The organism is Lysinibacillus canaveralius, from assembly GCF_047301505.1.
In the GTDB taxonomy this organism is placed as follows: Bacteria; Bacillota; Bacilli; order Bacillales_A; family Planococcaceae; genus Lysinibacillus_B.
In genome coordinates this window covers 4,128,529-4,186,199 of the sequence record NZ_CP154840.1, presented here as the reverse complement: position 1 = coordinate 4,186,199, position 57,671 = coordinate 4,128,529, and the positions used below count along the sequence as shown (strand labels likewise).

At 40.9% G+C, this 57,671-nt stretch carries 51 protein-coding genes (2 of these 51 only partly in view); 39 read left to right on the top strand and 12 right to left on the bottom strand.

Translation table 11 applies throughout. The annotated features are described in order from the left end of the window. From AA0Y26_RS21075 to AA0Y26_RS21015, 13 genes are all read left to right on the top strand, one after another. Nucleotides 1-305: the end of a DUF4956 domain-containing protein gene (locus tag AA0Y26_RS21075; protein ID WP_413363965.1), read on the top strand. 391 nt of this gene lie to the left of the window's left edge; only the last 305 of its 696 coding nucleotides appear in the window; the start codon falls outside the window, past its left edge; the stop codon is at nt 303-305. Between the two features lie 55 nt (nt 306-360). Next, a complete protein-coding gene (locus tag AA0Y26_RS21070) occupies nt 361-2,610 on the top strand; it encodes a carbohydrate-binding domain-containing protein (RefSeq protein WP_413363964.1) in 2,250 nt (749 codons plus the stop codon). Between the two features lie 97 nt (nt 2,611-2,707). Continuing rightward, the gene (locus AA0Y26_RS21065; RefSeq protein ID WP_413363963.1) at nt 2,708-3,217 is read left to right on the top strand and encodes a DNA-deoxyinosine glycosylase; all 510 of its coding nucleotides are present in this window, start codon (nt 2,708-2,710) and stop codon (nt 3,215-3,217) included. 1 nt (nt 3,218) lies between these two features. After that, nucleotides 3,219-3,692, top strand: a complete 474-nt coding sequence (locus AA0Y26_RS21060) for a DinB family protein (protein WP_413363962.1) — start codon at nt 3,219-3,221, stop codon at nt 3,690-3,692. A 57-nt stretch (nt 3,693-3,749) separates the two neighbouring features. Beyond that, the gene (locus AA0Y26_RS21055) at nt 3,750-4,253 is read left to right on the top strand and encodes a methylated-DNA--[protein]-cysteine S-methyltransferase (RefSeq protein ID WP_413363961.1); all 504 of its coding nucleotides are present in this window, start codon (nt 3,750-3,752) and stop codon (nt 4,251-4,253) included. A 177-nt stretch (nt 4,254-4,430) separates the two neighbouring features. Next, nucleotides 4,431-5,063, top strand: coding sequence for a nuclease-related domain-containing protein (locus tag AA0Y26_RS21050; protein ID WP_413363960.1), 633 nt, complete (start codon nt 4,431-4,433; stop codon nt 5,061-5,063). A 217-nt stretch (nt 5,064-5,280) separates the two neighbouring features. Then, a complete protein-coding gene (locus AA0Y26_RS21045) occupies nt 5,281-6,531 on the top strand; it encodes an MFS transporter (RefSeq protein WP_413363959.1) in 1,251 nt (416 codons plus the stop codon). A gap of 72 nt (nt 6,532-6,603) precedes the next feature. Beyond that, on the top strand, nt 6,604-7,362 hold the full coding sequence (locus tag AA0Y26_RS21040) for an SDR family oxidoreductase (protein ID WP_413363958.1): 759 nt from the start codon (nt 6,604-6,606) through the stop codon (nt 7,360-7,362). A 284-nt stretch (nt 7,363-7,646) separates the two neighbouring features. Further along, on the top strand, nt 7,647-8,426 hold the full coding sequence (locus AA0Y26_RS21035) for a tyrosine-protein phosphatase (RefSeq protein WP_413363957.1): 780 nt from the start codon (nt 7,647-7,649) through the stop codon (nt 8,424-8,426). Nucleotides 8,427-8,503: 77 nt separating this feature from the next. Next, on the top strand, nt 8,504-9,331 hold the full coding sequence (locus tag AA0Y26_RS21030) for a putative RNA methyltransferase (protein WP_413363956.1): 828 nt from the start codon (nt 8,504-8,506) through the stop codon (nt 9,329-9,331). A gap of 116 nt (nt 9,332-9,447) precedes the next feature. Continuing rightward, on the top strand, nt 9,448-10,329 hold the full coding sequence (locus tag AA0Y26_RS21025) for an NAD-dependent epimerase/dehydratase family protein (protein ID WP_413363955.1): 882 nt from the start codon (nt 9,448-9,450) through the stop codon (nt 10,327-10,329). A 97-nt stretch (nt 10,330-10,426) separates the two neighbouring features. Continuing rightward, nucleotides 10,427-11,017, top strand: a complete 591-nt coding sequence (locus AA0Y26_RS21020) for a lysophospholipid acyltransferase family protein (RefSeq protein ID WP_413363954.1) — start codon at nt 10,427-10,429, stop codon at nt 11,015-11,017. A 174-nt stretch (nt 11,018-11,191) separates the two neighbouring features. After that, the gene (locus AA0Y26_RS21015) at nt 11,192-11,659 is read left to right on the top strand and encodes a low molecular weight protein-tyrosine-phosphatase (protein WP_413363953.1); all 468 of its coding nucleotides are present in this window, start codon (nt 11,192-11,194) and stop codon (nt 11,657-11,659) included. A gap of 58 nt (nt 11,660-11,717) precedes the next feature. Here the strand turns inward: AA0Y26_RS21015 and AA0Y26_RS21010 are convergent, their stop codons facing one another. From AA0Y26_RS21010 to AA0Y26_RS20995, 4 genes are read right to left on the bottom strand one after another with little or no spacing between them, the layout of a single operon-like run. Next, entirely contained in the window at nt 11,718-13,160 is a 1,443-nt protein-coding gene (locus tag AA0Y26_RS21010) for a glycosyltransferase family 2 protein (protein WP_413363952.1), read from the bottom strand. A 5-nt stretch (nt 13,161-13,165) separates the two neighbouring features. Beyond that, nucleotides 13,166-14,221: a HEAT repeat domain-containing protein gene (locus tag AA0Y26_RS21005; protein WP_413363951.1), complete on the bottom strand. Its 1,056-nt coding sequence runs from the start codon at nt 14,219-14,221 to the stop codon at nt 13,166-13,168. Next, the gene (locus AA0Y26_RS21000) at nt 14,218-15,129 is read right to left on the bottom strand and encodes a response regulator transcription factor (RefSeq protein ID WP_413363950.1); all 912 of its coding nucleotides are present in this window, start codon (nt 15,127-15,129) and stop codon (nt 14,218-14,220) included. Before AA0Y26_RS21000 ends, AA0Y26_RS21005 begins: the two co-directional genes overlap by 4 nt. A 26-nt stretch (nt 15,130-15,155) precedes the next feature. Further along, nucleotides 15,156-16,163, bottom strand: coding sequence for a hypothetical protein (locus AA0Y26_RS20995; RefSeq protein ID WP_413363949.1), 1,008 nt, complete (start codon nt 16,161-16,163; stop codon nt 15,156-15,158). Nucleotides 16,164-16,639: 476 nt separating this feature from the next. Between AA0Y26_RS20995 and AA0Y26_RS20990 the strand changes: the two genes are divergently transcribed. The 10 genes from AA0Y26_RS20990 to AA0Y26_RS20945 all read left to right on the top strand — a co-directional run bounded on the left by AA0Y26_RS20990 (nt 16,640) and on the right by AA0Y26_RS20945 (nt 30,498). Further along, nucleotides 16,640-17,497 carry a neutral zinc metallopeptidase gene (locus AA0Y26_RS20990; protein ID WP_413363948.1) on the top strand — a complete coding sequence of 286 codons (858 nt, stop codon included), beginning with the start codon at nt 16,640-16,642 and terminating at the stop codon, nt 17,495-17,497. Between the two features lie 95 nt (nt 17,498-17,592). Beyond that, the gene (locus AA0Y26_RS20985) at nt 17,593-20,688 is read left to right on the top strand and encodes a hypothetical protein (RefSeq protein WP_413363947.1); all 3,096 of its coding nucleotides are present in this window, start codon (nt 17,593-17,595) and stop codon (nt 20,686-20,688) included. A 155-nt stretch (nt 20,689-20,843) separates the two neighbouring features. Further along, a complete protein-coding gene (locus AA0Y26_RS20980) occupies nt 20,844-21,563 on the top strand; it encodes a YebC/PmpR family DNA-binding transcriptional regulator (RefSeq protein ID WP_413363946.1) in 720 nt (239 codons plus the stop codon). A 154-nt stretch (nt 21,564-21,717) separates the two neighbouring features. Then, nucleotides 21,718-23,463, top strand: a complete 1,746-nt coding sequence (locus tag AA0Y26_RS20975) for a methyl-accepting chemotaxis protein (RefSeq protein ID WP_413363945.1) — start codon at nt 21,718-21,720, stop codon at nt 23,461-23,463. Between the two features lie 268 nt (nt 23,464-23,731). Next, on the top strand, nt 23,732-25,474 hold the full coding sequence (locus AA0Y26_RS20970) for a methyl-accepting chemotaxis protein (protein WP_413363944.1): 1,743 nt from the start codon (nt 23,732-23,734) through the stop codon (nt 25,472-25,474). A gap of 212 nt (nt 25,475-25,686) precedes the next feature. Further along, nucleotides 25,687-27,381, top strand: a complete 1,695-nt coding sequence (locus tag AA0Y26_RS20965) for a M3 family oligoendopeptidase (RefSeq protein ID WP_413363943.1) — start codon at nt 25,687-25,689, stop codon at nt 27,379-27,381. 286 nt (nt 27,382-27,667) lie between these two features. Next, nucleotides 27,668-28,747 (top strand): AI-2E family transporter, encoded by a 1,080-nt coding sequence (locus AA0Y26_RS20960; RefSeq protein WP_413363942.1) that lies wholly within the window; start codon nt 27,668-27,670, stop codon nt 28,745-28,747. Nucleotides 28,748-29,151: 404 nt separating this feature from the next. Further along, the gene (locus AA0Y26_RS20955) at nt 29,152-29,613 is read left to right on the top strand and encodes a hypothetical protein (RefSeq protein WP_413363941.1); all 462 of its coding nucleotides are present in this window, start codon (nt 29,152-29,154) and stop codon (nt 29,611-29,613) included. A 14-nt stretch (nt 29,614-29,627) separates the two neighbouring features. After that, complete coding sequence (locus AA0Y26_RS20950; protein WP_413363940.1) at nt 29,628-29,879, top strand: hypothetical protein; 252 nt, start codon at nt 29,628-29,630, stop codon at nt 29,877-29,879. Nucleotides 29,880-29,895: 16 nt separating this feature from the next. Further along, nucleotides 29,896-30,498 (top strand): alpha/beta hydrolase, encoded by a 603-nt coding sequence (locus AA0Y26_RS20945; protein WP_413363939.1) that lies wholly within the window; start codon nt 29,896-29,898, stop codon nt 30,496-30,498. 90 nt (nt 30,499-30,588) lie between these two features. On the opposite strand, the gene AA0Y26_RS20940 is transcribed toward AA0Y26_RS20945, so the two are convergent. The 4 genes from AA0Y26_RS20940 to AA0Y26_RS20925 form a co-directional block, all read right to left on the bottom strand. Next, nucleotides 30,589-32,703 (bottom strand): MMPL family transporter, encoded by a 2,115-nt coding sequence (locus tag AA0Y26_RS20940; RefSeq protein ID WP_413363938.1) that lies wholly within the window; start codon nt 32,701-32,703, stop codon nt 30,589-30,591. A 99-nt stretch (nt 32,704-32,802) separates the two neighbouring features. After that, complete coding sequence (locus AA0Y26_RS20935; RefSeq protein WP_413363937.1) at nt 32,803-33,819, bottom strand: inorganic phosphate transporter; 1,017 nt, start codon at nt 33,817-33,819, stop codon at nt 32,803-32,805. Nucleotides 33,820-33,837: 18 nt separating this feature from the next. After that, a complete protein-coding gene (locus tag AA0Y26_RS20930; protein ID WP_413363936.1) occupies nt 33,838-34,458 on the bottom strand; it encodes a DUF47 domain-containing protein in 621 nt (206 codons plus the stop codon). 521 nt (nt 34,459-34,979) lie between these two features. After that, the gene (locus tag AA0Y26_RS20925) at nt 34,980-36,140 is read right to left on the bottom strand and encodes a class I SAM-dependent methyltransferase (protein WP_413363935.1); all 1,161 of its coding nucleotides are present in this window, start codon (nt 36,138-36,140) and stop codon (nt 34,980-34,982) included. Nucleotides 36,141-36,310: 170 nt separating this feature from the next. Between AA0Y26_RS20925 and putP the strand changes: the two genes are divergently transcribed. Continuing rightward, complete coding sequence (gene putP, locus AA0Y26_RS20920; RefSeq protein ID WP_413363934.1) at nt 36,311-37,795, top strand: sodium/proline symporter PutP; 1,485 nt, start codon at nt 36,311-36,313, stop codon at nt 37,793-37,795. A 96-nt stretch (nt 37,796-37,891) separates the two neighbouring features. Beyond that, on the top strand, nt 37,892-39,160 hold the full coding sequence (gene hflX / locus AA0Y26_RS20915; protein ID WP_413368338.1) for a GTPase HflX: 1,269 nt from the start codon (nt 37,892-37,894) through the stop codon (nt 39,158-39,160). A 165-nt stretch (nt 39,161-39,325) separates the two neighbouring features. Here the strand turns inward: hflX and AA0Y26_RS20910 are convergent, their stop codons facing one another. Next, complete coding sequence (locus AA0Y26_RS20910) at nt 39,326-39,871, bottom strand: glutathione peroxidase (protein WP_413363933.1); 546 nt, start codon at nt 39,869-39,871, stop codon at nt 39,326-39,328. 381 nt (nt 39,872-40,252) lie between these two features. Between AA0Y26_RS20910 and AA0Y26_RS20905 the strand changes: the two genes are divergently transcribed. The 12 genes from AA0Y26_RS20905 to zupT all read left to right on the top strand — a co-directional run bounded on the left by AA0Y26_RS20905 (nt 40,253) and on the right by zupT (nt 52,641). After that, complete coding sequence (locus tag AA0Y26_RS20905) at nt 40,253-41,734, top strand: peptide MFS transporter (RefSeq protein WP_413363932.1); 1,482 nt, start codon at nt 40,253-40,255, stop codon at nt 41,732-41,734. Nucleotides 41,735-42,028: 294 nt separating this feature from the next. Continuing rightward, on the top strand, nt 42,029-42,850 hold the full coding sequence (locus tag AA0Y26_RS20900; protein ID WP_413363931.1) for a GNAT family N-acetyltransferase: 822 nt from the start codon (nt 42,029-42,031) through the stop codon (nt 42,848-42,850). Nucleotides 42,851-42,859: 9 nt separating this feature from the next. Next, on the top strand, nt 42,860-43,966 hold the full coding sequence (gene menC, locus AA0Y26_RS20895) for an o-succinylbenzoate synthase (protein ID WP_413363930.1): 1,107 nt from the start codon (nt 42,860-42,862) through the stop codon (nt 43,964-43,966). 499 nt (nt 43,967-44,465) lie between these two features. Then, complete coding sequence (locus tag AA0Y26_RS20890; RefSeq protein WP_413363929.1) at nt 44,466-45,422, top strand: ABC transporter permease; 957 nt, start codon at nt 44,466-44,468, stop codon at nt 45,420-45,422. Then, entirely contained in the window at nt 45,409-46,365 is a 957-nt protein-coding gene (locus tag AA0Y26_RS20885; RefSeq protein WP_413363928.1) for an iron chelate uptake ABC transporter family permease subunit, read from the top strand. The genes AA0Y26_RS20890 and AA0Y26_RS20885 overlap by 14 nt, the downstream gene beginning before the upstream one ends. Further along, complete coding sequence (locus AA0Y26_RS20880; RefSeq protein ID WP_413363927.1) at nt 46,362-47,126, top strand: ABC transporter ATP-binding protein; 765 nt, start codon at nt 46,362-46,364, stop codon at nt 47,124-47,126. Before AA0Y26_RS20885 ends, AA0Y26_RS20880 begins: the two co-directional genes overlap by 4 nt. A gap of 238 nt (nt 47,127-47,364) precedes the next feature. Next, entirely contained in the window at nt 47,365-48,405 is a 1,041-nt protein-coding gene (locus AA0Y26_RS20875) for a siderophore ABC transporter substrate-binding protein (RefSeq protein ID WP_413363926.1), read from the top strand. Nucleotides 48,406-48,504: 99 nt separating this feature from the next. Next, complete coding sequence (locus AA0Y26_RS20870; protein WP_036153002.1) at nt 48,505-48,837, top strand: antibiotic biosynthesis monooxygenase family protein; 333 nt, start codon at nt 48,505-48,507, stop codon at nt 48,835-48,837. 97 nt (nt 48,838-48,934) lie between these two features. After that, nucleotides 48,935-49,543 carry a phosphatase PAP2 family protein gene (locus AA0Y26_RS20865; protein ID WP_413363925.1) on the top strand — a complete coding sequence of 203 codons (609 nt, stop codon included), beginning with the start codon at nt 48,935-48,937 and terminating at the stop codon, nt 49,541-49,543. A 103-nt stretch (nt 49,544-49,646) separates the two neighbouring features. Then, nucleotides 49,647-50,171, top strand: a complete 525-nt coding sequence (locus AA0Y26_RS20860) for an NfeD family protein (RefSeq protein WP_413368336.1) — start codon at nt 49,647-49,649, stop codon at nt 50,169-50,171. Between the two features lie 18 nt (nt 50,172-50,189). Further along, nucleotides 50,190-51,644 (top strand): SPFH domain-containing protein, encoded by a 1,455-nt coding sequence (locus AA0Y26_RS20855; protein ID WP_413363924.1) that lies wholly within the window; start codon nt 50,190-50,192, stop codon nt 51,642-51,644. A 178-nt stretch (nt 51,645-51,822) separates the two neighbouring features. After that, nucleotides 51,823-52,641 (top strand): zinc transporter ZupT, encoded by an 819-nt coding sequence (gene zupT / locus AA0Y26_RS20850; protein ID WP_413363923.1) that lies wholly within the window; start codon nt 51,823-51,825, stop codon nt 52,639-52,641. 116 nt (nt 52,642-52,757) lie between these two features. On the opposite strand, the gene AA0Y26_RS20845 is transcribed toward zupT, so the two are convergent. The 3 genes from AA0Y26_RS20845 to thrC all read right to left on the bottom strand — a co-directional run bounded on the left by AA0Y26_RS20845 (nt 52,758) and on the right by thrC (nt 55,512). Continuing rightward, nucleotides 52,758-53,411 carry an NAD(P)-dependent oxidoreductase gene (locus AA0Y26_RS20845; protein WP_413363922.1) on the bottom strand — a complete coding sequence of 218 codons (654 nt, stop codon included), beginning with the start codon at nt 53,409-53,411 and terminating at the stop codon, nt 52,758-52,760. Nucleotides 53,412-53,554: 143 nt separating this feature from the next. Further along, complete coding sequence (gene thrB, locus AA0Y26_RS20840; protein WP_413363921.1) at nt 53,555-54,463, bottom strand: homoserine kinase; 909 nt, start codon at nt 54,461-54,463, stop codon at nt 53,555-53,557. Continuing rightward, nucleotides 54,460-55,512, bottom strand: a complete 1,053-nt coding sequence (gene thrC, locus AA0Y26_RS20835; protein ID WP_413363920.1) for a threonine synthase — start codon at nt 55,510-55,512, stop codon at nt 54,460-54,462. Before thrC ends, thrB begins: the two co-directional genes overlap by 4 nt. 199 nt (nt 55,513-55,711) lie before the next feature. Here thrC and AA0Y26_RS20830 point away from each other — a divergent pair, with 199 nt between their 5' ends. Beyond that, nucleotides 55,712-56,956, top strand: coding sequence for an MFS transporter (locus AA0Y26_RS20830; protein WP_413363919.1), 1,245 nt, complete (start codon nt 55,712-55,714; stop codon nt 56,954-56,956). Between the two features lie 321 nt (nt 56,957-57,277). Beyond that, nucleotides 57,278-57,671, top strand: the beginning of a protein-coding gene (locus AA0Y26_RS20825) for a MurR/RpiR family transcriptional regulator (RefSeq protein WP_413363918.1). The gene runs 452 nt beyond the window's last position; 394 of the gene's 846 nt are visible here — the first part of the coding sequence; the start codon lies at nt 57,278-57,280; its stop codon lies off the right edge, out of view.

Here is a 57,671-nt window from a genome sequence, read left to right as displayed (position 1 = left end):
CAGGTTCACTGATTATCGGTATTGTTATTATTCTCTTCCAAAACAAAATTATTGTAGAGAATCCCTATTTGCTTATCGTCAAGTTTGGTGAAGCAGAGACTAATAAGGAAATTGAAAAAATTCTTTCCGACAACAGCCAAAAGTATATGTTGAAGTCTAAAACGATCCTTCATGATGAGGAAACGGAAGTCACTTATGAGGTGCGCATGAGGAACAATGATGCCCAGCTCGTATCGGCAATTTCAAAAGTTGCAGGGGTGTCCTCTTCCGTGATGTTAAGCTACGATGGAAACTTTACTGCATAATCAGGAAGTACGGGAGATCTGACTACAGGTCTCCTTTATTAATAGGAGGATATTTATGAAGAAAGTGAAATTTGCAGCCATGTGTATTTTAAGTGCTGCCGTATTGGCGGCCTGCAATAACAATGAAACAGAAAACAGTGCTGAGATAGGGGGACTGGTGGAAGGCTATGTAACTTATTCGGAAGCAGATTTTTACACCAGTTGGCAGAACAGCAATTTTACGAAGGTAGAACTAAAAGGGAATTCTGCAACGGCTGATGGCCCGGGCGGCGTAGTAATAGAGGAGGGCAAAATTGAAATCCGCACAAGTGGCACTTATGTGCTAGAGGGCTCGCTCGATGAAGGACAAATCGTTATCGATGCTGAGGATAAAGGAACTGTTCGGCTCGTATTGAATGGTGTTTCTATTTCTTCCTCTACCGGTTCAGTGATTCACGTGAAACAATCCGAGCAAACAGTCGTATCAATTGAGCAAGGAACAGAAAATATCTTGGAGGATGCAGATGAATATATATTTGAGGAGGGAGAAGATGAACCATCGGCAGCTATTTTCAGTAAAGATGATTTATCTATAAATGGAACCGGGAAACTTATCATCCAAGCTAATTATAAGGACGGGATTACTGGACGTGATGATGTGATCGTAACGGGCGGTAAAATTGAAATTCACGCAAAAGACGATGGGATTGTAGGAAGAGATTTATTAGCAATACGCGATGCAGAGTTAACGATTGATGCGGGTGGTGATGGAGTGAAATCATCCAATGTTGAGGATGAACAGAAGGGGCATGTTGTGTTGCAAAGCGGTTCAATCAACATTGCAGCGGGCTCAGACGGTATCCAATCAGAGCGTGATGTGCTAGTGCTAGGTGGAGAATATGTAATTACTGCAGGCGGAGGCAGTCCTGAAACGGTTACAGCAAATGAGGAATTCGGCGGGGGTGAGATGCCTGAAGGAGGCCCAGTGAATGGGTTGAACCGATCACAAATTGAGCAATATATATCAGGCGCCATCACAAAAGACGAATTACTTGAGAGTATTGATGAAAGTGTATTGCCTGACGATATGACCCTTGAGGATGTGGAATCCATGCTTGATCGAATAGAACAGGAAGGAATGCCGCAGGAAGAACAAGGGATGAAGCAGCCATCGCCAGGAGAACAAGGAGATTTTGCCTCTTCACAAATGCCTCCAATGGAGGAACAAAATGTGGCCCCTCCCGTTAACGGTAATAACACGGAAGAAAATAGTCAGTCTGAAATCTCTTCAATAGAGGGAAAAACAGAGGATGCAGTAAGTACAAAGGGCATTAAGGCTGCAAATCTTGTGCAGATCGAGGGTGGTACTTTTACGGTTGACGCTAATGAAGATGCTGTACATAGTGATGGCAATGTTGTCATCCATGGCGGAGCTATGACCATTCAGACAGGGGATGATGGTATTCATGCGGATCGTGATGTATTGATTAGTGACGGGATAATAAAAATTGATAAAAGCTATGAAGGAATCGAAGGCGTTAATATTACAGTGAAGGATGGTGATATTTCCGTTGTAGCTGCAGATGATGGAATTAATATCAATGGCGGTTCGTCCGAATTCGGTATGAATGGTGCTGTAAGACAGGATGCGGCAAGGGAAGAAGAAGAAAGAACAGCTGCATTAGGGGAAGAAAGTCTGCTTTTGATTGAAGGCGGTTATTTATATGTAAATGCTGAAGGAGATGGACTGGACTCTAATTCGGATATTCGGATGACTGGTGGAACCGTCGTTGTATACGGGCCGGCAAATGCAGGGAACGGCGCGCTCGACTATGATGGAACTTTTACAGTGGAAGGAGGTATATTGATTGCGGCCGGCAGCAGCGGCATGGCAATGGGCATATCAGATACATCAACACAACCTGCAGTAATGATGAACTTTACAGACACCCAGGCAGCTGGGACAGCCGTAAACTTGTCGTTAGGCGAGGAAAAGATTCTCGCTTCTGTTGCACCGGAAAAAGATTTCCAGACAATCTTGATCAGTACAGCAGAATTAGAGCAAGAGGCTGATTATACATTAAGCTTTGGGGGCAACGTAGAGGGAAAAATAAAGGATGGTCTTTATGCAGAGCCTAGTATGATGAAGGACGAAAAAGGTGCCATCTCTGTTACTTTACCTAATCAAATCATGACTTATCTAGATGCAAATGGTATTACAGAAAATAGCGGCGGTAATGGGATGATGCCTGGCGCAGGTCCCGGTCCCGGAGGACAAGGTTTCCGGGGAGGCAGAAGTATGACGGAAAATCGAGATGGGGAATAAGGAAGACGAGCCCATTATAAAAGAGCTGCTCTATAGGCAATGCGCTTATAGAGCTTTTTCTATAAAATCACCCTATAATTGCTATAGGAGTGATAATATGATTCAAAACATTTTACCACCTGTAGTAGACAGCAATACCCGCGTGCTCATTGTGGGATCAATGCCGGGAGTACAGTCGCTTGAGAAGCAGCAATATTATGGTCATCCGCGCAACCACTTTTGGCGGATAATTGGAAATATAACGAACCATTCTGTACCAGAAAGTTATGAGGGGCGACTGCATCTCGTTAAGCAGCATGGAATTGGACTATGGGATGTTATACAATCTTGTGAGCGGCTTGGTAGTTTGGACAGTAAAATTAAAAATGAAATTCCTAATGATTTTGAGCAGCTTTTTGCACGCTTTCCCTCTATCGAAGCTGTATTTTTTAACGGTACTAAAGCATATGACGTTTTTCAAAAGAAAATTGGCTTTGAATTGCTCGCCGAGAGAGAATATTATAAAATGCCATCAACAAGCCCTGTGCCAGGAAGAAATATTAAAACATTTGAGCAGAAGGTAGAAATCTGGCGGATGCTTGAAAAATATATAAAAAGGAGCATTTAAAATGTATCGTAAAGCAGAGGATTTTTTAGCTGATTGGGACGTGAATGCAAAAGGAACATTACACGTTATGCAAGCAATCACAGAAGACAAAAAAAACTTGGCTATTGTAGAGGGGCATAACTCATTGGAGTGGCTAGCTTGGCATTTAGTTGGAGTTGCAGGTGCTTTTGGTCATTTTGCAGGACTGCAGATTCCAGCTCCGGGTCCAGATATGCCTATCCCAGGGAAAATGGCAGAAATTGTGGAAATGTATGAAGCTGTAGTAAATGCTTATATGAAAGAAGCGGAGAAGCTGACGGATGACCAGATGACAGAAGAGGTGGACAGCTTTGGCGGACAGATGCAGCGAGGAAAGCTGCTTCTTAAGCTTGTTGAACATCAGACGCATCATCGCGGGCAAATGACGGTCTTACTACGTCAGGCAGGGTTAAAAGTGCCGCCAGTGATGGGACCAACAGTGGAAATGCAAAATTAATCAAAATCCGGGAGCCGAATTGACGGCAGCCCGGATTTTTTGGAAAAGAGGAATGAAATGATTTACTGGACGCTATTTACGCATCGGGATTGGGCATTTATTCTTGCAGCTACAGAGAAAGGGCTATGTTTTACCGGTTCTGAAAATCAGGATGAGAAAGAATTATTGAAATGGGTGGAAAAGCGTAGAAAGGGAATGAAGGTGGAGAGAAATGATGAGCGCCTTGCTACATATGCAAAGGAGTTTAGAGCATATTTGGATGGGAGGTCTGAAAGGGTAGATCTTCCAATTGATGTGGAAGGAACGGATTTTCAGCAGCAGGTTTGGCGGGCGCTTCAGGATATTCCTTACGGAGAAGTTAGATGCTATGGAGATATTGCAGAGACCATTCAGAAACCGAAAGCTGTACGAGCTGTAGGAGCAGCAATTGGAGCCAACCCTGTCATGGTGACAATCCCATGTCATCGCGTCATAGGCAAAAATGGCTCGCTCACTGGCTTCCGAGGGGGGCTATCAATGAAACAACGCCTTCTTCAATTAGAACAGCAACAAGAATCCTAGCCTTCTTATCAACAAAGCTGCTGTAAAAGAGTAACGAGAGAAACATTTTATGGGCACTTCGCTAATTCCTTTAGACAAAAATATAAAACTTCATGCCTTCTGGTTCATAGTCAATCTTTACTAAATTTGCTAAAATAGGATGAAGAAAAGATAGACACTTGGTTAGGAGTGGGCGAAATGACGCTTTGGATTGTGCTTATTTTATCAGCACTAGTGATAGCAATCTGCGTTCTTGTGTATAGACATGATAATACGGCCTTTAGCCGGTTGACCGGTTATTCATTTTTTGAGGTTCTTGTAAATACTAGGAAGAAATATTTACATAAAGTAATGAAGCAGTTGGATTACGTCTCTGGTGAGCATCGCATATTGATAGATCTTCAAGTACCTGTAAACAACAAAATGTATACAGTAGATGCAGTCCTTGTTCATGAATCGGGCGTGTATATCATTGATGGGGTCTCGAAAAAAGGATGGATTACTGGCAGTGAATCACATCCCGAGTGGGTGGAAATGAAACATAATAAGGAACAGCAAACATTTCCAAATCCAATCATGGTAAATAAGCGTATTATTTATGCACTGCAAGACTTATTGCCGGATATAGGTGAGGGGATGTGCGGGTCTGTTTCATTATTTTCAGATGCTTGTTCATTTCAAAAAATTGAGATTCAATCATTGGATGTCGAAGTACTGAAGGTAAATGAATTAAAAAATTGGACAAAACAAATTGGCGGCGAAGTCCTTTCAAAAGAAGAAATTGATAAAGTTTATCATGCACTGACTGGCTATACGAGCTTTACCGCGTAAGCTAAGACTGCCTATCGGGAAGGCTTTTGGCACCTGTTGTGAACTCATCCTTTATAATAGGAAAACAATGCGAGAGGGGATATATGTCCTCTCTTTTTTAGATTGTAAGGAAGCAGCTGATACCTGAGTGGAAGAATCCTATCAGCGATTTATTTTCGAATTATTCAGTGAATGAAGGGGGTTTTTCTTGTAAAATAGCTGTACTGGGGGTAGGTTTATGGGGAAAATTCATTATAGCTGGATTGTGTTAGTTGTAACATTTTTGGCGATTATCGTGGCAGGTATCGTAAGGTCGTCTTCGGGTGTATTTATCGAACCTTTTGAAAATGAGTTCGGATGGGGACGTCCATCTATTTCATTCGCCTTTGCCGTTAGTCTATTTTTATATGGATTTTCGGGACCATTCATGGCAGCGTTTGTAGAGAAATTTGGATTGAAGCGGATGATGCTTGGCTCCATGGCTTTGCTCGCAGCAGGCCTTTCTCTTACGTTCATCATGAAAAGTGAATGGCAGCTTATTATAATTTGGGGTGTGGTGATTGGTCTTGGCTCAGGTCTATTTTTGACGGTGCTGAGTACCCAAGTAGCTAATCGCTGGTTTGTAAAAAGAAGAGGCTTGGCGGTCGGTATTTTGACGGCAGCTACAGCTACAGGGCAGCTCGTATTATTGCCAGTTTTAGCGATTCTAATTGACAAATATTCATGGAAAGTGGCTGTACTCCTGATTCTTGTGCTCAGTATATTTATGTTTCTTGTGATTGCGCTGCTTATGCGCAGCTTTCCACGGGATATCGATATGCCGCCTTATGGACAAAAGGAGCTCGACCCCGAAGCAGTGCCGTCTACAGGTAATCCTTTCAAGATAGCAATTGCTGCCCTGGTAGAGGGATTAAAAGCAAAGGAGTTTTGGTTACTTGCAGGCAGCTTTTTTATTTGCGGATTATCGACGAGCGGGCTTATCGGAACACATTTCATTTCTTACTGTATTAGCTTTGGCATTCCTGTCTTGACCGCTGCTTCTATGCTTTCCTTTATGGGAATTTTCGATTTAATTGGTACGACCGTTTCGGGTTGGTTGTCAGACCGTTTTGATAATCGCTGGCTATTATTCTGGTACTACAGTTTACGAGGTTTGTCACTTGTTTGTCTGCCGTTTGCCTTGGAATCGGGTTCCTACATGTGGCTGATGATTTTCGCCATTTTTTACGGACTTGATTGGATTGCCACAGTCCCGCCGACAATTGGGCTGACACGTCAGCGCTTTGGCATTCAAAAAAGCGCGATGATGTACGGTTGGATAGTCGCTGCCCACCAGGTTGGGGCAGGTGTAGCGGCTTATACAGGCGGAGTTATATATACAGTATTCGGTTCTTATACTTGGGCATTCGTATTAGCGGGCGGCTTCTGTGCATTGGCTAGCCTATTCGTCATTCTCATTAAGAAAAATCCAGAAGTTTCTGTCAACTGAGGCAGGGAGAGTTTATGTGTGAGTCGAATAGTTACCCTGTAACAGTAATACACTTTCAAGGAGGTTTTGGTTATGAAACTTCAAGATAAGGTGGCAGTCGTTACAGGAGCTGCTTCGGGAATGGGGAAGGCCATTGCCATTCTGTATGCTAAAGAAGGAGCGAAAGTAGTCGTATCAGATTTGACATTGGAAGGTGCCGGTGCCACGGTAGCTGATATTACAGTATTTGGCGGTACAGCAACAGCAGTGAAAGCGGATGTATCCAAAGAAGGCGACGTCTATAGGTTAATCAAGGCCGCCTTGAATACGTATGGTACGTTAGATATTTTAGTAAATAATGCAGGAATAATGGATAATTTTGCATCAGTTGGTGATGTAACAGATCAATTATGGGAGAAGGTATTCGCCGTTAATGTGACAGGGACAATGCGAACAATGAGGCAGGCAATGCCAATCTTCCTTGACAAAGAAGCAGGGATTATTATTAATATTGCTTCTGTCGGGGGGCTTTACGGGTCACGGGCGGGAGCTGCCTACACAGCATCAAAGCATGCGGTTGTTGGATTGACGAAAAATACGGGTTTTCAATACGCAGAAAAAGGAATTCGTTGTAATGCGATTGCTCCCGGAGGAGTAAATACGAATATTGGGGCATCCTTTAAAAAAGCGAATCAGGAAGGAATGAATAAGGTAATGGCTGGGGCTGCTTTTAATCCAAGGAATGGCGAACCTGAAGATATTGCCCGTATAGCTCTTTTCCTCGCTTCCGACGAATCATCGTTTGTAAATGGTACAGTGATTACAGCAGATGCGGGATGGACTGCTTATTAGTAGGAATCCAGCTGAAATAATCAAGGAAAAGATCAGTTGCTTTATAAAGCATCCGCCAGGTGTGGTTCATCCCATCTTGATCAGAGCTTGTAAAGAGAAGCTGCTTAGGCTCGGTGTGTTATATGAGAACGGATGACTGTACCATCCTCAGTGTACCCAAGCATACAGCCAAACCACGCTGTTTTTTACGGAGACGTATAGATATGTATAAAAACATTCGACATTATTCCCCAGGAAATTAACTAGTATTTTATTTGTAAGATAAAGAGTATGGAGGCGGTTATATGTCAAATAATACGGAACAGAACATTTTACTAGAGGGTGTATTAAACTTCCGGGACATGGGAGGCTATAAAACACATAGCGGCAAGTCAGTGAAACGGCATCTTTTTTTTCGTTCAGCAAATTTGGCGAAGATGACCGCGCAGGACCAGGAGAAGTTCAAACAGCTAGGTATTAAAACAATTTTTGATTATCGGGATGATCATGAAGCAGAAGCCAGCCCGACTCCTGTGATGGAAGGAATTCAAAATATCCGTGTCCCTGCAAAGGGGGCTGCTCCTTTTAAAATGCCAGGGACGGCAAAAATAGAATCACTCAATTTTGACTTCTATCGTCAGATAGATGCTGATCTATTTACGAAATTTTATGCACAGATGCCTTTTAACAACCCCTCATTTCAACGACTGATGCAACTAATAAAAGATGAAGCAAATCTAGGGTTACTTCATCACTGTGCAGTTGGAAAGGATCGTACAGGTGTAGGCGGTGCACTAATTTTACTCACATTGGGCGTGCCACGTGAAACAATTCTCCAAGATTATTTACTGACGAATGGCTTGCTAACACCTATGGTGGCCCAAATGGAGAAAAAATTGAAAGCAGTTTATCCAGAGGCTGATTTGACTGTTTTTCATGAAGTAATGTCTGCTGATGAAAAGTATTTGCAAGCTGTTTTTGATGAGATCAATACTCGTTATGAATCGGAAGGGGATTTCCTTCATGATCAGTTCGGCATTTCAGAAGAGATAAGAACAGATCTACAGGCAAAATATCTGGAATGAATAGGGGGCTCTGTACGTGAAAACATACGGGGCACCCCTTTCATGCTATGATACATAGTAGCATTGGAGGAAAGATCATGTTATCGAAAAGAGCTTTATGTATTCAAAATATGCAAGAGAATGAGCACATTTTTGCTTGCCCTATTTGTTCTCAGCATGTGCGTGTAGGGAACGAGGGCTCGGTCGTCTGTACCAGCAAACATTCATTTGACATTGCTAAACAGGGGTATATTAATTTTATAACAAAGCCTGTGCAATCGATGTACTCCAAGGAGCTATTCGAGGCACGTCATGATATCATTTCGAGTGGACTTTATGATGAGCTGCAGACCCTGCTGGCAAAACTAGCGGTTGGTACTCATTTGTTGGATACAGGTTGTGGGGAAGGATCTCATCTAGCAAGAATTGCAGCAAAAAAGAGCGGTGCAATAGGTGTTGGAATTGATATCGCAAAGGAAGGGATTGTAGCGGCCGCTAAATTTCATCCAGGCTTTATTTGGTGTGTAGGAGATTTGGCAAAAAGCCCTTATAACGAAGAAAGCTTCGATACGATTTTCAACATTTTGTCGCCCGCCAATTATGATGAATTTAGGCGGCTGTTAAAGCCAGAAGGAAAAGTTATCAAGGTAGTGCCGCATGAAGGGTATTTGAAAGAACTGCGTCAACAGGCTTTTGCTAATTCTGAAAAGGAAAGCTACTCGAATGAACAAACAGTCGTACGTTTTCAAGAAAGCTTTAGCAAGGTAGAAGTAGAGCGACTTACGTATACAAAGCAGCTGCCACAGGAGCTTGTACCGAAGCTGCTGGCAATGACTCCGATGGGATGGCATATTGAAAAGAAAAGTGAGATTGTTCTGACTGAAATTACAGTTGATGTCATGATTTTAACCGGAAGAAGTGAATAAAAAGAGATTCTCCTAGTAATTCGTCATGAAAAAAGCAAAGGAGAATTATAATGAAGTCTCTAGTTTTTATAAAACGGTATAGCCTAAAGTATTCAAGCTAACAAGGGGGAATAAGAATGAAAAAGATTTTAGTGCTCGGTGGAACTCGCTTTTTCGGCCGTAAATTAGTAGAGCAGCTTTTAGAGGAAGGACATGAGGTAACAATTGTAACCCGTGGACAGCTGGTTAATCCATTTGGAGAAGGCGTCAAGCATATTACAGTGGATCGTGGCGATCAAAAAGCTTTTGCAAAAGCAGTAGAGGGACAGACATATGATATTGTCTATGATAATATTTGCTACTCACCAAATGATGCAAAGGCATTTTGTGATATTTTCAATGGTAAAATTGGAAAACTTGTTTTCACTTCAACACTTTCCACCTATGATGCTGATGGAAAGGTAAAAACAGAGGCCGATTTTGATCCTCACACATATGGCATCCTAATGGGAGAGACGAAAGAATTCACCTATGGAGAAGGAAAACGCCAGGCAGAAGCAGTATTTTTCAAATACGCCCAGTTCCCTGTTGTAGCAGTACGCTTCCCAATTGTACTAGGGCTGGATGATTATACAGAGCGACTTCATTTTCACGTGGAACGAGTGGCAAAGGAGAAGCCGATTGGGTTTGTGAACATGGATGCTGAAATGTCCTTCATATTAGCAGAAGAAGCGGGGCGCTTCCTGAAGTGGGCAGGGCTTAGTGAAGCGGAAGGACCCTATAACGCAACAGCGAGCGGAAAGATTTCCTTGAAGGAGCTTATGGACCTCATAGAGAAAGCGACAGGGAAGCATGCAAAAATTGCTTTAGTGGGAAATGATGAAATCCGTTCTCCTTATGCTGTTCCAGATTCATGGTATATGACAACAGAAAAAGCTGAAGAAGAAGGCTTTGTTTTCAGTAAGCTGGATGATTGGCTGCCTGAACTAATTGAAGAATTAGCAAAACAATATAGCTGATGAAGGGGTAAATGTTCTAACTTGAAATCAACAGTAGAATATAGCAGAACCTTTTAGTAAAATAAATGCATCACATATATAAGGTAGGAAATAAGCAGTGTATAAATTAGCAGCAAATATTGTCAAAATGTTCTTGTCGATAAATGGATCAAAGGCGAAGGTATATGGGCTTGAAAATGTACCGGCAGAAGGCGGATTTGTTATTGCCTGTACACATAACGGATATGTGGATATCTTAAATTTGGGGGTATCCATTTACCCGCGAGAAATTCACTTCATGGCAAAAAAGCAATTGTTCGATATGAAAGGCCTCGGCTGGCTGATTCCACGGCTAAATGCGTTTCCTGTGGACCGGGATAATCCGGGACCAAGTGTTATCAAAATTCCGCGCCAACTCATTAAAGAGGGCAAGATTGTAGGGATTTTCCCAAGTGGTACACGCAGTGCAGAAAGCAATGACCTAAAGCAAGGCGCAGTAACAATTGCTCAGCTATCAAAGGCTCCAATTGTGCCTGCTGCATATGTTGGACCAAAGGATATTGGCGGTGTATTGAAGCGTCAAAAAGGATACTTGGTTTACGGAAAGCCATTTACAGTAGAAGGCGGCAAGGAAGCACGGGATGAGGCTTCGCAGATTCTGGAGCAGGAGTTCACACGCCTGCTTGCCGAGCTGGAAAACAAAAAATAGTGAAAAAGGAGGCGTCTGAAAAGTTATTTTGAGATGCCTTCTTTGCTATGAGGACAGTGAAATCTTGGTGTAGTCATCATAGAAGTAACTTTTTAGCGGATATTTAAATAAGCAGTAAAAGAGGCAGTCTTAGTTGAATAGCCTCTTTTTCGTATGAATTATGGAGGGCAAGAGATGGTTCGAGTGTTATTTGTTTGCTTAGGGAATATTTGCCGATCCCCGATGGCAGAAGCAGTTATGAGAGACCTTGTAGAAAAACATGGCTTAACGGCGCAGATAAAAATTGATTCAGCTGGGACAGGCTCTTGGCATATCGGCGAGCCGCCGCATAGCGGTACGCTGAAGAAACTAAAAGCAATGAAAGTCTCCACAAGCGGAATGAAGGCACGTCAGCTGAAGAACAGTGATCTGGATGATTTCGACTACATTGTTTGTATGGATGAAAGCAATGTCCGGAACACTCGTGAGATGCTGCAGGCACATACCGATGCGAAAATCTTCCGTTTTCTTGATCTCACACCACACAAAAAAGATGTACCCGATCCTTGGTATACTGGGGACTTTGAAGAGACCTACAGCCTGTGTGCAGAGGGATGCGAAGTCTTGCTGGATAAAATAAAAAAGGATTATGCACTTATATAAAGTGAAGTTTCAACCGTTTTGTTAATATGAGGTAAAAACAGGTCGCCTGAGTTTCATCTCAGACGACCTGTTTTGAATCTTCTTCTTTTTTAGATAGACCTCGTCGCTGAAGTTGCCCCCAATCTTCGCGTTTACGAAGATAATAAATGATCCCCTCAATCCTGAAGAAAATAGTCAGGGGGCGGAACCAAAATGTCTCACTTAGTGAGAACCCAATGAGCTTAAAAATGTCCCGGATACGGGGATATGTGTTGATACTCCATGCTTCCAGTAAAATGGCAAACATAGATAAAAACGAACTGTACACTAAAAATAGTGCAGTTAGTATGATAGCTGAGTCCAGATACAGTTCTCCAATCATAAAGGAAATGATGATATACAGGTAGCCAAGCAGTTCGATGACGGGGCCAAAAAATTCCACTAACCAAAAGTAGGGGAATGAAATAAGGCCGATCTGCTTGTATTTCGGATTAAACGTCATCTTTTTATGAATCATAAGGCTGCCTAGCAGGCCTTGATGCCAGCGTCTGCGCTGGGTACGAAGGTCGCGCATGTTGTCGGGTGCCTCTGTCCAGCACACGGGATCAGGTACAAATTCAATTCTTTTTTTGAGATTTTTCTCCAACATATAACGGTGGAGTTTCACGACAAGCTCCATATCCTCTCCAATCGTATTGACGGAATAGCCGCCTGCCTTAATTACCCACTTTTTCGAGAAGACACTGAAGGCCCCGGAGATAATCAGAACGAGGTTGAACTTACTCAGGGCGATACGCCCCATATAGAAGGCGCGTAAATATTCGATAATCTGCATGATCACAAATGGATTGTTCGGTACAACTGCATCAACAACCGTTCCCATTTGTACATCTGCTCCATTAGCGATCCGTACGCTGCCGCCTGCTGCAATCACCTCGTCATTTGAGGAAATGATAGGCTGCATAACCCGAAGCAAGGATGTATTGGAAAGGATAGAGTCACCATCAATAGAACAGAAATAAGGATAGTGAGAGATATTGATCCCTACATTCAATGCATCCGCCTTTCCTCCGTTAACCTTGTCGACTAGCACAATGTTTGGATGCAGGTCTGATTCATAGATTCCACGGACTTCCTTAGTCGGCAGCTCGCGTTTAACTGTCCGATGTACTTCCTTCATTTCAAAACGCTCAATGACTGTCTGCAGCGTATTATCCTTTGAACCATCATTAACGATGATGATTTCGAACTGAGGGTATTCAAGTGTTAACAAAGAGTGGATTGTATCTACAACTCCCAGCTCTTCGTTATAGGCAGGTACGATAATAGAAACAGGCTTTGAATAAATCATCTTTAGGCTTTTATCATTATCCGTAACTTTATCAAGTCTGAGCCCTTTTTTCATATAGAAATAGGCAAAGATGAGCATCGAAGAATAAATCCCTATAATCAGCACCATATAGAAAATAATAAAGTAGCCAAAAAATTTATGCATCCAAATAAAAAAGGTTGTTAGTTCCATAATGATTACCCCACTTGTAAGATCTCTCTTGCCATTTCTGCTGCATAGCGATCTTCTTTTTGCTCTGCAATACGCTGTAGCACTTCGACCCCGTAGCGCAGGCTATTTAATGTAATGGCTGCCTGTTTACGTACCCACCACGATTCATCTTGCACCAATTTTTCAAGCAGCGGTTTTGCGTCCTTTTCTTCCACGTGGACGAGCAGCTTGGCCAGCATAAGGCGCTCTTCCCAATAAGGAGAATCAACAAATTCCCGATAATAGCGGATAGATGTAATTACGCCGAAATGGCCAATTGCTTTTAATGCACGAATACGTATCTCGCTTTCTATAGTTGAAAGAAGGCTTTCATAGAATTTCAAATAAGAAATATCCATTTTAGGATTAAAGCTCAAATAATCGAGTAATGCGATCTTTAAATAAGATGGCAATGAGTCAAATGAAAGAATAAGCTCCTCAATATAGCTTTCATCTAGATGGGAGAGAAGTGCTTTATATTGGAATTCCTTAAATGGATAGCAAGGATGATAGAAATGCGCCAAAAACAAATTTCGGTTATACATAGATAAAATGCGCAGGATAACGAGATATTCTTCTTCAGATTTATATCTCTTTTTCCTTAAGATCTGCTCCACGTCCGGCAGTAAAAATGATAGCCTGAAGTCGAGCGTTCGATATAGGCCATTCATTCGTACTCCCCAGTTACGATGATATAGCATGGAACGATAGTATTTTTTGAAGTTCAGCGAACAAAAATGTGAAATTCGTTTCACCACATCTGGATTATTGATTGATGATACATAGGTCATTAAAATACGGTCCACTGCTTGTTTAATATAAGGGTCCATTACCCTTGACTCATGCAGTCTTTCTACGTTTTCTCCTAGTACTAGGTAGCGGTACCAGACATCCTGATATTCTTCTAGGTAGTCTTTAATTCGCTGTTCCCGACGAACTTGCTGTGTCCTCATAACAATTAAATAGAAAAGCAGCGAGCCAATAACAACCAAAAAAATCGCGATGACAAACAGTGCGTAAGAAAGCGTTTGGTTTTCGATCATTGTCGCAGCCTTCTTACTATGTTCTTGATTTGTGTTTCTACTAATTTTAGGTTGAAAGGCTTGCTGAAATAGGCATCTGCCCCATTATCGAAAGCATACATAATTGCATCCTCTGAAGCTCGTTTAGACATTAATGCAATAATATATTTCTCGTCATTCGGCAGACTGCGCAGATAATTCATAATTTCAATCCCGTTTTTCCGGGGCAAGATGTCGTTTACCAGCACAATATGAGTATGGCCAGACCGATACCAGTTGGACTGCAAAAATTCATATCCATCGGAAAATGTCTGAACCTGGAGGTCAAAATTCGAAATATGCATGTTACTAAAAAGATTTTTTAAAATAGAAATAGTAATAGTATTCTCTTCAATGATACTTACTTTAAGAAGCTCAGTATCAAACTTCGCAAACTGCTCGATTGGCAGGACGGCATTCGGAGGCTGCGTTTCTAGTTTATCCAGATAGTTTATACTTGTTTCCAGCACCTCTTCTAACGTGCAATGAGCATTAGCAATTTCACTTACTGTTGCGACAAAGGCTGGGGATACATTTCCAATCATATCCTTTAGCATATGATTGGCTGCATTGAAAACACGATGTAGAAAGTGTCTTCCTTCCTGAGTACCGCTGAAGGCCAACATAATAATGATCGTTTTACACTGATCGTCACGAAATACTGTGTCCGAATTTCTTACTTGCTTGGAAATATAGTCATATAAGAGATTATACTGCTCCGATGACGGCATATCGGGGAAACGGCATGTCGGATGCCATCGGAGCAGGACAATGGAAAATGTAATTTTCGTCCGTTCCACATAGGATTGCTGGAGCTGAAACAGCATGGAGAGCTTTTCATAGTCTGTTTTATCAGCGCATTCGTTTTCGTTCCAATGGAAATTATTCAAAGTTACCACCTTCTTTCCGTTACATTTCATTTAGGGATGCTGTTTTTCACTTCATCTAAAATGACTCGCATCAGCGGCACGTAGGTAACCCAAAAGAATTTGGATGTATCCTGTGAAAAAATTGTCATTAAGAAGTCGCTGCGTTCCCACTTCATCAAATTATCCTTTGTATAGTCCGCATAATCGCCAGCAAAATAATATGTCTTACTCTCCGGCTGATGAACGACAGCAGGGAAGGAGGCAGGAATACCAGCCTGTTCTAATATATCTTGTCCTTCTTGTGATAGACGGAGATTATACTTTGCATAGACGACGGCATCATCCCCGACTGTTAAAATATCAAACCAATAAGGATAGTGCGATGATGAGACTTTTGGAAACTTCTCTTTACCTGCATCGGTCAAAGTGAAAGATACCTTTTCCTCTGCAGCACTCTCATCCAAAATGATTACCTGGTCTGTATAATGAACAAATGCCAAGCCCCCACCTTCAAAGGACCATTTTTGTTGATATTGTGCCTCATAGTTGGCAATGAGCCAGGAAGGAATCTCGTCACTCATCAGATCATCGAAATGACGGCCCGACCAACCGCTCCACTCAACACCCAGTGTTTCTTCCATCGATGAACGCGGTCCTTCTTCGGTAGGTGTGGCAAATGAATTGTACTCTGCAATCAATGTGGTGTTTTCCCCTTTAGAGCGCAAAATAGCCTCCCATTCTTTTTCCTCCATGCCACCGTAAATCTTCTGGGAGCGCGCGCCCTCGTTTTCTTCCCCTGCATCATTTGTATATACGCCATATGTATCAGCTATATAGATGAGGTCAACCTCTCTACTGATGTTGTAAGGATTCATTGATACCCCTAACTTTGGGTTATAACCAAAGTAATCTTCTTCAATTGAATAGTATTCGCCGGATGGCTTCGTTACTTTGTCATTTGTTAGTATCCAAAATAGTCCAAGGTGTTCTCGGTAATCGGTTGAAGGAGTTGTTTTATCAATAACAACAAGATCAATCGAGTTTTCTGGTTTCAACTGCCAAAAAATCCTTGGGGAAAAAAACAACAACAGTAGCACGCCTGCAAATATAAATTTTTTCATAGCGAAACCAGTCACTTTCTAAAATTAATAGATAGGTCTTATTGCCCCTTCGTCAAAACATTTAATAAGATGCTGATGGGGAGCTAAATAATAAAGCAGCTTGATTCTTATAGAAGGAAAGACTATTATGTGAATGAGTTTTTGATCCTTTGAACAATTTCTAGTATTGGTGTAAATTGTAAAGGGCTTCACAAAACCCGTTCCCTCTATATCAAATTTTAATCATAGTATAAGAGAAATTTAAAAACAGTTATATATGATAAAAGTAAGTTTGTTATCAAAATTGGAATAAAAATATAAGAATCATATCATAATAGCGGCTAAAAAACAGGACCTCTATGCAGAAGAAATTATATTACAGAAAAAATGGGTAATAACTTATATGGTAATAAGGGATAGGAGGGAGAAAAATGGATGTCAAAGGGAGAAGGAAAAGCAGCAATGTAGAAGACCGGAGAGGAATGAGCGCCGGGAAGATCGGCGGAGGCCTTGGCGGTATTGGAATTATTATAGCTCTTATTTTTACTTTGCTAAATGGCGGCGATGCAGGAGATGTATTAGATACGGTATCTAAAAGCATCACCCAAAATGGCTCTCCAACAGAGGAATATACACCGACTGCCCAAGAAGAGGAACTGGCAGAATTTGTATCAGTCGTGCTGGCAGATACAGAAGATGTATGGCAGCAAGTATTTGAAGAGGAAGAGCTGAACTATCAAAATCCGACCTTGGTTTTATTCACAGATAGCGTTAGTTCGGGATGTGGTTATCAAAATGCGGCAGTAGGCCCCTTTTATTGCCCGGCTGATCATAAGCTCTACATTGATTTAAGCTTTTATGAGGAACTGAAAAATCGATTTCAAGCACCTGGTGATTTTGCAATGGCTTATGTAGTAGCCCATGAGGTAGGCCATCATGTACAGACGTTGCTTGGTTACTCGCAGAAGGTCCATGGATTGAATGGGCAAGTGTCTCAGGCCGAGTATAATGAGCAGGTAAAGCGTCTGGAATTACAAGCGGACTATTTAGCTGGTGTTTGGGCGCATCATGTGCAAAACGAGGGATATTTAGAAGCAGGAGACTTTGAGGAAGCATTGACAGCAGCAAATGCAATTGGGGATGATACGCTGCAGATGGAAGCACAAGGATATATAGTCCCTGAAAGCTTTACGCACGGAACGAGTGAACAGCGGATGAGATGGTTTAAAAAGGGGTATGAAAATGGCACGCTGCAGGGTGGAGATACATTCAGTGCGACTAATCTATAAAATCACCTCAATAACTGAGTAGTCAAAACAGATTGACATGGCCAGGCTATAGAAAAATTATATCTATAGCAGGGCCTCTTAATAAGGAGGCAGCAATGAAAAAATTAATAGGGATAATCTTGATTTTGTTTGTACTGTTGACTCCATGGCTGTGGCAATTGTTCAAGCCTGCTGAAGTAGTAAATGTAGCTATAATAGATACAGGATCGAGCGATGAGCAAATGATGGAACGAGTTGGTATTACAGAAGCGCTGAATATTGCCAAGGTTCAAAATGAAGCGGGTGAAAACTATGACCCGTCGACTGATTATTACGGCGTGACAGTGTCGGATCATAAAGAGGATATAGCCTTTAATGAATTGCCGATGCGCTATGATACATATGACATGATTTATTTGTCCAATACTTATGGACTCAATGAATCAGAACTCGCCTGGGGAGATGAAAAATCGACAAGGACACTCTATGGAGGCTTATCAAATAATGCCTGGCGTAATATAAAAGCGCGGCTTGAACAGTCCTCACCTGTCACATTAATAGTAGAGCATGATAACTTATCCATTCATACAAGTGAAGGTGTAAGAGAGGATTTAGCGGAGACTCTGGGCATTTCCTATAGCGGCTGGAAGGCGAAGTATTTTGAAGATTTGGCTGAATGGAATCAAACTTTAAATGGAAATGGTATCGTTTTCTACCACGAAGCCGACGACAAGTCAATTGTGCTAGATGGCGCTCCTGAAGTGACACTGAAAACGACATCTGCCGGACAAGCGCTGTTTGGATTTAATGAATCAAAATCATACTACGGCTGGATGGATATTTCTGAGGCGACAGAATCTGAAGTGCTTGCCCATTTCAATCTGAACCTAAGCGAGGAGCATCAATCTGTATTGGCCGAAAATAATATTCCCTCTGCCTTCGTAGCAGCCGCATACCGGGCAGAGGAAGGGAATAAGCTGTATTATTTTGCCGGCAATTTCTCTGAGAAAGAGAAAGCCGCCTCTATTCCTTATTTTAAAGGGTATGTAACCCTTCAAAAATGGCTATCTGATGCTGAATTTTATTGGCATAATTACTACGCCATGATGGAGGGGATCCTGGAGGAAACGAAGCATACGGAAAAGGCTGTGGAAGTGCCGGTTTCGGTAGAGCCTGCAAGAGTAGAAGATCTGTCCTATAATGCACGTCTTAATGGTGACAGCTATGAAGTCCTCATAGATGGGAAATGGCAATCTATTACGATTAAAGGAGTAAATATTGGCATGGCCCGTCCTGGGGTATTTCCTGGAGAAGCAGGAATAACGGAGGAAGAGTACGCTCGTTGGTTTGAGTATATCGGAGAGATGGGTGCCAATACCATTCGTGTGTACACACTGCATCCCCCTGGTTTTTATAAAGCATTAAAAGAATATAATGAAACCCATGAAGAGCCAATCTATGTATTTCATGGGGTGTGGATTGATGAAGAGCCTCTAGAAGAAGCACTTGATGTCTACGGGGAGCCAACAGAACAATTTCAATCCGAAATTACTCGTATTGTTGACGTGATTCATGGAAATGCAAAAGTGGAACAGAAGCCGGGTCATGCTTATGGGGCTTATACGGCTGATATCTCTCCTTATGTGATTGGCTGGATGCTCGGTATTGAGTGGTATCCTTATACAGTAGAAAGTACGAATAAAAAGCACGCAGGTAAGCCGCAGCATGACGGACAGTACTTCTCAACAAAAGAGGCAGCCCCATTTGAGATATGGCTGGCGGAACAGTTTGAATTTACCGCTCAATATGAGGCAGAGAATTATGGATGGATCCGCCCGTTCAGCTTTACAAATTGGGTGACGACGGACTTGCTTGAACACCCATATGAACCAAGTGAGCAGGAAGACTATGCATCGGTTAATCCGAATGTTATTTATGTGAAAAACGAAGCAGAATCAGTCGGCCAGTTTGCTGCATATCATGTCTATCCATATTATCCGGATTTTTTAAACTATACGCCGAAGTATATTGAATATGAAGATTTCCGCGGGGAGAAGAACAACTATGCCGGTTATTTAAACGATCTGCATGCGGCGCATCGTTTACCGGTACTGATTTCTGAATTTGGAATTCCAGCATCTCGCGGCTTAACGCATGAAAACCCATTTGGCTGGAACCAGGGCTTCATTGCAGAAGATGAGCAAGGGGAAATTCTTGTACGGCTATATGAAGATATCCTGCATGAAGGAATGCTCGGGGGGCTGGTGTTCACTTGGCAGGATGAATGGTTCAAACGTACATGGAATACGATGGATTTAGATAACCCCGATCAGCGTCCATACTGGTCAAACGCCCAGACAAATGAGCAGCAGTTTGGTATTTTAAGCTTTGATACGTTAAAGAAGAAGGTAGACGGGGATACATCAGACTGGTTTGGGCATGACCCCTTGTATACCGCAGATAGCGAGATAGAGAAAATGTATGTGGATTCAGATGAGCGTTACTTATATCTCCGCTTAGATATGGATCAACCGCAGTTTAATAAAGATTATTATCCAGTCATCTATCTAGATACAGTAGGCGGTCAAGGAAATACAACATATAACGGACAAACATTGCCTATGGAAGCAGACTTTGTCATAGAACTTAAGGGAGAGAAGGAAAGCCGAGTACGGGTTGATGCCTATTATGATATCTATCAATATATGTATGGGCATCAATTAAAGATGATTGACTTCAAAGGTCGGCACGAAAAGGATACAGGCCAATTTAACAATATCTATTTTGCATTAAACAAAGAATTAACAATCCCTATTTTGAATAAACATTATGATTTTGTATCCTATGAAACAGGGAGATTAAAACAAGGGAGTGCGAACCCGGCAAGTGACGAATATGATTCATTGGCAGATTATCAAATCAATGAAACAGACGGGGTTATTGAAATCCGCATACCTTGGCTGATGCTGAATATAACAGATCCCTCAAGACGAGAGGCATGGAGTGACCTCTATGCAAATAGGAAGCCGTCTTATGAAATTTTGGAAGGCATAGGAATCGGTGCGATGTTGATGAAAAACGGAGAGGCAGCCTCTCACATATCTAAAGAAGTATCGCGTTATAAATGGGATACATGGGGATTCCCTGAAAGCAAGGAGCGCTTGAAAGAGTCCTACTATATCTTGAAAGAAAAATTTCAATCTATTAAGTAATAGAGAATTCATTTGCCGCCTGCTTAGAAAAGGTCTTTCTTCGGGGTGGAGTAGATATTTTGATTAAGAACCTTTTATAATTTGCCCCTTTTTAGGTATAATAGTTAAGTTACAAGTGATTTTACAGCTTATTTAAATCGAAAGAGAGTGAAACTATGGGTCGTAAATGGAATAACATTAAGGAAAAAAAGGCTTCTAAAGATGCAAGCACTAGTCGTGTTTATGCAAAATTCGGTCGTGAAATTTATGTAGCAGCTAAATCTGGCGAGCCAAATCCAGAATCGAACCGTGCTTTGAAAACCGTATTAGAACGTGCCAAAACATATTCAGTACCAAAACATATTATTGAAAAAGCAATCGACAAAGCAAAAGGCGGCGGCGACGAGCAATTTGATGAATTGCGTTATGAAGGATTTGGAGTAGGCGGTACAATGGTGATTGTCGATGCGCTGACAAACAATGTAAATCGTACAGCTTCAGAAGTTCGTGCAGCATTCGGGAAAAACGGAGGAAACATGGGCGTAAGCGGATCAGCTGCTCATATGTTTACTTCAACAGCTGTCTTCGGAATGGAAGGGAAAACAGAAGATGAAATTCTGGAAATCCTGATGGAAGCGGACTTAGATGCACGAGACATTATGGATGAAGAAGGAACAATCATTGTCTATACAGAACCTGATCAGTTCCATGCTACGCAAGAAGCTTTAAAAGCAGCAGGCATTGAGGAGTTTGCTGTGGCAGAGCTAACAATGCTTCCTATGACGGAAGTTACACTAGCAGGCGATGACCTGGCGAAATTCGAAAAGATGATCGATGCATTAGAAGACTTAGAAGATGTACAACGTGTCTATCATAATGCAGATTTAGGTGAATAATAATTTTACAGAGGCTTTCTCACTATGTATATGTGAGAAAAGCCTCTTTTGTTTGATAAAGTTGGATGGTATTTTAGTATGAGCAGAAAATTTGTATAATAAGGTTTATTATAGCAAAATATTAGCATGAAATAATGAATAAAGAGGGATCAGAATGAAGAAAAAAAAGCTGGCAAATAGAATACTTGCGAGTGCTATTATAATTTTTATTATAATGCTTGGAATTAATGTATTTTTAATGTTTTATAATTCCAAAGAGTCGGTACAAGCATCAATCGGCGAACGGACAATTTCCGCTGCTGAAAATATGTTGAGTTATATGGATATAGAAAAATATGAGGAATTGACAGAAAACCCGGAGGAAAACGATATTTATTGGGAGCTTCGGGAAGAATTAAATGAGCTTCGCGGAAAAGCGGGTGTACTCTATGCTTATACATACTTTGTACCAAAAGAGGGAGAGAAGGTAACCTTCCTTGTCGATGGCATGCCGGCTGATGATACAGAAAATGCAGCTTCATTAGGCGAAGAATCAGGGGCAACAACATATGAACATTTAAAACAGGCTATGGATGAAGGTGGGTACTATTCAGACGTATTAGCCAGTGACTACGGTGAATTTGTTTCTGGCTTTGTTCCAATGAAAAATAAAGATGGGGAGATTATCGGCTTTTTAGGAGTGGACATTGACGCTTCTTATATGGAAGAAATTACAGGTAATATTGCGAAGGAAGTGCTGCCAAGTATGGTAGGCATTTTTGTGTTGATCATTTTAGTTGCTCTCGCATTACTGTTCTACTATATCAATTCGTCTCTTAAACCGCTTGATTATTTAACAAAATCATCGGAACAGCTGGCAGAAGGAGATTTGAAAGGCGCTAAGGAGACTGTGTCAGAAATTCGAATGAAGTCAGATAATGAAATCATGGCATTTACAAAAGCTTTCTCACATACAATTGACAGTTTAGCTGCTACATTCCAAGTCATTCATGGAAAAGCTGATAATCTAGGGCAAGTAGTCGTTGACATGAATGATGCCTCAGGCAAAGTCGGTGATTCAAGTATGGCAATTGCCGAAAGCATGAACGAGATTGCGGACGGCAGTGAACAGCAAAAAGGCAGCAATGATGAAGTTATGCTTGCGATGAATGAGATGGCTGTGGGCATCCAGCGTCTTGCTGATACGACAAGTGAGATAGCTGAATCATCAAATGATATGACAGCGCTTGTGGAATCAAGCACGAATAGTTCGAGGGAAGTAATCAACCAGATTCAAAACGTGGAAAGTTCCGTTGTTCGTACGTCTGAACACGTTCGTGAAATGGGTGAAAAATTCTCAGCAATTAGCGATATGGTCGGAGTGATTACAAGCATTGCCGATCAGACGAACTTGCTTGCACTAAATGCGGCAATTGAAGCAGCCCGGGCCGGAGAGGCAGGAAAAGGTTTCGCAGTAGTAGCAGATGAAGTACGTAAGCTGGCTGAATTGTCGCGAGGCTCAGCAGATGAAATTCATCAACAGCTTCAGGTCTTCATGCAGATTGCAGATCGTGCGCTGAAGGAAATGGATATGAGTACAACGGAAGTGAAGGACGGCAGTTTAGCTGTAGCCTCTATTGGTGAAAAACTATCACGTATCTTACGTTCGGTAGAACAGGTGAATGAACAGATTCAGGATGATTCAGCAGTCATTGAACAGATGTCTGCAAGTGCACAGCAAATATTAGCTTCTACAGAGCAAATGAATCATTTAGTAACAAATACAATGGAACGAACACAGAATGTAGCGAATTCCACAACTGTTCAAGTGGAGATGGTAGAACGTTTAAATGTAGTGGTGAAGCATTTAGAGGAAACTTCTCGTGAAGTTGTGAAAGAAATAGAAAAGTTTTCGATATAATCGCTTGAAGGAGCTGTCTGGAAAGATGTTTAAAACACGGTTGCTATCACTTTAGAAGAAGCTATTTTAGAAACAAAAAATTATAATAAATAACCAAGGACCATGCTAATGTATTTACTATATTAGTAAGGTCCTTTTTCTTCTTTCGAAAAAGTTATTATTTTTTGCTTTAGGTAAGAAGTTTGTCGAAAAATCTGTTGTGTAATTCTTCTTTTATGTAATAATAGATAAAAGGGATTTGGAAAAATAAAGAAACAGGGGTGGTAAAATGGGGGTACTTAAAACAATTCGAGGGAAATTGTTGATTTTTTCATTCTTGCTATTCTTGCTGCCTAGTTTGATTATTGGCTTCGTCAGTTACATGCAGGCAAAGCAAGGGCTAGATGAACTTGGGGAAAAAGTAATAAAAAACAGTGTAGAGACTTCGCTGCAGCTTATTGAACAAACAAATAAGGAAGTTGAAAGCGGCAGTATTACAATAGAAGAAGCGCAGGAGCGTGTGAAAACAGCCCTGATTGGTGAAATAGATGGAGAAGGAAAGCGTTCTTTATCCTATCCAGGGAATCTCGGGGAAAATGGATATATCTATATAATGGATCAAGATGGAACACTGATTGGTCATCCTACGAGAGAAGGCGATAACTTATGGAATGATCAGGATAGCTCAGGGCAATATTTTATTCGTGAAGTAAAGGAACAGGCGCTGGCAGGCGGTGGGTTTACACATTATGATTTCGAATTGCCTGGACAAACGGTAGTGGCACCAAAGCTGATTTATTCTAAAGTGGATGAAAACTGGAATTGGATTGTTGCCTCTGGAACATATATGCAGGATTTCAATGCACCAGCAGCAGTTTTAGTAAAAGGGATCGTTTTAACACTGATTATTTCTCTTGTATTAGGTGGAATAGCAGCTATTTTGTTCTCGCGTCATTTGGCAGCTCCACTACGGCTCCTATCCAATCGTGTCAGACAAGTGGCACAAGGTAATTTGACTGTAGAGTTAGACAACAGTGAGCGGCAGGATGAGGTAGGCATACTCAATAGAGGCTTCAATGAAATGGTCAGCCAGCTTAAGGTGCTCATTTCTGATGTAGAGCATACCATTGCTGAAATTCAAAATACATCTACAAATTTAACCGCGGTGGCTGAGGAGACGACAGCTTTTGGAGAGGATATTGTGAAATCCGCTACAGAAGTGGCAAAAGGAGCTTCTCAACAAGCGGTAGACGCAGAAGAAACGAGCAAGGTTACAATGCACTTTGCGCAGGAAATTGACCAGCTGCAGGATAAAAATAAATCGATGTTGTATTCTTCAGAGGAAATGCGTATATCAAATAAAGAAGGTCTGAATCATCTGGTTGTGTTAAAAGAACGTTCGACAGAATCCTATGACCTTATTACCTCTATGCAAAATGTGCTCGAAAGCCTCATTAGAAAGGTACGGGAAATCGAAGGAATTGTCGGTACAATCAATGAAATTTCAGATCAGACAAATCTGTTGGCATTAAATGCTTCTATAGAAGCAGCACGAGCAGGTGAACATGGGAAAGGCTTTGCAGTAGTAGCGGAGGAAGTTCGAAAACTAGCGGATCAGACGAGTCAGGCGACCGAATTAGTAAGGAATACATTGCAGGGAATTGAAACGGAGACAAAACTCGTGACTAATGAGATGTCGAAGACTTTTACCATCGTTCAAGGGCAGCATGAAGCAGTGGAAACGACTGAAAAGTCCTTCAATGAAATTGAAAGTGCTGTAGGAAATATTATTGAATCGATTGAAGATGTGTCGAAAAGCATCCTGCAATTGCATGCTTCAAAAAATACGATGCTTGCCTCGATAGAACGGATTGCAACGATTAGTGAAACAAATGCCGGTATGACAGAAGAGGTAACAGCCTCTGTTGATGAGCAGCAGAAGGCCGTTCAGCTTGTGACAGATTCCTCAAATGATTTGTCTGAAGAAATTCAAGGACTTCAGGAGTCGATTAAGAAGTTTACCATTCGTTAAGCAAAAGATGGACAAGAGGATTCATTAGTGCCTCTGTCCATCTTTTTAGCTTTCTGATGGAAAAAATAAGGGTGCAGCAGCATTTGCCTAGAGAGTATTTACGAAAGAAAATGTAAGCATATGCAGATAACTTTATTTCTCTTGCAATCATTCTGAAAATGCTGAATAATTAAATTGCTATGTTCAAAGAGCGAAAAGCTGGGGGGAAAAACATGAAATTTACAGAATACGAGTATAAACGCCCGGATCTTCCGGCCATTAAGGAAGCAATACGTTCATTGATTGAGGAGTTCAAACAGGCACCGACTGTTGAAGCTCAAAGTGAGGTAATCGAGAAAATCAATGCCTGCCGTCGTGATTTCTCGACTCAGTCAAACTTGGTGTATATCCGTGCTTCAATAGATACGGCAGATGAATATTACCAAAATGCTCGTGATGATATTGATGAAATGGCCCCTGAACTGGATGAAGTCATTTCCGAGTACTATAGAGCTTTAGTAAATTCACCATTCCGTACAGAACTAGAGGAAAAGTGGGGGTCACAACTTTTTGACCTAGCTGATAATCAAATCAAAGGGTTTTCTCCAGCAGTCATTGAAAAGATGCAAAAGGAGAATAAGCTAGTTTCTGAGTATAATAAGCTGGTAGCTTCTGCACAAATCGAATTTGATGGGAAGACGCTGACGCTTGCACAATTAGCTCCATATACGGAATCGACAGACAGAACAGTACGTAAAGCGGCACGGGAAGCATCAGCAAACTTTTTTGCAGAACATGTGGAGCAATTTGATGATTTATATGATCAGCTTGTAAAGCTCCGTCATGAAATTGCTACAACGCTTGGCTACAAAAATTATGTGGAGCTTGGTTACGTCCATATGAACCGCATTGACTATGATGCAAAAATGGTCGCCTCATTCCGGGAACAGGTGCGTCAATATATCGTTCCTCTTGTTTCTAAGCTTTATGAAAGACAGGCAAAACGAATTGGCGTAGAGGAATTAAAATTTTATGATGAAGGACTGGAATTCCTTTCAGGCAATGCGAAACCAAAAGGGGATGCTGATTGGATCGTCGCAAACGGCAAGAAAATGTATGAAGAACTGTCTCCGGAAACGGCTGAATTCTTTAATTATATGCTTGACCGGGACCTTATGGATCTTGTCGCTAAAAAAGGGAAGGAATCAGGCGGATATTGTACTTTTATTGAAAACTACGATTCGCCATTTATCTTCTCGAATTTCAATGGTACATCAGGGGATATCGATGTATTAACACATGAAGCAGGGCATGCTTATCAGGTATACGCATCCCGTAATATCGGCATTCCAGAATATTTATGGCCGACATATGAGTCAGCTGAAATCCACTCAATGAGTATGGAGTTCTTTACATGGCCTTGGATGGAATTGTTCTTTGAAGAGGATACAGATAAATATAAATTTGCTCATTTGAGCGGAGGGCTTATCTTCTTACCTTATGGAGTGGCGGTTGATGAATTCCAGCATGTTGTCTACGAAAATCCGGAGATGACACCGGCCGAGCGAAAGCAGGCTTGGAAGGAAATCGAAGCGAAGTATTTACCACAACGTGACTATGACGGTCACCCATACTTAGAGTCTGGCGGCTTATGGCAGCGCCAAGGGCATATTTATGCAAGCCCGTTCTATTATATTGATTATACACTGGCACAAATTTGTGCATTCCAATTCTGGAAGCGTTCACGTGAAGACTTTGAAGGAGCTTGGAAGGATTATATTCATTTGTGCAGCCTTGGAGGCTCTTTACCATTCACAGGCCTGGTCAAAGAGGCGGGTCTTATTTCACCGTTTGAAGAAGGCTGTGTAGAATCGGTAGTTGGAGTAATCGAGGATTATTTAAACAGCATTGACGATACAAAACTATAATAGCAGGATAGCCGTTTAAACGGTTTCAAGTGAAGACAAAGTCATTTTTGACTTTGTCTTCATATTTTTTCGCTGCTTTTATAAAAATAGAGTGTACACACACTTCCTTGAAAACGTTTGTCAGGCAAGTAACACCGGCCGGCATTCTGCATTCTTTTTGTAATGGAACAGTAATGGGCATCACACTAATTTTTCCTGCAGCTTTGACACCTTTTTGTGTAAATAAACGTATATAGTTTTATAATAAAGAAGAGAGGAAAGAAAGTAAGAAAGGATGTGATAGGAATTGACAAAAAAATTATGGTTTCAGACCGGTGTAGGAATTTTAATTGGACTTTTAATTGTAAAGTATTTTATAGAAATTAAAGGGATTTTCAATCCACTGGTCATCATTTTAAAAACTATTTTTATCCCATTATTGTTGGGAGGAGTCTTATATTACGTAACAGAGCCTATTCAGCGTGTGCTGGAAAAACGGGGATTGCCTAGATGGGGCAGTATTACAACGATCCTCATCCTGATGACAGGGGTAGTTACGGGTCTTTTATTAATGATTGGCAATCCGATTGCTACACAGGTAAATAATTTAGTGGAGAATGCACCATCCATTGCAAATAATATTCAGGATACAGCAGATTATGTGATGGATAATAGGGAGAATTTACCTCCACAGCTGGAAGAATTCGTAGATTCTATTTCTAATTCGATCCAGACAATCGCCGTAAAGGGAAGCACTTGGGTCGTCTCCTTCATCAGCGGTGCCGTATCAGCCACCTTTACATTAATATTGGTGCCATTCTTTTTCATCTTCATGCTAAAAGATCACGAAAAGTTTGCGCCGAATATTTATAAAATCTTTACAGGGGATCGACGCACATGGGTTAAAAATACATTGGAAGATATCGACGGGGTTCTTCGCAGTTATGTTCAAGGACAAGTAATTATCAGCTCACTTCTCGCATTAATGATGTTTATTGGCTATTTAATTATTAAGCTTGATTATGCGTTGCTGCTAGCGATTTTCTCCTTCTTTATGAATATGATTCCATTTATCGGTCCATGGGTATCGCTCGTTCCGGCTGTTGTAGTTGCTCTTGTTCAGAAACCTGTGCTAGTTATTTGGGTAGGAGTCGTGACGCTGGTAGCCCAACAGATAGAAAGCAATCTTATTACACCAAATATTATGGGGAAAACGCTGGATATTCATCCGCTGACAGTCATATCGCTCGTATTAGCAGCCGGTAACATTGCAGGCTTTATCGGTATCTTAATTGCTATTCCTACATATGCCGTATTGAAGGCGGTTGTCATCAATATTTATGAAGAGCGGAAGAAAATTAAAGAAGCTGCTACGAAGACAGTGTAAAAGAAGGGAGCATGTAATGAAACACATGCTCCCTTCAGCCTGTTGACAAACGCTTTCATACAGCGTTGTTTGCCTCGCTCGTACCCTCATGAACTTAGGTTCTATTCGCGTCTTCGCTCGTCGGCGCGCCTTGTCTGGGAAGCGTTTTCAAGACAGGCTAGGTAAAATCATCTTTTTATTAAAGTATCTTAAAAGACGTGAAGACAAAGTCATGAAACGACTTTGTCTTCACTCTGAGGGAGTATGTAATGAACATGCTCCCTTTTATTGCTTAGGAAATGATAAACAATTGCTGCTTTCCTTTGATCTATTTATTCAGGCAGGAAGTATCTTATACTGCTGTAGCGCTAAAGTTTTTTGCCTATGTTATACTATTTGCGAAAAGAATTTTAAAGGAGCGTTTTATGCTAACATTTGAACAAAAGCAGGCAATCATTGAAGAATTTCCACAGCTGAAAAAGAAAGAGATTTCACTAAAGCGTGTAAACTACCATTTTGAAGAAAGCTTGTATGAAAAAACAATTGTCGTGGAGAAATTGCACCCAAATGGCAACGGCTTTGTGTTTGTCGGAGACTTATTAAAATATGAGAAAGAAGCAACGGACAAAGGACTCGTGAATATTCGTGATTATTCTGCTGAAGCATTACGGGAAATTATCGAAGATGCTATTGAATACCTATCAGAAGAATTCGATGATGAACCGATTGTTGAAGTATGGAGCGACCGGATGCAGACAAAGCTGGAACTTGTTTATGACAATCGTGTTTGGAATATATACCATAAAGAAAATTTAGAGGAGTCGTTCGGTACACGTGAGGCCGCAGTTGACTACTTGCGTGAAGAAGGCTTCCGACCTGTTAAATAAAAGGGGGAGTGGGAATGGAGAAGAAGAGTGTAAGCGGTAAGAAGATGACAGGAATTATCATTGGTTCGATTATTGCTGCATCACTACTAGCTGTGATCATCATCACTATTTTCTATAACACATACGATCCATCCAAGTATGGACGTAATAATGGGGGCATTGATCAAAACAATAAAGGGGTGCCCGAGACGGAAGAAATCGATGAGCAATCTGCTCCTTTGACGAATGAACAATATGGGTCTATAATTATCTCAAATTCGAGATAATTAGGAGCGTGATAACATGGAACATATTTTTCAAAAAGGCACGAAGGAAATAACATTGTTATTATTGCATGGTACAGGCGGGACGGAGCGTGACCTGATTGGTCTTGCTAAAGAGATTGATCCTGAGGCGAACATTTTAAGTGTCCGTGGACAAGTAGTAGAACAGGGGATGCCGCGTTTCTTCCGCCGTATTGCTGAGGGCGTTTTTGATATGGAGGACCTTCGATTCCGTACAGATGAACTATTGGCATTTATCAAGGAGTCTGCAGCGCAATATGAATTCGATACGGCTAAGGTAGTGGCAATTGGTTACTCAAATGGCGCCAATATTGCGGGAAATTTATTATTCCGCCACCATGGAAGCCTGGCAGGGGCTATCCTTCATCATCCGATGGTCCCTGACCGAGAGGCGTCTATTCCCGACCTTTCAGGTGTACATGTATGGATCGGAGCGGGAACAAATGATTTCATGTGTTCACCTAAGGAATCAGAGGAATTGGAACAGCTTCTTACTAATGCGGGGGCACTTGTCCAAGTTGGTTGGTTTGACTATGGCCATCAATTGACAATGTCTGAGGTTCAGGCAGCTAAAACTTGGTATGATGGGATATTTCATTAAAAAAGCGCACTTTCGTTAACATAGCGAAAGTGCACTTTTTTCTATTTTTGTAATACCTATAAAGACATACATGTCTTTCATTTCTGTAAATTATAGCCGCTTTCGTTTTACAAAAGGCAGCCACCAGTTCCAATCACCGAACAGCTTCATTAGACTTGGAACAAGCATCAAGCGGATGATTGTTGCATCGATTGCAATAGCTATTGCGATACCGACACCAAGCTGTTTCACAGTCGTGACATCAGTGAAGGCGAATGCCCCCGTAATGACGATCATGATGAGGGCAGCAGATGTAATGATTTTTGAAGTAGAAACGAGCCCGTCAATCGTTGCTTTCGTATTTTCAGCGCCTTTATCATATTCCTCTTGAATCCGGGAAATCAAAAAGACCTCATAGTCCATACTTAAGCCAAACACAAGACAAAAGACCAGTACCGGAATAATTAAGGCAAGAGTTGATTCGGTTATACCAAAATGTCCGTATTGGAACAGATAGACGAGGATTCCGAAAGTAGAACCAAGACCAAGAATATTCATAACAATCGCTTTGAGTGGAATCAGAATCGACTTAAAGGCGATCATTAAAATAACGAATGTTGTCACGATGATGATAGTTACAGCAATACCAATCTTATCTGCAATCTCATCAAAGATTTCCTGGTTGAATTTTGCTTGCCCGCCGATTAGGAAGTCAACACCTAAATCCTTGTCCTTCCATTCTCGCACAAAATCCTGAGCCTCACTCGTATCGCTTTCTGTATCCAGATTTACTACCAGATACATTTGTTCATCTTGTATGAAGCTTTCCAATACGGCCTCCAATTGACCTGCAGTCTGTGGATTGGTATTAGCCATTTCCCACATATCGACAGAATCGATGTTAGCGGCTGTGAATAGAGATGTTACACCAGCTACAAGGGGTTCATCAGCTAGCTGCTGCTGGATGTCCATAATTTTCTCGAATCCTTCTCGGTCTGTCCAACCTTCTTCCCGTTCAGCTAATAAAAAGACGGTGGATTGCTTGCCGAGCTCGAATTCTTCAACCAGTACATCGTATGTTTCACGAGCATCATAAGAAGGTGGAAGTACATCCACGGATGGAATTGTTAGTTCGATATCTTTAATTGGAATCATGGCTACAACAAGAAGCAGCACAGCAATCAGAATAATTTTAATAGGATGTTTTACAACAAACCCAGCAAAACTTTGCCAGCGACCGGTAGCCGGCTTTACACGAATTAGTCTCCATTTGTTCAAACGGTCACCAAGTACGACGAGCAGCGCAGGCAGGAGTGTGAGTCCTGTTATGACGGCAAATAGCACAGCGATAAAGCCGCCAAGCGCAATATTCTGGAATATTTCCACCTGGATAATAATCATTGAGCCCAGCCCGATCATTACACAAAGAGCGGAGAAAATAATCGAACGTCCCGCCGTACGTATGGCAGTCTGCACAGCGTCCACAACGGATGTATGCTCTCTTTCTTCCCGGTATCTATTGATAAACAGGAGAGCAAAATCAATGCTTAACGCTAAACCTAGCATTGGTATAATATTCATGACAAAAATAGAGAGGTCAATCGAATCGCCGACTAGAGCAAGAAGCCCAAATGAAATGACGACGGTTACTGCCCCAATAATTACGGGCAGAAGGGCAGAAACGACAGTGCCGAATGCCAGTAAAAGGACGACGAGAGCAATTGGAAGTCCAATAGCTTCTGCCTTCATTAAATCTTTTTGGCTTGCCGTATTTGTATCCTTGGAAATGACAGGTCCTCCGGTAATTGAAACACCGTCTTCATCTGCCAGCTCTTCTCTTAACTCATCGACAATGACGAAGTAGTCCCTGCTTGTATGATCGAGTTCCAGTGTAGCATATGCCAGCCCGCCTTTATTGAGTTTCTCGTCACCGACTGGAGAGATTACATCACTGATTCCCTCTACTTGGCCGAGCTTTTCTAACGTTTGATCAATCTCGGTTTCCGATTTCTGTTCAAACAAAACGAAAATGGTACCGGAAGGGAGTCCGAATGTCTCTGCCAGCTCTTCGTTCACCTGGTTATAGTCACCATCGACAGAAAAACCATCCCCTTGTAACTTAGAGGGGAGCTGGAGAGCAAAAAAGGCCATCGCAATTAGGGCGATGACCCAAAATGCAATGATAGATTTTGCGAATGTAGTGACAAATTTTGCTACAGCTTGCACAACAGCACCGCCTTTCTCTCATCTATAAATTTAATCTATTATTAGAATAGCATACCATGTAAAAAAACCGGACTACAATGAAGTAGTCCGGTTTAAGTATTAGAAGATAAAGTTCAGTAATGTATAGAAAATGGCCCCCATCAATGCAGAAATCGGAATGGTAATGACCCATGTAACGACCATTTTACGAGCCGTACCCCAACGAACGCCTTTGACACGCTGAGCTGAGCCGACCCCCATAATAGCTGAAGAAATAACATGTGTCGTTGATACAGGAAGATGAATGAGCGTTGCCCCAAAAATGACTGCAGCTGAAGATAAATCTGCTGCTACTCCATTCACAGGACGGATCTTCATAATCTTACCACCGACTGTTTTAATGATTTTATAACCACCGACAGAAGTACCTAATCCCATAGCTGTAGCACAGGCTACACGCACCCAGCCTTGTACGTCGTCTCCTGCCTGAAGACCGGCAGCGATCAAAGCCATTGTAATAATCCCCATTGCTTTTTGCGCATCATTTGTACCGTGAGTGAACGATTGAATAGCTGCCGTAACAATTTGAAAAAGACGGAAGCGCTTATTTGCTTTGTAAAGGTTGCGGTCTTTAAAAATCACTTTAAAGATTGACATAACGCAAAAACCGATTGTTAGAGCAATAATAGGCGATAAAATTAAAGCTTGTAAGATTTTTAAAAAGCCAGCGTAGTTCAAAATCCCAAATCCAGCTGCCCCGATAGCAGAACCAGCAAGGGAACCGATTAACGTATGGGAGGAACTTGATGGAATACCGTAATACCAAGTTAAAAGGTTCCATGTAATCGCTGAACAAAGTGCCCCTAAAATGACAATCGAACCTGTTACATCACCATTAAAGGCATTTAATGAAAAAGGATCGACGATATCGCTCGCAATGGCCTTTGCTACACCGACAAATGTCAGCGCCCCAATGAAATTCATTGCAGCTGCCATGAGTACGGCAACACGCGGCTTTAAGGCTCGTGTCGATACGGACGTTGCAATTGCATTTGCCGTATCATGAAAACCATTTATGAAATCAAATGCTAGTGCAAAAATAACGACTAAAATCGTAATTAAAAATATTGTGTCCATTTATGAAGTCTCCCGCTATTACGCGTTACGCATAATGATAGTTTCAATCGTATTTGCGACATTCTGACAGTAGTCAGCAATTTCTTCCAACTGTTCATAGATGTCCTTGAATTTAATCAAGCGAATCGGATCCTTCTCATTTAAAAATAACTGCTTGATAGATGAGCGAAGTACTTCGTCACACTGGCGTTCATAATCCTTTACCAAGATAGCGTGTTGACGCATGCCTACTAAATCTTTTTTATTAAGTAAGTCCATTGCTTTTACAATTTCATCAGTAGATTTTGTAATGTAGCCTAGGAAGTCGCGCATAGATTGATCAATTTCAGTCAGTGAAAACATTTCGTAGTGTGCAATACATCCTTCTGTGCCATCTAAAATGTCATCCATGCGAATTGCCAACGACAGGATATCTTCGCGCTCGATTGGCGTCATGAAGGATTTGTTTAGCATGACAATTAAATCATGGATTAATTTGTCACCGGCAGTTTCGTATTCCTTCATTTTAATGCTGATTTCTTTTAAATCAGCTATCGTTTCAATGCGGAAGTCGTTAGCATAGTGTACCGCTTCTTGCATATTTTCAGCAATTTTATGAAGGGACGAGAAGAAAGGATCTTGTTTTCTAGAATTGAACATGGAATTGCCTCCGTCTATATAAATGTTATTGTGGTAAAAATTAAGCCTCAATTATCATAACAAAAACTTTAAAAAATCTATAGAATTATTCACTTGTTATTTTCAAACTTTACAATTCTGTAACATTAGATGACATCCTCCACTTAGCTAGGAACATACAGAATAGAGAAAAAATGATTTTTTTAGTAGAAAAAACTGTTATTTTATCGTAAATGACATTTATTCGTTTATTTACTTCTGTGTTACATAGTTATTTGCAAAAAGTTCAAATAGCGAAATGTTTATATTATGTTAACTAGAATGTTACAACAGTGTAAATTTTATGGTCTTTTCTATAGAAAAAAGACATGTTTTTACCTATATGAAACCTATAAAAGCTTGGGTATAAAAGCTTTTAATTAGACGTGTTTGCGATAGCTGAGAAGTTATTTTATCGCCTTTATTTTTATAACGTTTAAAATTTAATATAGCGCTATAGTGTTTATTGAAAAAAGACGCTGAAGCGAGCGTCTTTTTCTTTCTTACAGATAATCATGTAATTCATTTTGCAGAAATGGTTTTGCCTGCAATAAGGAAGTAAACGCGTCGTAACGGGCGCGCTGCTCTTTCGAACCTTTTTTTCCAGTGTAATAGGCACGAATGAGTATATTTTTCGGCGTATGTTCCATATCAATGAATTCCAGAAGCTGTGTATCATATCCAACTAGCGATAACAGCTCTGCTCGGATAGAATCAGTTGCCAAGGAGGCGAAGCGTTCCCGAATTAAGCCGTGCTGCAGCATTATCTCTAGTGATGGGGCATTTAGCTGACGATTTAGCTCATGCTGGCAGCAGGGAACGCTCAAAATAACTTTCGCTCCCCATTTTACTGCACGTGCCAGTGCCATATCTGTAGCTACATCACAGGCATGCAGCGTAACAACCATATCAACAGACGTTTCCTCATTATAGTCATTGATATCCCCTACTAAAAATTCCAAGTCTTCATAGCCGAGATCAGCTGCAATGTCGTTGCATTCTTCAATAACCTCTTTTTTCAGGTCGAGTCCTGTGACGCGGATGTTCAGCCCCTTTTCCACCTTTAAATAGTGGTAAAGCGCAAACGTTAAGTAGGATTTCCCTGAGCCGAAATCCAGGATGCGAATAGTGCGGTCCTTTGGCAGGTAATGCAGGGAATCATCAATAAACTCGACAAATCGGTTGATTTGTTTGAATTTATCATACTTTTGCTTTTTTACTTTGCCGTCCTCTGTCTGGACGCCAAGACGGATCAGGAAAGGATAAGGTGTCGTATCATCCAATAAATAGCTTTTTTTTCTATTATGAGATAAACTCACTTCTTTTATTGTTGCCTGTTTTTCCGATTTCCAAAGCACCTTATTTTTCTTAGAAAGCTGTACGTGAACGGAATGCTCAGTAAACTGCGCATGAATTTGCCGAAACTGTTCAAGTAAATGATTAAAATGGTCAGCGAATTGATCTAAAGGAACATTCTCATGCTTCAAAATTCGCTCGTACTGATATTCTAATTGGATAGTGTAAGTACCTTTTAACTCGATGGGCTTTAATTTTACCCGTTTCAGCTCATTTGATTTTAGGCGCGGCTGGCTGATTGTAGCTTGTACAAGGTTTTTTTCCTCTAGCAGCGCTAGGAACTGCTTTTTCATTTGTTCAAAGTCCATAGTCCTCAACCTCTTTATTTAAAGTAATTTCAGTTTATCATACTGAATGAACCAAGGTGTGTTTGAGGATTGGAAGGAAGAAAAACCGAAATTTTAGCTAAAGGATGGGAATTGTTTGGTAAGACGGAGTGGTGATACATAAACTTTTAAAAATGAAAAGGAGGATGTCTATGTCAGATCATGCCTTTCAATTAGCGGCCATCACGATCTACATGGTGGCAATGCTTGCCGTCGGCTGGTATGCATTTGTTCGAACGAAGAGTTTGAATGACTATATGTTGGGCGGGCGTGGCTTGGGACCTGCTGTCACGGCGTTGAGTGCTGGAGCAGCTGATATGTCCGGGTGGCTTTTAATGGGGTTGCCAGGTGCTATTTACCTAAACGGGCTGGTCGACGCCTGGATCGCGATTGGATTGACAGTTGGTGCATACTTGAACTGGCTGCTTGTAGCGCCGAGATTACGCATTTATACCCAAGTTGCAAGCGACTCCATTACTATTCCGAGTTTCTTGGATAACCGGTTACGTGATAAAACAAAGGCAATTCGTATTGCGTCAGGCATCATTATTCTTGTCTTCTTTACCTTTTATGTATCAAGTGGAATGGTCGCAGGAGGGAAGTTTTTTAACAGCTCTTTTGGCTATGACTATCACCTTGGATTATTGATCGTTTCCGGTGTCGTAGTGGCTTACACATTATTTGGAGGCTTCCTGGCGGTAAGCTATACAGATTTCCTGCAAGGGCTCACAATGTTTTTAGCATTGATTGCTGTTCCGGTATTCGGCATCTTTTTAACAGGAGGGGTTGGAGAAACAATTGAGTCTATTAAGGCAGTGGACCCAGAGCATCTCTCTTTATTTGCCTCTACTGCTACAGCAGCTGGGGTTGTTTCCTCTATTGCTTGGGGGCTAGGTTACTTCGGCCAGCCGCATATCATTGTGCGTTTTATGGCAATCAAATCTGTTAAGGAAACAACGTCAGCACGCCGGATTGGGATAGGATGGATGATTTTCAGTCTAGCGGGTGCTGTTGCAACGGCACTTGTTGGTCTTGCTTACTTCCAACAAGGTGGAGAAGAGCTGAAGGACGCCGAAACGGTTTTCATTATATTGGGGCAGATCTTGTTTCATCCTTTTATAGCCGGTATTATGCTCGCAGCTGTTTTAGCGGCAATTATGAGTACCATCAGCTCACAGCTTATTGTGACGTCCTCTACATTAGTGGAGGATATTTACAAATCGATCTTTAATAAAACAGCAACAGATGCACAGTATGTATTTGCCGGACGTTTAGCTGTATTGTTTGTGTCTGTCATAGCAGCATTCCTTGCTTGGAATCCGGGAAATTCGGTGCTTGAACTAGTAGGGTTTGCATGGGCTGGCTTTGGTGCGGCATTCGGTCCTATTCTCCTTTTAGCACTCTACTGGCGCAAACTAACAAACATCGGTGCACTTACGGGAATGGTGAGTGGTGCACTCGTTGCTTTTGTTTGGGGGCAGGTAGACGTTTTGACGTCTGCATTGTATGAAATTGTACCTGGATTTATCGTCTGCTTATTGGTAGCCATCACCGTAAGTGCGTTTACGTATAAGCCAAATAAAGAAATTGAAGCCGAGTTTGATGAAACAATTCGACGCTTGAAACACGAAGAATAAAAAGGGATGCCTCAAATGCTTTTGAGGCGCCCCTTTTGTATGATACGATGTGGTTAATCAGCACGTAGGAGGGGTTTTGTGAACAATTTAAAGGATATTGAAATACTGCAGGAAAAAGGCGTTCTCGTAGGTGTCAATTTGCGGAATGATGAGCACTTCGATTATTCAATGGAAGAGCTCGCAAACTTGGCTGAAGCATTAGATGTAGAAGTGACAGGACAAGTGACGCAAAACCTGGAGCGCGTCAATCCTTCCCATTACGTGGGTACCGGTAAAATTGAGGAGATAAAGGCGTTTGCTGAGGAGGCGGATGCAAACATCATTATCTTCAATGATGAATTGTCGCCATCTCAGATCCGTAACCTAGAGCGGGATCTAGAATGCAAAGTTATTGATCGGACGATGCTCATTTTGGATATTTTCAGCCGCCGAGCGAAAACACGGGAGGCTCAGATGCAAGTAGAGCTGGCGCAGCTCCAATATATGCTCCCTCGTTTAGTTGGTCTGCATGCTTCTCTGTCACGTCAAGGCGGTGGTACAGGAGGAGGATTTAAAAACCGCGGTGCCGGTGAAACAAAGCTGGAGCTGGACCGACGGAAAATCGAAGACCAAATAGCTAAGCTGCGCCGGGAATTAGAGCAGGTGAAAGAGCAGCGTGAAACACAGCGCAAGCAGAGACGTAAAAATGCAGTGCCTGTTGTGTCCCTCGTAGGATATACAAACGCAGGGAAATCCACTATTATGAACCAGCTTCTTGCAAAGATTGGGCAGGAGGATTCCAAGCAAGTGTTTGAGAAGGACATGCTATTTGCCACACTTGAAACATCGGTTCGTAATATTGAACTCCCGGACAATAAAACATTCCTGTTGACGGATACAGTTGGTTTCGTTAGCAAATTGCCTCACCATCTTGTAAAAGCCTTCCGCTCCACATTGGAGGAGGCGCGTGAGGCAGACCTTCTGCTTCATGTAGTGGATGTATCAAATGAAGAGCATGGTTTTATGATCAATGTAACGAATGAGACATTAAAGGATGTAGGAGTCGAGGACATCCCAACTGTCTATGTATATAACAAGTCGGATCTTGCAGGCGTCAAGTACCCTCTTGTTAGCGGAGATAATATTTGGGTTGCGGCAAAGGGAGGAGAAGGGCTTGACGAATTGGTGCACATCATTAAGCAGCATATCTTCTCCAATTATGTTACATGCAAAATGCTCGTTCCTTATGATAAAGGAGGAATCGTCTCTTATTTAAATGAAGCAGCTACTATATTCAGTACGTCCTATGAGGAAGAGGGGACACTTATAGAGCTTGAATTAAAAGAGGCTGATTATCAGAAGTATGAAGAGTATGTAGTAAGTTAAAGGGCTGCCAAAAGCAGCCCTTTTTAAGATAAGAAATTATAAATTTTCAAGGTGAAGAAATGTCGAGGTATTCGTGCTGACATTTCTATTACGACGAGAGCGTCAACGCCAGAAGCAGCTCTAAGCTCTAGGCTGCTTCGCCAATTGCTATGAGGGGTGCTTTCCTTATATTGTTTTTTCTACCGCTTGCTCAAGGTCAAGCAAAGAGTCAGACGGTTCAAAACGAGCGATGACCTTCCCTGATTTATCAACTAAAAACTTTGTAAAGTTCCATCGGATGCTGCGGCCAATTAGATAATCAGGGTATTTCTGCTGAACATGATCCATTAGCATCATCTCCTGCATATTGCCTTTATCTATTTCACGCACGTCTACTTCGTGCTTTATGTAATTAAATAATGGCTCCGTACGTTCACCATTCACTTCAACAAGGTCAAAGATAGGGAACTCTACCCCAAAATTAACCTTACACGCACGTGCGGTAGCTGCCCCATCTTCGGGGTTTTGTTCATCGAATTGATTTGTTGGGAAAGCTAATACGACAAATCCTTGGTCTTTATACTTTTCGTATAGCCTTTGCAAATCTTCATATTGGTAAGTAAACCTGCACTGACTAGCTGAATTAACGATTAGTACTGTCTTTCCCCGGTATGTCTCCATAGAAAGGATTTCTCCGTTTGGTTTTTTTACTAAGTAATTGTAAATACTCATCTTTATCGCCTCCTTAAACAGTAATGAAACATATTCATCATATAGCAATTTGTGTAATTTGTACTACTGATTTGATTGGATGGTTATTTGTTATTTTGAAATAATGAAAGAGCGAGGTGACATCAAAGCATATAAGTAATTACTAAACTGATTAACTCCATCGAAAATAGGGTAAATAAGAAGGGATTGTAGCAAAAATCTCACTAAATGACAGAAAAGACTGAATAAAGGCACATTTCTAACATTTTTTAAAAGACTTGCAAAATTGTTCTGAATCCTTTAATGTAATGAAGTATTAACCTTCTGGCACGGACAACTGTCTATAAATTGAATTGTCAGATAAATGAAATATTATTTTAATATACGGAAGAAGGTATTTTCATGCTTAGCAAAGAAGAGATCGTCAAATCCGTACCACAAAAAGGCTTTATTGGGCATCCAAAAGGATTGTTCTCTCTATTCTTTACTGAATTTTGGGAACGTTTCTCATATTACGGAATGCGAGCCATTCTTATCTTCTACATGTACTATGCTGTAAAAGATGGTGGTTTAGGATTAGATCGTACACAAGCGAACATTATCATGTCGATCTATGGTTCGTTAATTTATATGTCAGGTATTATTGGTGGTTGGATCGCCGACCGAATTTTAGGTACACAGAAATCTGTGTTCTACGGCGGTATTATGATCATGCTTGGGCATATTGCGCTGTCACTTCCTGGAGGAGTAACAGCATTATACGCTTCAATGGTACTGATCATCATCGGTACAGGTTTACTGAAACCGAATGTATCAGCCGTTGTTGGTGACTTATACGCGGATAACGATGCACGCCGCGATTCTGGTTTTACAATCTTCTACATGGGGATTAACATGGGTGCATTCCTATCGCCGCTTCTTGTAGGTTGGACACAAAAAGAATGGGGCTTCCATGCAGGATTCGCTGTAGCAGCTGTCGGTATGTTCGTCGGTTTAGTAGTATTCTGGGTAACAAAGAAAAACCTAGGATTGGCTGGATCACAGCCTACAAACCCGCTGCTTCCAGGTGAGCGTAAAAAGACCTTCACTATTTTCGGTGCAGCAGCTATCGTTATTGCGATTGCCGGTGTCATCACGTACATGACAGGCAATTTCACAATTGAGAACTTCTCATTGTTGATTACGACACTAGGTATTTTAATTCCTACGGTATTCATCGCTTATATGTATCGTAGTCCGAAAACAAATGCAGACGAAAAATCCCGTCTGTTAGCTTATATTCCATTATTCATCTGTGCGGTTATGTTCTGGGCAATCCAAGAGCAATCTTCAACGATTTTGGCAACATTTGTAGATACACGTACAGATTTGATGCTTGGTAACTTTGAAATCAGCCCGGCTTGGTTCCAATCGTTGAACCCGCTATTCATCATTGCGCTGGCACCTTTGTTTGCAGCTATGTGGACAAAGCTTGGAGAACGCGGACCATCAACACCAAGAAAGTTTGCTTACTCTCTATTCTTCGCGGGTGCTTCATTCCTGATTATGGTTGCCGCAATTATTCTGACAGGAACAGGTTTAGTCAATCCATTGTGGGTTGTTCTTTCATTCTTCCTTGTAGTACTTGGTGAACTATTACTTTCACCAGTTGGTTTATCTGCCACAACAAAATTAGCGCCGCAGGCATTTGCAGGTCAGACAATGGCTCTTTGGTTCTTGGCATCTGCAGCTGCACAAGCGATCAATGCGCAATTAGTACGTATTTACGAAATGGTATCTGAAACATCATACTTCGGCGTACTAGGTGCATTATCGATCTTCCTAGGCGTTGTGCTTTTACTGATGAGCCCAATGATTTCACGTGCAATGCGCGGTATTAAATAAAATTTACTTGCGGCTTAATGGCCATGCTATGCCAGGGAAACGATTTTGTTTCCCTGGTTTTTTGTATTTTAGGAAATAGTAAGTAAAGAATATAAAAGTCTGATTATTCCCTTAAGTTGTTATATAATATAAATGGAAGAAAAATGAAGTATAGGAGCGTAGGGCAGCTCTATATAATAACAAGAAAGGGCAAAGAAAGAGTCAAGGTACCTAGCTTTAGTTGCGAGTTGTAAGCAAATGAAATAAAGAGCAATTTGTTAAGACGGCCTTATAAAAAAGCATGGGGGGCAATAAATGATGTTAGAATCAGTGATAGTAAAGCAGTTAAAGACAACTGAAGAACTGGAAATGGTCTTTGCATTAGAACAGGAAATTTGGCAGGATACGTATACGCCAATGCATCAAATGCTCAAAGAAGATGCTGATAAAACTTTATTGGTAGGCGCGTATCTGGAAGATAAGCTGATCGGCTTCAGCTATGGAGACAGGACTACAGAGGGTATTTTATTTTCGCACCTTCTGGGTATTAAGCGTGAATACCGGGAGATAGGTGTTGGAGAGCTGTTAAAGCTGAAGCAAAAAGAACTTGCAGATGACCTGGGCTATACAAAATGCCAATGGATGTTTGAGCCGTTGGAGGCGAGGACAGCCTACTTGTACTTTACTAAATTGCGAGCATACGGGACGGGCTATACTGAAAACCAAAGGCCGGAAATGGGTGAAACATCAGCCATTCCGACAGATCGTCTGGTAGTAGAGTGGAATATCACAGATGAAGACTATCTGCGCTGGGATGCAAAAATTGATGAGTTAAAAGAAGAGGCCACAGAAATTGTCCCTTCCTCTCTCACAATTGTTGGATTGCCCGTTTTGGATATTGAGCACCAGTTTGATCGTGACATTTCCTATTTAAAAGATGCTTACACGCTTGCCATCCCGTCCAACTTTATCAAAGTCAAAATTGAAAGCCCTTCGCTTGCTGAGGATTGGCGCTATAAAACACGTACAGTATTTCAAACATTGTTTGCGCAAGGATATATGATTGTTTGCTTAACACAGACAAATGAACACGTTAGCCATTATTTATTCGTCAAGCGGGCGCTGTTTGCTATGTAAGGAGTCAAAATGAAGGTAACAGAAGTAACGATTTATATATTGAAGATGCGAATGAAAACTTCTTTTGTTACAAGCTTTGGAGCGGTCCAAGATAAAACAGTGCTTGTGATTAAAGCAGAAGATGAATCAGGTATCGTTGGCTGGGGAGAGGGTGTTGCATTTGATGCGCCCTCTTATACAGAAGAAACAGCTAAAACCACACTGCATATGCTCGAGGAATTTCTAATTCCCATGCTGCTGCATAAAAAGCTGAATCATCCTGATGAAGTGAATGAGTTATTTAAACCAATCCGCCGCAATAAAATGGCAAAAGCAGCAATTGAAGGAGCCATTTGGGATCTATATGCTAAATTAAATAACATGTCTCTTGCCCAGGCAATTGGAGGTATAAAAAAGAAAGTCGAGATTGGAATTAGCGTCGGACTGCAGCCGACGAATGAAGGCTTGTTTCAGATCATTGAAGATTATATAGGACAAGGCTATAAGCGAGTAAAGGTAAAAATTAAGCCGGGGCAGGATATAGAGCTGATTCGAGCAATTCGAGCCCGCTTTGGTGATCTTCCATTAATGGCAGATGCCAACTCAGCCTATACAATGGAGGATTTGCCATTGCTTAGAGCATTGGATGAATTTAATTTATTGATGATTGAGCAGCCGCTGGCACATGATGATCTGGTGGAACATGCGCTGCTCCAAAAGGAACTCACGACACCGATCTGTCTGGATGAAAGCATTAACTCCGTTGAAGACATGAAACGTGCTGTTCTACTGGGAAGCTGTCGGGTGGTTAATCTGAAAATAGCACGTGTTGGAGGAATTACAGAAGCGAAGCGCATACACGATTACTGTCTGGAGCACGGTATTGCAGTATGGTGTGGCGGCATGCTCGAAGCAGGTATTGGCCGGGCACAGGCTGTTGCTATTTCCAGCCTTGGCGGATTTAGTCTGCCGGGGGATACAGCAGCATCTAGTCGCTATTGGGAAGAGGATATCATTGAACCAGAAGTAACAGTAGAAAATGGATTTATTCAAACCCCTAAAAAGGCGGGTATTGGTTATACGGTAAAACAGTCGTTTATTGAACAGATTGCCGATCGAAAAATTGTATTGACCTAACGCTTATTTTCAATTAAGAAAAATTACTTCATTATTTAAGTTTAGAATAATGTAATTAATAATCTAAAGGAGAGGTTTATCGTGTTGATAACCCTCTCCTTTTGTATGTTGTAAATGTATTCATAACGCATTGAGCGTTCATAGGAAGGATAGGAGAATACAGATGTTATTGCAGAAAACAAGATATAAAGACGGGAAGGTGAAGGTTTTTATATGTTACACAAATGTCACTTGATAATGAGTATTTATTTATTTGTAATAATTATAAAGCGTTGAAGCCAAAATATAAAAATCTCAAAATTAGAGGAGTTTATTAACTATTAAATGTACATAAATAACTCAAAATTACATTATTATTGATTTGTCAAGATATAATTGATAATGATTATCGACTAGATGTTGATTTTACTATTTTCGTTGTTTATAATGAAAGACGACTCAATAGTGATAATCGTTATCACTAATTTTATTGAGAAAATATTTTTTATGGGGATTACAAATGAGATTATGGATATTAGTAGTAGCAACTGTTATCCTATCCTTTATTTCGCTATTTATAGGTGCCATTGATATTAAACCGAGTGATCTGCTCGATTGGGAATCAGAAAAGACACAGATTTTCTTCATGAGTCGATTGCCGCGTTTAATGGCGATTATTTTGGCTGGGGCAGGAATGGGTATTGCAGGCTTAATTATGCAAAGCTTAAGCCGAAACAAGTTTGTATCGCCGACAACGGCTGGTACACTTGATGCAGCAAAACTAGGAGTCATTGTTTCAATGATTTTCTTTTCAAGTATGTCTTATATGGGACAAATCTTGTTTAGTTTTACATTCGCATTAATTGGTACATTTATTTTTATGCAATTACTTGAGCGTATCAAGTTTAAGGATGTTATTTTCGTACCTCTAATCGGTATTATGTATGGGAATATCATTGGAGCTATTTCAACATTTTTAGGTTATGAGGCAGATGTTTTACAAAATGTTGATTCCTTCTTTTTAGGAAGCTTTACATTAATTGTATCAGGGCGCTATGAGCTGCTGTATGTAGCTGTGCCGGCGATTATTATCGCTTATATTTACGCAAATAAATTCACTGTAGCAGGAATGGGTGAGGATTTTGCGAAAAATTTAGGTTTAAGTTATCGTACAGTGTTAAATATTGGTCTTGTAATCGTAGCGGTTATCTCAACAACGGTTGTGTTAACGGTAGGTATCATCCCGTTTTTAGGGTTAATCGTACCGAACCTTGTTTCCTTATACTTAGGTGATAATTTACGTAAAACGATTCCGCACACAATCTTCATGGGGGCAGCGTTCTTATTAGCTTGTGATATTATTAGCCGGTTAATTGTGCATCCATATGAGATTCCGGTAAATACAACAGTCGCAGTAATTGGCAGTGCGATCTTCTTAATTATGTTATTTAGGGGGAAAGCATATGCGAAAAAATAGCACGAAGCTAATAATTTTGGCTGTTATTGCGTTAATCTTTATGGCGTTATTTGCTTTTTATAATATTCAAGGTGGTTTTAGTTACGCCTTTCCAAAGCGTTTAGAGCGCTTAGCTGCAATGGTGATTACAGGTACGGCCATTGCGTATGCAACAATTATTTTCCAGACAGTCACACATAACCGTTTATTAACACCTTCTGTTATGGGTGTTGACTCCATGTATGAAGTGGTTCAAACAGTTATTTACTTCACACTGGGTTCAGCTTCTATTTTTGTTGTAAGCCGTTATTTGAACTTTGGTGTATCAATCATTGCGATGGTTATTTTCGCCTTCATTTTATACCGCTTCTTGTTCCGAGCAGACAAATATCCAATTTTCCTTCTATTATTAGCAGGGATGATTATTGGAACATTGCTGGGAAGCCTTGTAACATTCATGCAGGTTATTATTGATCCTGTTGAATATGAAAGTTTACAAGCACGTTTATTTGCGAGCTTTATGAACGTGAAGACGGAATTGCTGCTTGTTGCTATTGTCATTTTAGGTGCCGCCTTTATTTATGGCTATCGATTGTTGCGCGACTTAGATGTTGTTTCTTTAGGGCGTGACAATGCGATCAACCTGGGTGTTAACTATGACAAAATCGTACTGCAGGTTTTAATTTTATCTTCTATTTTAATTGCTACTTCGACAGCGCTAGTCGGCCCTGTTACATTTTTAGGCTTAATTGTAGCGAACTTAGCATATCAATATTTAGCAACCTATAAACATTCAGTATTAATTGTCGGAGCAAGCTTAATTAGTATTATTGCGCTAGTCGGCGGTCAATTTTTAGTACAGCATGTATTCCATTTGAATACAACGATTAGTGTTGTTATTAACTTTGTCGGTGGGATTTACTTTATTTACTTATTACTAAAGGAAAGTAGGAAAGCAGGATGATTGAAATTAAAGGGCTTTCTAAAAGCTTTGGGAAAAAACCTGTCGTTGAAAATGTAACATTACAAATCCAGCCGAGGGCAATCACTTCTTTTATCGGGCCAAACGGTGCCGGTAAATCAACATTACTATCGATGGTCAGCCGTCTTTTAGATGCTGATACAGGCGAAGTATTTTTAGATCAAACTGACGTAAAGAAAATGAAGTCAGATTCTTTTGCAAAGCGTGTGGCTATTCTAAAGCAGGCTAACCACTTAAACATACGTTTAACAGTACGAGAGCTTGTTGCGTTTGGCCGTTATCCATATTCAAAAGGACGGTTAAATGCAGAAGATGAAAAATTTGTAGACCAAGCCTTGGAGTATATGAATTTAACAGATATGCAGGATAAGTTTTTGGATGAGCTATCGGGCGGGCAAAAGCAGCGTGCATTTATTTCGATGGTAATCGCACAGGATACAGAGTATATCTTATTGGATGAGCCGTTAAACAACTTAGATATGAAGCACTCTGTGCAAATCATGAAAATTTTACGCAAACTAGTAGATGAGCTAGGAAAGACAGTTGTCATTGTACTACATGATATTAACTTTGCTTCTGTATACTCTGATCGGATTGTAGCATTAAAGGATGGCCGCCTAGTAAAGGATGGCCCGACACATGAGATTATTAATTCCGAAGCATTACGTGAAGTATATGATATGCATATCCCTGTGCAAGAACAGGATGGCTGCCGTATTTGTGTATACTTTAATTCGCATTAAATTCACTTTGTAGAAGCCTGAAGGATGAAGGCACGATTTTACAAAGACCTAATTAGTTCAATAGACGTGCATAAGTTTACCCCTTATGCACGTATTCAAAACAATTTAAACGAGAATGAGAATTCTTTTCAAAAAAGCATTGACAAGTTTTCAAGGAGTCGTTTAGAATGATAACAGTTGAATGGAAATGATAATCATTTTCAATTAAAGGGAACATATTTTAGGAGGAGAACAAAAAATGAAGAAGTGGAAATTTTTAACTGCGGTAGCAGCTTTAACATTAATGTTGGCAGCATGTAACTCTGATGAAGAGTCAAATTCAGGGGAATCTACTAATGATACAACTCAAACAGAAGAAAATGAGTCTGCAGAAAATTCTGCATTCCCAATGACAGTATCTTCTTTAACTGAATCAAGTCAAGATGAAGAGAAGGGCACGACAATTACATTTGAAGATGTAACATTAGAAAAAATGCCTGAGCGTATCGTTACACTTGACTATGGTTTCTTAGATACACTTGACGCATTAGGTGTTGAAGGGATCGTAGGAGTTGCTGCTGGCGGCGGTAAAGGGAACATGCCAGCTCACTTAAAAGAAAAGTATGTAAATGATGATGTTGCTGATGTTGGTACATTAAAGCAAATCGACTTTGAAGCGGTGGCAGCTGCTAACCCAGATGTAATTTTCATTTCTGGTCGTCAATCACCTTTCTATGAAGAATTAAAAGAAATCACACCTAATGTAGTATTCATTGGTTCTGATAACGAAAACTATATCGATGCGGTTTATGAAACAGTAGATTTAGCTGCTGAAATCTTTGATAAAGAAGAGAAAGCAGAAGAATTAAAAGCTTCATTACAAGAAAAAGTAGATGCAGTGAAAGAAAAAGCAGCTGGTTATGAAAATGCATTAGTAGCTATGTACAACGATAAGAAAATCGCTGGTTTCGATAACGGTGCGGATTCTCGTTTCGCATATGTATACAATGATTTTGGTTTTGCCCCTGCAACGACTGATATCGAATCATCATCACATGGTTCTGACTTCTCTTATGAGTCTATTCTTTCTGTAGATCCAGAAGTATTACTAGTTATTGATCGTACAGCTTCTGATGTAGAAACAATTAAAGCAGACATCGAAAACGATATTATCAAACAAACTCGTGCTTACAAAGAAGGCAAGATTGTATATCTAGATGGTGTTAACTGGTACTTCTCTTCTAACGGTGTAACAACTGAAGCTGAGAAATTAGATGAAATCTTAAACGAATTAAAATAATTTTATAACATGGGGCATGTCTCACCAGTGGGGCATGCCTTTTTAAAAGATAGGAAATGGATGCAAATGCATGTTTCTTATAAATAAGGAGCGATTAAAATGTTTGTTCAAATTCGTAAATGGACAGTAACAGAGGGTAATTCAGATAAAATATTGGAGCGCTTTAAAAAGAAACCGGATCAAGGGCCATCGTTGATCGAGCAGCGTGAAGGCTTTATCAGCAGGGAACTGTTAGTGAAAAAAGTGACACGCGGAGAAGAAGAAGTTGTCATGATTATCCGTTGGGAATCAGAAGAAGCATGGAAGGCTTGGGAAAAGAGTCCTGAACATATTGCAGGTCATAAAGCAAAGATTAAGGAGCATGGCGGCAAGCCTCCAAAGCCAGAATATGTAATCAATATGGAGCATGGAAATTACCTTGTAGTTGAATAATGAGAAAAGCGTCCTTGTATGGAAAGGACGTTTTTTTAATTTATAAAATGGCCATACAGTATAATAAAAGAAATGAAACAATACGGTGGGTGACACAATGATGAAAAGATGGGCCGACTTTGGAGCAATCCCGGCATTTGTAGTGTTTTTAATTTTGTGCTTTGCATATGAAAAATTCCATGCTTTAGATGAAAAAATGGCTGCATGGCTATATGGTAATAAATTCATCGAGGGTTTTCACTTCTTTGGGGAAACGAAAGTAATGATTGTCGTAACGATTGTCTTATTGGCATGGTATGTGTTACGTCGTAATTATCACGGTATGTTATTTGTGATTTTTTCAATTGGCGGTGGCGTTGCACTTAATCAGATGATTAAACGGATTGTGGAGAGACCAAGACCCGAACTGCCGGACCAGCTCACTACGTATAGTTTTACGTCGACTCACACAACAATCGCATTGCTCTTATTATTTACCACGGTTTATATCATAACGAAGAGTACGAGTAAATGGAGTGTTAAAATAGCTCTTTGGAGCATAGCCATTGTTCTCACTATTTTAGGTGGTCTTTCACGAATCGCAGAGGGCCGACACTTTGCAACTGATGTATTGGCTGCATGGGCTCTTACGTATGCATGGTTTACATTGTGTCGGTATTTATATGAAAAGAACAAGCATAAAAATATCCGGAGAGACGTTGAATAGACAACGCCTCTTCGGATATTTTTGTAAATAATTCAGAAGAATGAAACTTTTAACTATTTTATCCGTATAAAAGGTAATACATAATCGGGAGGTGATTCAAGTGATGTTTGGCGTGGCGCTTTCCACCATTTATTTAACGATTGTTATAGCCATTGGTCTTTGTACAGTTTTGTATTTATTTTTTGCAGATATAGCGGATGGGGCGGCTGAAGGTATACCTTTTTTTGACCCGGCAGTTATATTGGCCTTTATCACAATTACAGCTGCAGCGGGATACATGTTAGAAATCTTTTCGGACTTATCACATCTTTTTGTTTTCTTGATCAGCATTGTGATTGCGCTTATCTGTACAGCTCTTATTTATTATTTTCTTCTTGTTCCTTTACGGTCAGCAGAAACGTCGCTGGCTTATACAGAAGAATCGTTGGCTGGTCAAACAGGTAAGGTAATTACACCTATACCGGTGGATGGCTTTGGGGAAGTGCTTATTGAAACGGGCAATGGTATTATCCATAAGCGGGCAGCTGGCTATAACCAGCAGGAAATTCCTTATGGCCAAGAAATCCTAGTAATCGAAGTGGTAAACGGAACATTGTATGTGCAAGAGTATGAAAGTTTATTTTCTTAAAAATAAGGAGGCGTTTTTATGCTTGGTGTTATTATTGCAATTGGAGTTGTTGTTTTCTTAATCTTAGCCATTGTAGCCGTATATATAGCAAAATATAAGACAGCAGGACCTGATGAGGCACTGATTGTTACGGGCAGCTATCTAGGAAGTAAAAATGTTCACACCGATGAATCCGGAAATAAGATTAAAATTATACGAGGCGGCGGCGCATTCATATTCCCCGTATTCCAACAATCTGAACCATTATCTTTGTTATCAAGCAAATTAGAAGTAACAACACCGGAAGTGTATACAGAGCAAGGTGTACCTGTCATGGCAGATGGGACGGCCATCATTAAAATCGGCAGCTCCATTAGCGAAATTGCAACAGCAGCTGAACAGTTTTTAGGAAAAGAGAAGAGTGAACGTGAGGCCGAGGCGCGTGAAGTCCTTGAAGGTCACCTGCGTTCCATTCTTGGATCTATGACAGTGGAAGAGATTTATAAAAACCGTGATAAATTTTCACAAGAGGTACAGCGTGTAGCTTCTCAGGATTTGGCAAAAATGGGTCTGATCATTGTATCATTTACGATTAAAGATGTTCGTGATAAAAACGGATATTTGGAATCACTGGGTAAGCCTCGTATTGCACAAGTAAAACGAGATGCAGATATTGCAACAGCTGAAGCGGAAAAGGAAACACGTATTCGCCGGGCACAGGCAGATCAAGAGGCACAAAAAGCTGAGTTGGAGCGCGCTACAGAAGTCGCGGAAGCTGAAAAAGAGAATCAATTAAAGGTGGCGGAATACCGTCGTGAGCAGGATATTGCTAAAGCCCGTGCAGACCAAGCTTACGATTTGGAGCAGGCGCGTGCTAAACAGGAAGTAAAAGAGCAGGAGATGCAAATTCAAATTATCGAGCGCCAAAAGCAAATTGAGCTGGAAGAACGGGAAATTTTACGCCGGGAGCGTCAGTATGATTCAGAAGTAAAGAAGAAGGCGGATGCAGAACGCTATGCGATTGAGCAGCAGGCAGCAGCTGATAAGATGAAGCAGATGGCACAGGCAGAAGCCGAGAAATATCGTATCGAAGCACAGGCTCAGGCAGAGGCGGAGAAAATCCGGCTTGATGGTATGGCTAAAGCAGAAGCAGAAAAAGCTCAAGGGACAACAGAAGCTGAAATTATTCGTCTGCGAGGTTTAGCAGAAGCAGAGGCGAAGGAAAAAATTGCGGAGGCATTTGAACAATACGGTCAGGCTGCTATTTTGGATATGATTATCCGTATGATGCCAGAATATGCGAAACAAATAGCTGCACCGCTGTCAAACATCGATAAGATTACGGTGGTGGATACAGGAAGCGGTACAGGAGGGGGTGCCAATAAGGTTACTTCTTACGCAACAGACTTAATGGCAACTCTTCAGGAGAGCCTGAAAGACTCCTCAGGAATTGATGTAAAACAGTTGATTGAAAGCTATGTAAAAGGGAAATAAAATAATAACTACTGAAAAGATACCATTAGCATAATATATGGTATCTTTTTCATCTTTCCAAGGAACATGGAGGTTTTGAGTATACATGAGAAGTTAAACTGCCGAAAAAAAATTGCACAAAGGAAACAAAGTGTATATAATACAATTAAAAAATGAGAAATTAAAGGAGAATTACTGAATGGATGAAAATGTGCTGTTGGCAATTGGCCTGACTTTGTTCGCTGGGCTGGCGACAGGTGTAGGTAGCTTAATTGCTTTTTTCACCTCACGTACTAATACGAAATTTTTATCCTTGGCATTAGGCTTTTCAGCTGGGGTGATGATTTACGTTTCGCTTGTTGAAATTTTTGTAAAAGCAAAAGATGCATTAACAGCTGCTTTAGGTGATACACAAGGATATTGGATGACACTTGTCGGCTTCTTTGGCGGGATGCTGTTGATTGCGTTAATTGATAAATTTATACCGAATAAGAATAATCCACATGAGGTCCGCATGGTGGAGGATATTAATAAAGTTGAAGCTGAAACAACAATCAGTGATGCAGATAAGCTGCTAAAGATGGGGACTTTTGCTGCCCTTGCAATTGCTATTCATAACTTCCCAGAGGGGATTGCTACGTTCATGTCAACGCTGCAGGATCCCAATCTTGGGATTGCCATTGCTGTTGCCGTAGCCATTCACAACATACCAGAAGGAATTGCCGTGGCAGTTCCAATCTTTTATGCTACAGGGATTCGAATGAAGGCGTTCAAGCTATCTTTTTTATCCGGTCTAGCTGAACCAGTTGGAGCTATTGTTGCTTATTTAATTTTAATGCCATTTTTAACGGATGTTATGTTCGGGGTTATTTTTGCGGGAGTGGCTGGAATTATGGTATTCATCTCTTTGGATGAGTTGCTCCCAGCAGCAAAAAAATATGATGAGACACATTTATCTATTTATGGACTTGTAGGAGGAATGGCAGTAATGGCGGTCAGTCTCGTACTGCTTGCATAGGAAAGGAAACAATAGAGAATTTTAACATCAGCTTTTTGAGTCTATTAACAATAAAATGTAAGTCAATACGTTTATTTAAACATAAAAAGTGTTCGCGCATGTGCGAACACTTTTTTTTAAGATGCTGATGTTACGTTTTCTGAAGCAACAGTAAAGAGCGTATTTACATGATTTGAATTTTCCAATTCATCAACAACAGCAACCGCAAAGTCGGCATAGCTGATATAGCTGTTAAACTGCGAATTGACAACTAAGCGCTGGCTTCCAATAATGTAGTGGCCAGTACGCGGACCTTCAGAGTCAAACATGGCTGAAGGGCTTAAAAATGTCCATTTAATTGATGAATTCTTCAAATCCTGTAAATTTTGAAGCTGATATTTTGCAGACTCGCGCAAGTGTTCAGGATAATCCTTGTGCTCCATTAAACGAATGGAATGATCCCTATCGATATAAAGACAGCCAGAGCTGCCGACAACGAATAATTTCTTATCCGTACCCTCCAAAATTGAAATCAAGTGCCTGCCTGCTTCTACATGCAAATGGGCATCATCATTATCATTAACCGGGGCAAATGCGTTAATCAGCACATCAAAGGGCTCAATATCTTCCTTTGTTAAGTGAAATAAATCTTTTTCCAACGTTTCAACATCGTTTACTTTTAAGTTAGCTTTGTTTATGACAATTGCTGTTACGTCGTGCTCTCTCATGAGTGCTTCACGTAGAATATGGCTTCCTGCTTTCCCAGAAGCAGCAATTAAACCAATCTTCATCTTCCATTTCCCCTTTCTTTCTTGTTATCTAGTAAATATACCCAAAAAAAGTAGAGAATATGCATAAAAGATGGCATGTTCATGGAAAATTCAGTCTTTAGAAGGAGTAATGGATAAAAAATCCGCCTTCGAAGAAGGCGGTCTCATTTTTCGTGTAATGCTTGTACAGTGACCCCAGCTGGAGCTGCTTTTGTCAATAAAATTGTATGATTAGGAAATGCCTCGTTCATTTTGGCTAAAAATTGGGCAGCCGAGTCATTTGAAATAAGCGAAATAAGGGTAGGGCCCGCACCACTTAACGCTGTTCCATAAGCACCAGCCTGTTTTGCTGCGTTACGGATTTCATCGTAAGCAGGAATCAATTTAGCACGGAACGGTTCATGGAATAGATCCTGCTCCATATAACGTCCTAAACGTTCATAATCTTTAACCATTAGAGCCGCAGCCAGCATATTAGCATTAGCGCTTGCTCTCACTGCATAACTACGGTCAAATTGATCTGGGAGAACACTGCGTGCTTCAGCCGTTTTCAGCTCCACGTCGGGGATATAGACAACAAATGAGGCATCCAGCCGGGGGATATGAACAGTATCTACCATACCTTCTTCATCCATAGCTGATACAGTCAGTCCACCAAGTACAGATGCTGTTGCATTATCAGGGTGCCCTTCGATTTGCGAGGAGATATTTAATTTGTCTTGTAAGGATAACCCCAGGCCGCATACTACATTTGCCAGTTCGACGGCTCCAACAATGGCCGCAGCGCTGCTGCCTAGCCCGCGTGCTAATGGTAACTCGCTTGTCATTTCAACACGGCAGGCAGGAAGTGTCTGATTGAATTTTGCTGCTACTTCATTAGCAATTTGATAAATTAAATGATTTTCAACTGTCGTATCCGTAGGTACATGAAGACCTGTATGGATGAATTCCCATTCTTCTGCTAAAGAGACTGTTAAATTCAAATAAAGGGACAAACCTAGTCCGACAGAGTCGAAGCCGGGACCTAAATTAGCAGTGCTTCCCGGGATGGTAATTTTCCATTTACTGCTCATAAAATACCCTCAATGTATTCGCGGATTTCTTTTTCTTCATTTTTCAAAGAGACAAGATCAATCGTGGAGACACTCATTGCTGTATCCGGGTCTTTTAGTCCGTTTCCTGTAAAAACAGTTACTACCTGACTACCTGCTGGAATTTCCCCAGCTTTTACGGATTTAATAACACCAGCAAGCGATGCTGCTGATCCCGGTTCTACAAAAATGCCTTCCTTGCCCGCAATTAATTTGTAGGCTTCAAGAATTTCCTCATCTGTCACCATATCGATGATGCCGCCAGATTCATCCCGTGCTGCTTCCGCAAGCTTCCAACTAGCTGGGTTACCAATTCGGATTGCAGTCGCAACTGTTTCGGGGTTGGCGATTGCTTCGCCTTTTACGATTGCAGCGGCACCTTCTGCCTCAAAACCGAACATTTTCGGAAGGCCTGTTCCTTTTGCGTCATTATATTCTTTAAAGCCTTTCCAGTAGGCTGTAATATTCCCGGCATTACCAACAGGAATGCACAAGAAGTCAGGTGCTTTTCCTAACCCATCCACGATTTCAAATGAAGCTGTTTTTTGTCCTTCGATTCGGTACGGGTTCACAGAATTTACAAGAGCTACTGGTGTCGTCTCAGAAACTTGTCGCACGATATTTAACGCATCATCAAAGTTGCCATCAATTTCAATGATTTTGGCACCATACATGCAGGCTTGGGCCAGTTTACCGAGGGCTACTTTCCCTTTTGGAATGACGACAATGGATTGGATGCCTGCACGGGTAGCATAAGCTGCAGCTGCCGCAGAGGTATTCCCAGTAGAAGCACAGATGACACATTTCGCCCCGTCTTCTATTGCTTTTGCTACAGCAAAGACCATGCCGCGATCCTTAAAGGAGCCTGTAGGGTTTGCGCCTTCTATTTTTCCGTATAGCTCAATACCCAGCTCCTTCGATAGGTTCACAAGGTATACAAGGGGGGTATTTCCTTCGTTTAATGTTAAAGAAGGTGTATTTTCGCTAACTGGTAGATATTCTTTGTATTCTTCAATTAAACCTTTCCACATAACAAGACAAGCTCCTTTGTGCTCACTAGATGAACATTTGTTTTTTTATAAAAGACATTGTACTCCTACAAAAACTCTATTTCAATAGGAAATAGATAAATAGTCGAAACAATTTGATATTTAAAGTTTTCTATTGTCACTTTACCGAAACAAATGTATAGTAACTAAGTAACGTCAAGTGTAAAGACAGGTGGAAAGAATGGAGCAAATAAAAGAGCAGTCATCAGTAAACATACAGCCTCTTTCGCGCAATAAACTATTAGGTGTCGCTGGAATCGGGTGGATGTTTGATGCAATGGATGTTGGAATCTTATCGTTCGTTATTGCAGCATTAAGTGTGGACTGGGGATTAAATTCCACACAAATGGGGTGGATTGGTAGTGTCAATTCTATCGGTATGGCGGTCGGTGCCTTACTTTTCGGTGTATTGGCAGATAAAGTAGGGCGTAAACAAATCTTTATGTGGACGCTGGTCCTCTTCTCTATAGCAAGCGGACTTTCCGCCTTTGCCACAACATTTACGGTATTTCTAATTCTGCGGTTTTTAATTGGAATGGGACTTGGCGGCGAGCTGCCTGTTGCCTCGACGCTTGTTTCGGAAAGCGTGAAAGCAGAAGAACGCGGGCGGGTTGTCGTATTGCTCGAAAGCTTTTGGGCAGGCGGATGGCTCATAGCAGCGATCATTTCTTATTTTGTCATACCGGCAGAATTTTGGCCTATTGAAGGTTGGCGTGTTGCTTTATTATTAACGGCATTACCCGCATTTTATGCAGTATATATCCGATTGAAACTGCCGGACTCCCCGCAGTTCGCCGTTAAAGTAGAGTCAAAAAAGCGCTCGATATTCCAAAACATAGCGACTGTCTGGTCAAAGGAATATGCAAAATCTACGCTTATGATGTGGATTTTATGGTTTGCTGTCGTGTTTTCTTATTATGGCATGTTCCTATGGTTACCAAGCGTAATGGTTGGGAAAGGGTTTGACTTAATTTCCAGCTTTAAATATGTGCTAATAATGACATTAGCTCAGTTGCCTGGGTACTTTACAGCGGCATGGTTCATCGAAAGGTTCGGCCGTAAATTTGTACTTGTTACGTATCTGATAGGTACAGCGGTCAGCGCTGTCGTGTTTGGAAACGCAGAAACGGTATCTGTGCTTCTAATCTCCGGTATGCTGCTATCCTTTTTCAATTTAGGGGCATGGGGAGCATTATATGCTTATACACCTGAACAGTATCCCGCCATTATCCGTGGAACAGGAGCTGGCATGGCAGCAGCGGTTGGCCGGGTGGGAGGGATTTTTGGACCTCTTCTTGTAGGTATGCTGCTAGGCAAAGGATATGAATATGGATCCATCTTCATCATCTTCTGTGTAGCAATTTTAATCGGGGTAACAGCTGTTATCTTTTTAGGGAAAGAGACAAAGCAGACAGAATTACATTAAATCAAAAAGGGAGAAGTTGGTGCTGAAAGGCATAGCAACTTCTCTTTTTTGTATACTTTAGAGCACAGAAATAGGGGGCTCATAAATGCGGTGCTTACAAGAATTTATTAAATCTTTTAGCATATTTTTGCCGAATACACATTTCTGTCAATTTTGTATCTAAAGTAGTTTTGTTATTTAAAGCAATAAAGTTTTTTCTGAAAAATCATTGTATTCACTAATTATTCATGATAATGTATTTTTTATTATATGGGCTATCTTATGGATTAGGTTGACATCACTGAAACCATTCAACTATTGAAAAAAGAAAGGGAATGAGGTATGAGTATTTGCGATAGTATTAAAAAAAAATACATTAGATTATCTAAAGGGCAACGTAAGGTGGCGCAATTTGTAATTGATAATCCAACTACTATTACAACGCAAGTGGCTTCTGAAGTAGGTAGGCAGGCTGGGGTAAGTGAGTCAACAGTTATTCGTTTTTGTTATGCGATGGACTTATCGGGATTCAATGAACTTCAGCAGAAGATAAAAGATTATTTAATTGAAAAAAATGGCGCTGCTCCCGCTCCCTTAAAAAAGCGCGTTTATAAAAAACAGAATATTCTATGTAATGAAGTCATGGCTAAAGATGTGGATGGCATTATAAATATAATGGAAAAGATTAATGAAGCTGACTTTAATAAAGCGATTAACATACTACATAACGCCGAAC

Bases quoted from the DNA above. Each gene is read 5' to 3' on its own strand.
- AA0Y26_RS20935 (WP_413363937.1), bottom strand. From the start codon at position 33,819: ATGGACACAATATTTTTAATTACGATTTTAGTCGTTATTTTTGCACTA.
- AA0Y26_RS21070 (WP_413363964.1), top strand. From the start codon at position 361: ATGAAGAAAGTGAAATTTGCAGCCATGTGTATTTTAAGTGCTGCCGTA.
- AA0Y26_RS21030 (WP_413363956.1), top strand. From the start codon at position 8,504: ATGTTATCGAAAAGAGCTTTATGTATTCAAAATATGCAAGAGAATGAG.
- AA0Y26_RS21025 (WP_413363955.1), top strand. From the start codon at position 9,448: ATGAAAAAGATTTTAGTGCTCGGTGGAACTCGCTTTTTCGGCCGTAAA.
- AA0Y26_RS21065 (WP_413363963.1), top strand. From the start codon at position 2,708: ATGATTCAAAACATTTTACCACCTGTAGTAGACAGCAATACCCGCGTG.
- AA0Y26_RS20900 (WP_413363931.1), top strand. From the start codon at position 42,029: ATGATGTTAGAATCAGTGATAGTAAAGCAGTTAAAGACAACTGAAGAA.
- AA0Y26_RS20980 (WP_413363946.1), top strand. From the start codon at position 20,844: ATGGGTCGTAAATGGAATAACATTAAGGAAAAAAAGGCTTCTAAAGAT.
- AA0Y26_RS20910 (WP_413363933.1), bottom strand. From the start codon at position 39,871: ATGAGTATTTACAATTACTTAGTAAAAAAACCAAACGGAGAAATCCTT.
- AA0Y26_RS21015 (WP_413363953.1), top strand. From the start codon at position 11,192: ATGGTTCGAGTGTTATTTGTTTGCTTAGGGAATATTTGCCGATCCCCG.
- putP (WP_413363934.1), top strand. From the start codon at position 36,311: ATGTCAGATCATGCCTTTCAATTAGCGGCCATCACGATCTACATGGTG.
- AA0Y26_RS20890 (WP_413363929.1), top strand. From the start codon at position 44,466: ATGAGATTATGGATATTAGTAGTAGCAACTGTTATCCTATCCTTTATT.
- AA0Y26_RS20885 (WP_413363928.1), top strand. From the start codon at position 45,409: ATGCGAAAAAATAGCACGAAGCTAATAATTTTGGCTGTTATTGCGTTA.
- AA0Y26_RS20985 (WP_413363947.1), top strand. From the start codon at position 17,593: ATGAAAAAATTAATAGGGATAATCTTGATTTTGTTTGTACTGTTGACT.
- AA0Y26_RS20930 (WP_413363936.1), bottom strand. From the start codon at position 34,458: ATGTTCAATTCTAGAAAACAAGATCCTTTCTTCTCGTCCCTTCATAAA.
- AA0Y26_RS21035 (WP_413363957.1), top strand. From the start codon at position 7,647: ATGTCAAATAATACGGAACAGAACATTTTACTAGAGGGTGTATTAAAC.
- AA0Y26_RS20970 (WP_413363944.1), top strand. From the start codon at position 23,732: ATGGGGGTACTTAAAACAATTCGAGGGAAATTGTTGATTTTTTCATTC.
- AA0Y26_RS21055 (WP_413363961.1), top strand. From the start codon at position 3,750: ATGATTTACTGGACGCTATTTACGCATCGGGATTGGGCATTTATTCTT.
- AA0Y26_RS20870 (WP_036153002.1), top strand. From the start codon at position 48,505: ATGTTTGTTCAAATTCGTAAATGGACAGTAACAGAGGGTAATTCAGAT.
- AA0Y26_RS21050 (WP_413363960.1), top strand. From the start codon at position 4,431: ATGACGCTTTGGATTGTGCTTATTTTATCAGCACTAGTGATAGCAATC.
- thrC (WP_413363920.1), bottom strand. From the start codon at position 55,512: ATGTGGAAAGGTTTAATTGAAGAATACAAAGAATATCTACCAGTTAGC.
- menC (WP_413363930.1), top strand. From the start codon at position 42,860: ATGAAGGTAACAGAAGTAACGATTTATATATTGAAGATGCGAATGAAA.
- AA0Y26_RS20905 (WP_413363932.1), top strand. From the start codon at position 40,253: ATGCTTAGCAAAGAAGAGATCGTCAAATCCGTACCACAAAAAGGCTTT.
- AA0Y26_RS20975 (WP_413363945.1), top strand. From the start codon at position 21,718: ATGAAGAAAAAAAAGCTGGCAAATAGAATACTTGCGAGTGCTATTATA.
- AA0Y26_RS20965 (WP_413363943.1), top strand. From the start codon at position 25,687: ATGAAATTTACAGAATACGAGTATAAACGCCCGGATCTTCCGGCCATT.
- AA0Y26_RS20925 (WP_413363935.1), bottom strand. From the start codon at position 36,140: ATGGACTTTGAACAAATGAAAAAGCAGTTCCTAGCGCTGCTAGAGGAA.
- AA0Y26_RS20865 (WP_413363925.1), top strand. From the start codon at position 48,935: ATGATGAAAAGATGGGCCGACTTTGGAGCAATCCCGGCATTTGTAGTG.
- thrB (WP_413363921.1), bottom strand. From the start codon at position 54,463: ATGAGCAGTAAATGGAAAATTACCATCCCGGGAAGCACTGCTAATTTA.
- AA0Y26_RS20950 (WP_413363940.1), top strand. From the start codon at position 29,628: ATGGAGAAGAAGAGTGTAAGCGGTAAGAAGATGACAGGAATTATCATT.
- AA0Y26_RS21060 (WP_413363962.1), top strand. From the start codon at position 3,219: ATGTATCGTAAAGCAGAGGATTTTTTAGCTGATTGGGACGTGAATGCA.
- AA0Y26_RS20990 (WP_413363948.1), top strand. From the start codon at position 16,640: ATGGATGTCAAAGGGAGAAGGAAAAGCAGCAATGTAGAAGACCGGAGA.
- AA0Y26_RS21040 (WP_413363958.1), top strand. From the start codon at position 6,604: ATGAAACTTCAAGATAAGGTGGCAGTCGTTACAGGAGCTGCTTCGGGA.
- AA0Y26_RS21005 (WP_413363951.1), bottom strand. From the start codon at position 14,221: ATGATCGAAAACCAAACGCTTTCTTACGCACTGTTTGTCATCGCGATT.
- AA0Y26_RS20880 (WP_413363927.1), top strand. From the start codon at position 46,362: ATGATTGAAATTAAAGGGCTTTCTAAAAGCTTTGGGAAAAAACCTGTC.
- AA0Y26_RS20830 (WP_413363919.1), top strand. From the start codon at position 55,712: ATGGAGCAAATAAAAGAGCAGTCATCAGTAAACATACAGCCTCTTTCG.
- AA0Y26_RS20945 (WP_413363939.1), top strand. From the start codon at position 29,896: ATGGAACATATTTTTCAAAAAGGCACGAAGGAAATAACATTGTTATTA.
- AA0Y26_RS20955 (WP_413363941.1), top strand. From the start codon at position 29,152: ATGCTAACATTTGAACAAAAGCAGGCAATCATTGAAGAATTTCCACAG.
- AA0Y26_RS21010 (WP_413363952.1), bottom strand. From the start codon at position 13,160: ATGGAACTAACAACCTTTTTTATTTGGATGCATAAATTTTTTGGCTAC.
- zupT (WP_413363923.1), top strand. From the start codon at position 51,823: ATGGATGAAAATGTGCTGTTGGCAATTGGCCTGACTTTGTTCGCTGGG.
- AA0Y26_RS20875 (WP_413363926.1), top strand. From the start codon at position 47,365: ATGAAGAAGTGGAAATTTTTAACTGCGGTAGCAGCTTTAACATTAATG.
- AA0Y26_RS20860 (WP_413368336.1), top strand. From the start codon at position 49,647: ATGTTTGGCGTGGCGCTTTCCACCATTTATTTAACGATTGTTATAGCC.
- AA0Y26_RS20845 (WP_413363922.1), bottom strand. From the start codon at position 53,411: ATGAAGATTGGTTTAATTGCTGCTTCTGGGAAAGCAGGAAGCCATATT.
- AA0Y26_RS20855 (WP_413363924.1), top strand. From the start codon at position 50,190: ATGCTTGGTGTTATTATTGCAATTGGAGTTGTTGTTTTCTTAATCTTA.
- AA0Y26_RS21045 (WP_413363959.1), top strand. From the start codon at position 5,281: ATGGGGAAAATTCATTATAGCTGGATTGTGTTAGTTGTAACATTTTTG.